General features: G+C 69.5%; 56 protein-coding genes and 3 pseudogenes (2 of these 59 only partly in view). 29 read left to right on the top strand and 30 right to left on the bottom strand.

The annotated features are described in order from the left end of the window. Together STRCI_RS00535 and STRCI_RS00530 are read left to right on the top strand one after the other, a co-directional pair. On the top strand, window positions 1–235 hold the end of the coding sequence (locus tag STRCI_RS00535; protein ID WP_269656765.1) for a hypothetical protein. It extends 239 nt beyond the left edge of the window; only the last 235 of its 474 coding nucleotides appear in the window; its start codon lies beyond the left edge, outside the window; it ends in the stop codon at window positions 233–235. Window positions 236–411: 176 nt separating this feature from the next. Further along, the gene (locus tag STRCI_RS00530) at window positions 412–1,242 is read left to right on the top strand and encodes a dienelactone hydrolase family protein (protein ID WP_269656764.1); all 831 of its coding nucleotides are present in this window, start codon (window positions 412–414) and stop codon (window positions 1,240–1,242) included. 71 nt (window positions 1,243–1,313) lie between these two features. On the opposite strand, the gene STRCI_RS00525 is transcribed toward STRCI_RS00530, so the two are convergent. Continuing rightward, window positions 1,314–2,603 carry a DEAD/DEAH box helicase gene (locus tag STRCI_RS00525; RefSeq protein ID WP_269664456.1) on the bottom strand — a complete coding sequence of 430 codons (1,290 nt, stop codon included), beginning with the start codon at window positions 2,601–2,603 and terminating at the stop codon, window positions 1,314–1,316. A 366-nt stretch (window positions 2,604–2,969) separates the two neighbouring features. Here STRCI_RS00525 and STRCI_RS00520 point away from each other — a divergent pair, with 366 nt between their 5' ends. Next, complete coding sequence (locus STRCI_RS00520; RefSeq protein ID WP_269656763.1) at window positions 2,970–3,173, top strand: cold-shock protein; 204 nt, start codon at window positions 2,970–2,972, stop codon at window positions 3,171–3,173. 83 nt (window positions 3,174–3,256) lie between these two features. On the opposite strand, the gene STRCI_RS00515 is transcribed toward STRCI_RS00520, so the two are convergent. Together STRCI_RS00515 and STRCI_RS00510 are read right to left on the bottom strand one after the other, a co-directional pair. After that, window positions 3,257–4,459, bottom strand: coding sequence for a low temperature requirement protein A (locus tag STRCI_RS00515; protein ID WP_269656762.1), 1,203 nt, complete (start codon window positions 4,457–4,459; stop codon window positions 3,257–3,259). A 177-nt stretch (window positions 4,460–4,636) separates the two neighbouring features. Then, window positions 4,637–5,557 (bottom strand): GlxA family transcriptional regulator, encoded by a 921-nt coding sequence (locus tag STRCI_RS00510; RefSeq protein ID WP_269664455.1) that lies wholly within the window; start codon window positions 5,555–5,557, stop codon window positions 4,637–4,639. Window positions 5,558–5,686: 129 nt separating this feature from the next. Between STRCI_RS00510 and STRCI_RS00505 the strand changes: the two genes are divergently transcribed. From STRCI_RS00505 to STRCI_RS00495, 3 genes and pseudogenes are all read left to right on the top strand, one after another. Beyond that, window positions 5,687–6,280, top strand: a complete 594-nt coding sequence (locus STRCI_RS00505) for an MBL fold metallo-hydrolase (RefSeq protein ID WP_269656761.1) — start codon at window positions 5,687–5,689, stop codon at window positions 6,278–6,280. A 19-nt stretch (window positions 6,281–6,299) separates the two neighbouring features. Next, window positions 6,300–6,620 (top strand): annotated as a pseudogene (locus STRCI_RS00500) (ATP-binding cassette domain-containing protein); the annotation flags it as partial. A gap of 116 nt (window positions 6,621–6,736) precedes the next feature. Further along, entirely contained in the window at window positions 6,737–8,392 is a 1,656-nt protein-coding gene (locus STRCI_RS00495; protein WP_269656760.1) for an IS1182 family transposase, read from the top strand. A 122-nt stretch (window positions 8,393–8,514) separates the two neighbouring features. Here STRCI_RS00495 and tnpA read toward each other — a convergent pair whose 3' ends face one another. After that, on the bottom strand, window positions 8,515–8,943 hold the full coding sequence (gene tnpA / locus STRCI_RS00490) for an IS200/IS605 family transposase (RefSeq protein ID WP_269656759.1): 429 nt from the start codon (window positions 8,941–8,943) through the stop codon (window positions 8,515–8,517). Between the two features lie 23 nt (window positions 8,944–8,966). Between tnpA and STRCI_RS00485 the strand changes: the two genes are divergently transcribed. Together STRCI_RS00485 and STRCI_RS00480 are read left to right on the top strand one after the other, a co-directional pair. Next, the gene (locus STRCI_RS00485; protein WP_269656758.1) at window positions 8,967–10,289 is read left to right on the top strand and encodes an RNA-guided endonuclease InsQ/TnpB family protein; all 1,323 of its coding nucleotides are present in this window, start codon (window positions 8,967–8,969) and stop codon (window positions 10,287–10,289) included. Between the two features lie 41 nt (window positions 10,290–10,330). After that, window positions 10,331–11,008, top strand: a complete 678-nt coding sequence (locus STRCI_RS00480; RefSeq protein ID WP_269656757.1) for an aldo/keto reductase — start codon at window positions 10,331–10,333, stop codon at window positions 11,006–11,008. 127 nt (window positions 11,009–11,135) lie between these two features. Here the strand turns inward: STRCI_RS00480 and STRCI_RS00475 are convergent, their stop codons facing one another. After that, entirely contained in the window at window positions 11,136–11,675 is a 540-nt protein-coding gene (locus STRCI_RS00475; protein WP_269656756.1) for a GNAT family N-acetyltransferase, read from the bottom strand. Between the two features lie 323 nt (window positions 11,676–11,998). On the opposite strand from STRCI_RS00475, the gene STRCI_RS00470 reads away from it, so the two are divergent. Both STRCI_RS00470 and STRCI_RS00465 read left to right on the top strand, forming a co-directional pair. After that, the gene (locus tag STRCI_RS00470) at window positions 11,999–12,436 is read left to right on the top strand and encodes an NfeD family protein (RefSeq protein ID WP_269656755.1); all 438 of its coding nucleotides are present in this window, start codon (window positions 11,999–12,001) and stop codon (window positions 12,434–12,436) included. Window positions 12,437–12,465: 29 nt separating this feature from the next. Next, window positions 12,466–13,575 carry an SPFH domain-containing protein gene (locus tag STRCI_RS00465; RefSeq protein WP_269656754.1) on the top strand — a complete coding sequence of 370 codons (1,110 nt, stop codon included), beginning with the start codon at window positions 12,466–12,468 and terminating at the stop codon, window positions 13,573–13,575. 183 nt (window positions 13,576–13,758) lie between these two features. Here the strand turns inward: STRCI_RS00465 and STRCI_RS00460 are convergent, their stop codons facing one another. The 5 genes from STRCI_RS00460 to STRCI_RS00440 all read right to left on the bottom strand — a co-directional run bounded on the left by STRCI_RS00460 (window position 13,759) and on the right by STRCI_RS00440 (window position 17,264). Continuing rightward, the gene (locus STRCI_RS00460; protein WP_269656753.1) at window positions 13,759–14,577 is read right to left on the bottom strand and encodes a phosphotransferase; all 819 of its coding nucleotides are present in this window, start codon (window positions 14,575–14,577) and stop codon (window positions 13,759–13,761) included. A 103-nt stretch (window positions 14,578–14,680) separates the two neighbouring features. Next, the gene (locus STRCI_RS00455; RefSeq protein WP_269656752.1) at window positions 14,681–15,055 is read right to left on the bottom strand and encodes a hypothetical protein; all 375 of its coding nucleotides are present in this window, start codon (window positions 15,053–15,055) and stop codon (window positions 14,681–14,683) included. A gap of 20 nt (window positions 15,056–15,075) precedes the next feature. Continuing rightward, window positions 15,076–15,684 (bottom strand): class F sortase, encoded by a 609-nt coding sequence (locus STRCI_RS00450; protein WP_269656751.1) that lies wholly within the window; start codon window positions 15,682–15,684, stop codon window positions 15,076–15,078. Between the two features lie 28 nt (window positions 15,685–15,712). Further along, entirely contained in the window at window positions 15,713–16,546 is an 834-nt protein-coding gene (locus STRCI_RS00445) for a DUF4397 domain-containing protein (RefSeq protein ID WP_269656750.1), read from the bottom strand. Window positions 16,547–16,640: 94 nt separating this feature from the next. Next, window positions 16,641–17,264, bottom strand: coding sequence for a sigma-70 family RNA polymerase sigma factor (locus tag STRCI_RS00440; protein WP_269656749.1), 624 nt, complete (start codon window positions 17,262–17,264; stop codon window positions 16,641–16,643). Window positions 17,265–17,371: 107 nt separating this feature from the next. Here STRCI_RS00440 and STRCI_RS00435 point away from each other — a divergent pair, with 107 nt between their 5' ends. Further along, window positions 17,372–18,364 (top strand): MerR family transcriptional regulator, encoded by a 993-nt coding sequence (locus tag STRCI_RS00435; RefSeq protein ID WP_269656748.1) that lies wholly within the window; start codon window positions 17,372–17,374, stop codon window positions 18,362–18,364. A gap of 30 nt (window positions 18,365–18,394) precedes the next feature. Here STRCI_RS00435 and STRCI_RS00430 read toward each other — a convergent pair. Next, window positions 18,395–19,590: pseudogene (locus tag STRCI_RS00430) on the bottom strand (RNA-guided endonuclease InsQ/TnpB family protein). A gap of 224 nt (window positions 19,591–19,814) precedes the next feature. Here STRCI_RS00430 and STRCI_RS00425 point away from each other — a divergent pair. Next, window positions 19,815–20,525 carry an SDR family NAD(P)-dependent oxidoreductase gene (locus STRCI_RS00425; RefSeq protein ID WP_269656747.1) on the top strand — a complete coding sequence of 237 codons (711 nt, stop codon included), beginning with the start codon at window positions 19,815–19,817 and terminating at the stop codon, window positions 20,523–20,525. 98 nt (window positions 20,526–20,623) lie between these two features. Here the strand turns inward: STRCI_RS00425 and STRCI_RS00420 are convergent. The 4 genes and pseudogenes from STRCI_RS00420 to STRCI_RS00405 all read right to left on the bottom strand — a co-directional run bounded on the left by STRCI_RS00420 (window position 20,624) and on the right by STRCI_RS00405 (window position 25,434). After that, a pseudogene (locus STRCI_RS00420) lies at window positions 20,624–21,782 on the bottom strand (cryptochrome/photolyase family protein). Window positions 21,783–21,796: 14 nt separating this feature from the next. Beyond that, window positions 21,797–23,170: a cryptochrome/photolyase family protein gene (locus tag STRCI_RS00415; protein WP_269656746.1), complete on the bottom strand. Its 1,374-nt coding sequence runs from the start codon at window positions 23,168–23,170 to the stop codon at window positions 21,797–21,799. A 38-nt stretch (window positions 23,171–23,208) separates the two neighbouring features. Beyond that, a complete protein-coding gene (locus tag STRCI_RS00410; protein WP_269656745.1) occupies window positions 23,209–24,780 on the bottom strand; it encodes an SDR family oxidoreductase in 1,572 nt (523 codons plus the stop codon). Between the two features lie 171 nt (window positions 24,781–24,951). Then, window positions 24,952–25,434: an SRPBCC family protein gene (locus STRCI_RS00405; RefSeq protein ID WP_269656744.1), complete on the bottom strand. Its 483-nt coding sequence runs from the start codon at window positions 25,432–25,434 to the stop codon at window positions 24,952–24,954. A 64-nt stretch (window positions 25,435–25,498) separates the two neighbouring features. Here STRCI_RS00405 and STRCI_RS00400 point away from each other — a divergent pair, with 64 nt between their 5' ends. Continuing rightward, entirely contained in the window at window positions 25,499–26,128 is a 630-nt protein-coding gene (locus STRCI_RS00400; protein WP_269656743.1) for a TetR/AcrR family transcriptional regulator, read from the top strand. A 39-nt stretch (window positions 26,129–26,167) separates the two neighbouring features. Here the strand turns inward: STRCI_RS00400 and STRCI_RS00395 are convergent, their stop codons facing one another. From STRCI_RS00395 to STRCI_RS00380, 4 genes are all read right to left on the bottom strand, one after another. Beyond that, window positions 26,168–27,355 (bottom strand): HTTM domain-containing protein, encoded by a 1,188-nt coding sequence (locus STRCI_RS00395; RefSeq protein WP_269656742.1) that lies wholly within the window; start codon window positions 27,353–27,355, stop codon window positions 26,168–26,170. Window position 27,356: 1 nt separating this feature from the next. Continuing rightward, entirely contained in the window at window positions 27,357–27,884 is a 528-nt protein-coding gene (locus tag STRCI_RS00390; RefSeq protein WP_269656741.1) for a DUF5819 family protein, read from the bottom strand. A gap of 308 nt (window positions 27,885–28,192) precedes the next feature. After that, entirely contained in the window at window positions 28,193–29,029 is an 837-nt protein-coding gene (locus STRCI_RS00385) for a hypothetical protein (RefSeq protein WP_269656740.1), read from the bottom strand. A gap of 412 nt (window positions 29,030–29,441) precedes the next feature. Continuing rightward, entirely contained in the window at window positions 29,442–29,984 is a 543-nt protein-coding gene (locus STRCI_RS00380; RefSeq protein WP_269656739.1) for an MOSC domain-containing protein, read from the bottom strand. 244 nt (window positions 29,985–30,228) lie between these two features. Here STRCI_RS00380 and STRCI_RS00375 point away from each other — a divergent pair, with 244 nt between their 5' ends. The 4 genes from STRCI_RS00375 to STRCI_RS00360 all read left to right on the top strand — a co-directional run bounded on the left by STRCI_RS00375 (window position 30,229) and on the right by STRCI_RS00360 (window position 32,919). Further along, window positions 30,229–30,840, top strand: a complete 612-nt coding sequence (locus STRCI_RS00375) for a TetR/AcrR family transcriptional regulator (protein ID WP_269656738.1) — start codon at window positions 30,229–30,231, stop codon at window positions 30,838–30,840. Continuing rightward, window positions 30,837–31,247: a DUF6069 family protein gene (locus tag STRCI_RS00370; RefSeq protein WP_269656737.1), complete on the top strand. Its 411-nt coding sequence runs from the start codon at window positions 30,837–30,839 to the stop codon at window positions 31,245–31,247. Before STRCI_RS00375 ends, STRCI_RS00370 begins: the two co-directional genes overlap by 4 nt. 156 nt (window positions 31,248–31,403) lie before the next feature. Further along, the gene (locus STRCI_RS00365; protein WP_269656736.1) at window positions 31,404–32,249 is read left to right on the top strand and encodes an MBL fold metallo-hydrolase; all 846 of its coding nucleotides are present in this window, start codon (window positions 31,404–31,406) and stop codon (window positions 32,247–32,249) included. Between the two features lie 136 nt (window positions 32,250–32,385). Continuing rightward, entirely contained in the window at window positions 32,386–32,919 is a 534-nt protein-coding gene (locus tag STRCI_RS00360; protein ID WP_269656735.1) for a VOC family protein, read from the top strand. A 44-nt stretch (window positions 32,920–32,963) separates the two neighbouring features. On the opposite strand, the gene STRCI_RS00355 is transcribed toward STRCI_RS00360, so the two are convergent. Beyond that, entirely contained in the window at window positions 32,964–33,374 is a 411-nt protein-coding gene (locus tag STRCI_RS00355; protein ID WP_269656734.1) for a DUF6924 domain-containing protein, read from the bottom strand. A gap of 60 nt (window positions 33,375–33,434) precedes the next feature. Further along, window positions 33,435–34,313: a thermonuclease family protein gene (locus STRCI_RS00350; RefSeq protein WP_269656733.1), complete on the bottom strand. Its 879-nt coding sequence runs from the start codon at window positions 34,311–34,313 to the stop codon at window positions 33,435–33,437. A gap of 291 nt (window positions 34,314–34,604) precedes the next feature. Between STRCI_RS00350 and STRCI_RS00345 the strand changes: the two genes are divergently transcribed. Continuing rightward, on the top strand, window positions 34,605–34,985 hold the full coding sequence (locus tag STRCI_RS00345) for a hypothetical protein (protein WP_269656732.1): 381 nt from the start codon (window positions 34,605–34,607) through the stop codon (window positions 34,983–34,985). 250 nt (window positions 34,986–35,235) lie between these two features. Further along, window positions 35,236–35,934, top strand: coding sequence for a TetR/AcrR family transcriptional regulator (locus STRCI_RS00340; RefSeq protein ID WP_269656731.1), 699 nt, complete (start codon window positions 35,236–35,238; stop codon window positions 35,932–35,934). A 5-nt stretch (window positions 35,935–35,939) separates the two neighbouring features. Here STRCI_RS00340 and STRCI_RS00335 read toward each other — a convergent pair whose 3' ends face one another. Together STRCI_RS00335 and STRCI_RS00330 are read right to left on the bottom strand one after the other, a co-directional pair. Next, window positions 35,940–36,728, bottom strand: coding sequence for an enoyl-CoA hydratase-related protein (locus tag STRCI_RS00335; protein ID WP_269656730.1), 789 nt, complete (start codon window positions 36,726–36,728; stop codon window positions 35,940–35,942). Between the two features lie 54 nt (window positions 36,729–36,782). Beyond that, window positions 36,783–37,781 (bottom strand): NAD(P)H-dependent flavin oxidoreductase, encoded by a 999-nt coding sequence (locus STRCI_RS00330; RefSeq protein WP_269656729.1) that lies wholly within the window; start codon window positions 37,779–37,781, stop codon window positions 36,783–36,785. Window positions 37,782–38,140: 359 nt separating this feature from the next. Between STRCI_RS00330 and STRCI_RS00325 the strand changes: the two genes are divergently transcribed. The 4 genes from STRCI_RS00325 (at window position 38,141) to STRCI_RS00310 (ending at window position 42,534) form a co-directional block, all read left to right on the top strand. Continuing rightward, on the top strand, window positions 38,141–38,956 hold the full coding sequence (locus STRCI_RS00325) for an SDR family oxidoreductase (protein WP_269656728.1): 816 nt from the start codon (window positions 38,141–38,143) through the stop codon (window positions 38,954–38,956). 79 nt (window positions 38,957–39,035) lie between these two features. Further along, complete coding sequence (locus STRCI_RS00320) at window positions 39,036–40,136, top strand: CaiB/BaiF CoA transferase family protein (protein ID WP_418953296.1); 1,101 nt, start codon at window positions 39,036–39,038, stop codon at window positions 40,134–40,136. Beyond that, window positions 40,133–41,275 (top strand): acyl-CoA dehydrogenase family protein, encoded by a 1,143-nt coding sequence (locus tag STRCI_RS00315; RefSeq protein ID WP_269656726.1) that lies wholly within the window; start codon window positions 40,133–40,135, stop codon window positions 41,273–41,275. The genes STRCI_RS00320 and STRCI_RS00315 overlap by 4 nt, the downstream gene beginning before the upstream one ends. A 44-nt stretch (window positions 41,276–41,319) precedes the next feature. Next, entirely contained in the window at window positions 41,320–42,534 is a 1,215-nt protein-coding gene (locus STRCI_RS00310) for an acetyl-CoA C-acetyltransferase (RefSeq protein WP_269656725.1), read from the top strand. A 53-nt stretch (window positions 42,535–42,587) separates the two neighbouring features. Here the strand turns inward: STRCI_RS00310 and STRCI_RS00305 are convergent, their stop codons facing one another. Continuing rightward, window positions 42,588–43,796, bottom strand: a complete 1,209-nt coding sequence (locus STRCI_RS00305; protein WP_269656724.1) for an RNA-guided endonuclease InsQ/TnpB family protein — start codon at window positions 43,794–43,796, stop codon at window positions 42,588–42,590. A gap of 161 nt (window positions 43,797–43,957) precedes the next feature. Here STRCI_RS00305 and STRCI_RS00300 point away from each other — a divergent pair, with 161 nt between their 5' ends. The 4 genes from STRCI_RS00300 to STRCI_RS00285 all read left to right on the top strand — a co-directional run bounded on the left by STRCI_RS00300 (window position 43,958) and on the right by STRCI_RS00285 (window position 49,229). Then, the gene (locus STRCI_RS00300; RefSeq protein WP_269656723.1) at window positions 43,958–46,129 is read left to right on the top strand and encodes a 3-hydroxyacyl-CoA dehydrogenase NAD-binding domain-containing protein; all 2,172 of its coding nucleotides are present in this window, start codon (window positions 43,958–43,960) and stop codon (window positions 46,127–46,129) included. 228 nt (window positions 46,130–46,357) lie between these two features. Next, the gene (locus tag STRCI_RS00295) at window positions 46,358–48,250 is read left to right on the top strand and encodes an AMP-dependent synthetase/ligase (RefSeq protein WP_269656722.1); all 1,893 of its coding nucleotides are present in this window, start codon (window positions 46,358–46,360) and stop codon (window positions 48,248–48,250) included. A 153-nt stretch (window positions 48,251–48,403) separates the two neighbouring features. Further along, entirely contained in the window at window positions 48,404–48,880 is a 477-nt protein-coding gene (locus STRCI_RS00290; RefSeq protein WP_269656721.1) for a TetR-like C-terminal domain-containing protein, read from the top strand. A 16-nt stretch (window positions 48,881–48,896) separates the two neighbouring features. After that, window positions 48,897–49,229 (top strand): PPOX class F420-dependent oxidoreductase, encoded by a 333-nt coding sequence (locus STRCI_RS00285; protein WP_269656720.1) that lies wholly within the window; start codon window positions 48,897–48,899, stop codon window positions 49,227–49,229. Window positions 49,230–49,353: 124 nt separating this feature from the next. Here the strand turns inward: STRCI_RS00285 and STRCI_RS00280 are convergent, their stop codons facing one another. The 6 genes from STRCI_RS00280 to STRCI_RS00255 all read right to left on the bottom strand — a co-directional run bounded on the left by STRCI_RS00280 (window position 49,354) and on the right by STRCI_RS00255 (window position 54,309). Next, the gene (locus STRCI_RS00280) at window positions 49,354–49,794 is read right to left on the bottom strand and encodes a hypothetical protein (RefSeq protein WP_269656719.1); all 441 of its coding nucleotides are present in this window, start codon (window positions 49,792–49,794) and stop codon (window positions 49,354–49,356) included. 51 nt (window positions 49,795–49,845) lie between these two features. Then, on the bottom strand, window positions 49,846–50,667 hold the full coding sequence (locus STRCI_RS00275; protein WP_269656718.1) for a hypothetical protein: 822 nt from the start codon (window positions 50,665–50,667) through the stop codon (window positions 49,846–49,848). Between the two features lie 80 nt (window positions 50,668–50,747). Then, window positions 50,748–51,608 carry a MerR family transcriptional regulator gene (locus tag STRCI_RS00270; protein WP_269656717.1) on the bottom strand — a complete coding sequence of 287 codons (861 nt, stop codon included), beginning with the start codon at window positions 51,606–51,608 and terminating at the stop codon, window positions 50,748–50,750. 220 nt (window positions 51,609–51,828) lie between these two features. Beyond that, window positions 51,829–52,245 carry a hypothetical protein gene (locus STRCI_RS00265; protein WP_269656716.1) on the bottom strand — a complete coding sequence of 139 codons (417 nt, stop codon included), beginning with the start codon at window positions 52,243–52,245 and terminating at the stop codon, window positions 51,829–51,831. Window positions 52,246–52,404: 159 nt separating this feature from the next. Further along, window positions 52,405–53,403 carry a hypothetical protein gene (locus tag STRCI_RS00260; protein ID WP_269656715.1) on the bottom strand — a complete coding sequence of 333 codons (999 nt, stop codon included), beginning with the start codon at window positions 53,401–53,403 and terminating at the stop codon, window positions 52,405–52,407. 153 nt (window positions 53,404–53,556) lie between these two features. Next, a complete protein-coding gene (locus STRCI_RS00255) occupies window positions 53,557–54,309 on the bottom strand; it encodes a helix-turn-helix domain-containing protein (RefSeq protein ID WP_269664454.1) in 753 nt (250 codons plus the stop codon). A gap of 504 nt (window positions 54,310–54,813) precedes the next feature. Between STRCI_RS00255 and STRCI_RS00250 the strand changes: the two genes are divergently transcribed. Beyond that, entirely contained in the window at window positions 54,814–55,194 is a 381-nt protein-coding gene (locus STRCI_RS00250; protein WP_269656714.1) for an antibiotic biosynthesis monooxygenase family protein, read from the top strand. Window positions 55,195–55,379: 185 nt separating this feature from the next. Continuing rightward, on the top strand, window positions 55,380–55,561 hold the 5' end (the start) of the coding sequence (locus tag STRCI_RS00245) for an ArsR/SmtB family transcription factor (RefSeq protein ID WP_269656713.1). Its footprint extends 211 nt past the window's final position; the window shows 182 of its 393 coding nt (coding positions 1–182); it begins with the start codon at window positions 55,380–55,382; the stop codon falls past the right edge of the window.

Below are 55,561 nucleotides of genomic sequence, written 5' to 3'. Positions count from 1 at the left end.
CCTCCTGGAGATGGTCCACGGCGGTGACCACGACAACGCGGGGACCGTGATCTGGTCCACCCAGCAGGACATCGACGTCGTGGCCCGCGCAGTGATCCGTTGCTTCGACGAGGTCGCGGGGAAGTACGGCGAGGGCGCCTACCGCGGCAAATGGCGTGAGGACTTCCCCCGCGCGGAACTCGAAGCGCTCAGGGCCGCGTGGCGCGCGTATCGGGGTGACTGGGCGGCCTCTTGACCCCCGGCATCGAAAGCGAGGGGGAGGTGCGTCGTGGTCAGACGCCGTCGCCGGTGATCTGGGTGTTGTTCACCCCGGACAGGTCGAGTTGAGGGACTGGTGCGTCGATGGCTACTTGCGAGTAGGCTCCTGGTCCGTTGTCAGAAATGAGCACCGGCCTGGAAGCAGGAGGACGCGTGGCCGACGACACGCTGACGGATTTCGCCCGGGAACCGTTCACGCACGCAGGCCGATCGCATGTCGTGCTGCGCTCCGGCACGGGCCCGGCCGTGATCGTGATGGCCGAGATTCCGGGTATCACTCCCAAGGTCGCCCAGTTCGCGAGGCGCGTCCGGGACATCGGCTGCACCGTGGTCCTGCCGGACCTGTTCGGCGTTGCCGGACGCGATCCCGATCCCAAGGCCCACGGCTGGACCGGAGCCGCGATGACCGGCCTGCGCGCGCTCGCCCACATCTGCGTGAGCCGGGAGTTCACCACGCTCGCCGCGGGCCGCACCTCACCCGTGGTCACGTGGCTGCGGGCACTTGCGGTCCGTGAGCACGAGCGGTGCGGCGGCCCGGGCGTCGGTGCGCTCGGCATGTGCTTCACCGGCGGCTATGCCCTGGCCATGGCCACCGATGAACGCCTCCTGGCGCCCGTGCTCTGCCAGCCTTCCCTGCCGCTGGCCGTCACCGCGGGAAAGCGCCGGTCCCTCGACATCTCCCCGAGCGACCTGCGCACCATTCAGCAGCGCTGCGAAGCGGGTCTGACCGTGCTCGGCCTGCGCTTCCGGGGCGACCGGATCGCGCCCGCCGAGCGCTTCGCAGCGCTGCGCGAGAAGCTCGGCGCGGCGTTCATCGGCATCGAGCTCGATGACGAAGCAGCACACCCTGAGGGGTTGCTTCCCCCGCATTCGGTTCTCACGGAGCATCTGATCGACGAGCCCGGCCAGCCCACCCGCCAGGCACTCGACCAGGTCCTCGACCACTTCCGCACCCGGCTGCTCGCGCTGCCTGATCCGGCGTAGGGCCACCACGGGACCGTGCGGGAGTGCGCCGCCATGCCTGGCATGTCCCAGCAGCCGACGGCACCGAGGTGTCAGCGGCCCTTGCGTACCCGGGCCGCGGCGCGGGCTTCCGCGGTCTTGCGGGCCTCGGAGGCTTTGCGGGACTCCTTCGCGGGGCGGCCCGTACGGGAGCCGAGACCACGGAAGGGGGCGTTGCCGCCGCTCTTCTTCGCCGCGACCGGCGGGCGTCGCGCGCCGGTGATGGAGGTCAGCGCCGCCTCGCCGGAGCGAACCTGGGTGACCGTGGGTCGGATCCCGGCGTCGGACATCATCCGGTTCACATCGCGCCGCTGGTTGGGGGTGACCAGGGTGACCACGGTCCCGGACTGCCCGGCACGCGCCGTGCGCCCGCCACGGTGCAGATAGTCCTTGGCGTCGGCCGGCGGGTCGACGTTGACGACGAGGTCGAGGGTGTCGACGTGAATGCCCCGCGCGGCGACATTGGTGGCCACCAGCACGGTGATCTCACCGTCCTTGAACTGGCCGAGCGTGTGCGTGCGCTGAGGCTGCGACTTCCCGCTGTGCAGGGCGCCGGCCCGCACGCCGCTGGTCCGCAGATGACGAGTGAACTGGTCCACGCCGGCCTTGGTGTCCAGGAACATCAGCACCCTGCCGTCCCGCGCGGCGATCTCGGTCGCGGTCGCGTACTTGTCGGCGGCGTGGATGTTCAGCACGTGGTGTTCCATCGTGGTGACCGAGCCCGCGGCCGGGTCGACCGAGGCGTGAACCGGGTCGTGAAGGTAGTTCCGCACCAGTTGGTCGACGCCGCGGTCGAGTGTGGCCGAGAACAGCAGCCGCTGCCCGTCGGAGCGCACCTGGTCCAGGACTTCCGTGACCTGCGGCAGGAAGCCCAGGTCGCACATCTGGTCCGCCTCGTCCAGCACCGTGATCCGCACCTGATTCAGGTGGCAGTCGCGGCGCGACACCAGGTCGGCCAGCCGTCCCGGGGTCGCGATGACGACCTCGGCGCCCGCTCGCAGTGCCGCCTGCTGCCGGTTGATCGACAGCCCGCCGACCACCGTCGTCAGTCGCACCTTCATCGCCTGTGCGTACGGGGCCAGCGCATCGCTCACCTGCTGTGCGAGCTCCCGGGTGGGCACCAGGACCAGTGCGAGGGGCCGCTTCGACTCCGCCCGCAGGCCCGCGGTGCGGACCAGGAGCGCCAGGCCAAAGGCCAGTGTCTTGCCGGAGCCGGTCCGTGCGCGGCCGAGGACATCGCGGCCGGCCAGCGCGCCCGGCAGGGTGGCCGCCTGGATCGGGAAGGGCTTGGTCACCCCCAGGGCGGTCATCGTCTTCGCCAGCTCCGACGGGAGCCCGAGCATGTCGAAGGAGGCGGCCGGAGGCAGGCTCGGGGGCGTGGTGTGCGGCGTCGGGACGGGGGCGGACTGCTTCGCGTTCAAGGGGAACCTTCCTGATCAGTCGCCCCGGGAACGATCCGGGGCCCGTACCCCTTGGTACGGGCCCCGGCGAGGTCGAAGCGTGGCCCTATTTTATCAGCGGGTGCAGGGATGCCTGCTGGTGATGATGGTCGCCACTTCCGTCACCGACACCTAGCGCCGACGCGTGCACGGATGATCGAATGACTGGGCCCCGGGCGGGGTAGAACGGACGCGGGCGTCTTGCCCAGGCGGGCGAGTCCCGCCAGGTACTCCTGCCGGTACACCCGGCACGAACTGAAGGATTGCGGTATGGCCAGCGGCACCGTGAAGTGGTTCAACGCCGAGAAGGGCTTCGGATTCATCGCCCAGGACGGCGGCGGCCCGGATGTCTTCGCTCACTACTCCAACATCACCGGCAATGGGTACCGGGAGCTGGTCGAGGGCGAGACGGTCACCTTTGACGTGACCCAGGGCCAGAAGGGTCCGCAGGCCGAGAACATCGTCCGCGGCTGACCTGCAAGAAGCGCTCACCGCATCGTGAGGGGCCCGGCATCAATCAGCCGGGCCCCTTTCGCGTGTGCCGGAGTTCTCGGGGCTCAGCTGGCGGCGGTCACATGGGGCCGGGCGGTGGTGTCCTGGACGAGGACCAGGGCGGTCACGAGGGCGGCCAGGAGGGTCAGGGAGACGAGCGAGGGGATGAGGGCGACTGCGGGCCCGGCGACGACGCAGACGGCTCCGCCGACGAGGAGGGCTGGGGAGCGGTGGCTCGTGGTGCGGAAGAGCAAGGCGGCCGAGGCGAGGAGGAACACGCCGACGCCGCCGGGCAGGGCCCAGGCAACGACACCGTGGAGGGGTTCGGCCAGGTCGTAGTGGCCGGTGTCGGCGATCTGGGTGAGGGACTTCTTCATGCCCAGGGCGGTGATGACGATTCCGGCCACGAGGGGGAGATGCAGGAACGTGTACGCGTCACGGGCCAGCCGGGTGCGGTCGTCGCCGGTCGCGGTGGTCAGCCGGTGCTCGACCGGCTCGGCGAGCTGACGGAAGTACAGACGCCACAGCCCTGCGGATATGAGCAGACCCAGGGCGGCACCCGCTACGACGGGGGTGCTCAGGGCGAAGCCGGAGACGCCGACACCTATCGCGACGATCGACTCGCCGAGCGCGATGATGACGATCAGGCCGTGGCGTTCGGCGAAATGGCCGGGTGAGGCGACCCGCCAGCCCGACTTTCCGGTGACAAAGATGCCCAGGTAGTCGATGACCACGGCGGCGAGCCAGATCAGGATCTGGGTCCTGCCGGTGAACGCCGCACCTATGAGGAGCAGGGCGAAGGGCGGGGCCACCGAGAGCAGGGCGGTGCGGCGCACGACGCGCTGAAGCGCCTGGTCAGCGGGATCGGAGAGCCAGTACGTGACCAGGTGAAGGACGCGCACGGCGCCGTAGCACAGCACGAAGACCAATGGGGCGGGCAGTCCGCCTGGCGCGTCGTCGTAGATCTCGGGCACGGTCAGCGACACGATCAGGACGACGGCCATGACGGAGACCAGCACGGTGAACATCGTGCCGGAGTCGGCCCGTACGACGTTTCCCAGCCACGCGAAACAGCACCAGCACCACCACAGCAGCGCCAGCGCGACCATCCCGCCGAGCAGTCGCAGACCGCTCGGGTCGGCCGCCATCAGCGCTGTGACCTGAGTGATCGCATACACGAACACCAGGTCGAAGAAGAGCTCGGCCGGTGTCACTCGATGGCTGCCCTCGGTCGCGACCAGCCGCGACCCCTCGCTGTTCACTGCCACAACTCCCCCTCCGGGGCGCCCCGCCGCCCACGGCCGGAACGATAGCCCACGGGCCATGGCCGAAGAAGGCCGTTGATGCGTACGGGAGTTCGCTTCCCGCGTACACAACGGAAGAGGGAAGCGTTCTTCCGTTTTCGGGGGGTGAGCCCGGCCGTTCGCCTGCGTTTCGTGGCTGGTTCAGCCTGCCGGCCGGGGGGTGCGGGTGAAGGCGCGGCGGTAGGAGCGTGGTGGTACTCCGCGGCGGCGTACGAATTGCTCTCGCAGTACCGAGGCGCTGCCGTATCCGACGTGGCGGGCGACTTCTTCGACGGGGAGGTCGGTTGTCTCCAGCAGTTCCTCGGCGCGGCTCAGCCGCAGCTCCCGCAGCCAGGCGTGCGGCGTGGTGCCGGTGGCCGCGGTGAAGCGGCGGGCGAAGGACCGTTTGCTCATCACCGCACGCCGGGCCAGTTCCGCGACGGGCAGCGGCTCGTGGAGGTGCTCGCGGGCCCAGGTGAGAACCTCGGCGAGGCGCTCGTCCTGACCGTCCTCCGGGGCCGGGGCGGCGAGGTACTGGGTCTGCCCTCCGTCGCGGTGCGAGGGCAACACCATGTCACGGGCGATGTGGTTGGCCATGGCGGCCCCGTGTTCGCGGCGCAACAGGTGCATGCAGAGGTCGAAGCCCGCGGCGGCCCCTGCGCCCGTGCAGATCCTGCCCTGGTCGAGGTAGAGCGCGTCCGGCTGGACGGTGACGTCCGGATAGGCGCGGGCCAGGAGGTCCGCGAACCGCCAGTGAGTCGTGGCCCGCAGGCCGTCGAGGAGGCCGGCGGCGGCGAGGGTGAAGGCGCCGACACAGTGCGCTGCGATCAGCGCGCCCCGCTGGTGCGCGGCCCTGAGGGAGTCGAGGACGGCTGGGGTCGGTGGCGTGCGGAAGGCGGCTCCCGGCAGGACGAGTACGAGGTCGGCGCAGGCCAGCCGGTCCAGTCCGTGCGTGATGGTGAGCGGCACGCCCACGTCGGTGGGGACGGTACCCGGGCGGTCGCCGCACAGGGCGAAGTCGAAGCCGGGTGCCGCCTCGCCGTGCGGGGCGAACACCTCGGCGACGATGCCGACGGCGAGCATGCCGACTCCCGGTGGGGCGTAGGCGGCCACGGTCGTGAAGGGAGGCACACGCGGAGTGTGGCACATTTCCTGCGATCAGTGGCATCCGTGCCACTCGTGTGCGTTCTCCCAGCTCGCAAGGATGAGGGCATGACAGACACGCAGCTCGGCCGCAGCGCCAAGTACCAGGTCTTGACCGTCGGTTACACCCTCTCCACCGGCCCCGGAGTGGCCGCCACCGTTTCCTACGTGGGTGATGCGGGCCGGCATGTGATCATCGATCCCGGCATGGTGGCGAGCCGTGACCGCATCCTGGGCCCGCTCGCCCGACTGGGGCTGGGCCCCGACGACATCACCGACGTCGTGCTCAGCCACCACCACCCCGACAACACCATGAACGTGGGCCTGTTCGGACGGGCCCGGGTCCACGACCACAAGGCGATCTACGAGGCCGACCAGTGGACCGACCGGGACGCCGAGGGCTACGAGCTCACCCCCTCGTTGCGGCTGATCCGCACGCCGGGACACAGCCCCGAGGACATCACGCTGCTGGCGGGCACGGACGCCGGAGTGGTGGCGTTCGTGGGCGATCTGTGGTGGCGCCCGGACGGTCCGGCAGAGGACCCGGTGGCCCCGGACCGCGATGTGCTGCGCGCCTCCCGGCTGCGGGTACTCGCCGCCGCCGACCTGATCGTTCCCGGCCACGGTGCCGAGTTCACGGCGGACGACACGGCGCCCCGATGAACACCCAGGGGCAGGGTCCGTCTACGTCGAGCTGTTCTTCTCGCCCATCCAGCAGCTGTCCCAGGCGTTCGACGGCTACCAGCAGGCGGTCGTGGGACTCGGCAGGCTGCGCACCCTGATGCGCGAACCGCTCGGCACGCCCATCGCGGCACGACCCCTGCCGGTCGGGGAGCTGCGCGGGGAGATCGAGTTCGACCGGGTGTCCTTCGACTACCGCGACGGCGACCGCGAGGTGCTCCACGAGGTGACCCTGCGCATTCCTGCCGGACACACGGTGGCCCTTGTCGGCACGACCGGCGCGGGCAAGTCGACGATCGTCAAACTCGTCGCCCGCTCCTACCTTTGATCTTGGGCAGTGCTCCGCCCTTTAGGACTCTGCTGTGGAATGCGTGATTCGAGCAGGGCCGGGTCGTTGGTCCCCCATGGTTGTTGTCGTGGGCGGGAGGGCTGAGGGGGATGTCGCTGGAGCCACGGGCTGATCAGGGGGTGCCGGAGCTGACAGCCCGGGTGGTGCGGGCTGCGTTCCCGAGGGGGACGCTCGCGGTGCGGATCCGGGAGGCGTTGGGCTCGCTGTTTGAGGACGAGGTGTTCGCCGGGGCATTCGCCGTCCGGGGACGACCGGCTGTCTCGCCAGGGGCGTTGGCCTTGGTGTCGGTGTTGCAGTACGCGGAGGGGCTGACCGACCGGCAGGCCGCTGACCAGGTGCGGGCCCGGATGGACTGGAAGTTCCTCCTCGGCCTGGAGTTGGATGATCCCGGGTTCGATGCCTCCGTGCTGAGCCTGTTCCGTTCCCGTCTCATTGAGCACGGACTGGAACAGACGACACTGCAGCTGGTGCTGGAACGCCTGCGCGGGCTGGACCTGCTGAAGGCGGGTGGTCGGCAGCGGACCGATTCCACGCATGTGCTCGCGGCGGTGCGGACGCTGAACAGGATGGAGTTCGTCGGCGAGACGCTGCGAGCCGCACTGGAGGCGCTGGCGGTCGCGGCCCCGGCATGGCTGTCCGGCCTGGTCACGGCCGAGTGGGCCGAGCGCTACGGGCCGCGCGTGGACGACTACCGCTTCCCCAAGGGCGAAGAGGTCCGTGAACAGTGGTCTGAGCAGGTCGGCCGGGACGGATTCGTCCTGCTGGAGGCGGTTTACGCCCCCACGGCTCCCGACTGGCTGCGCGAGATCGAGGCGGTGCAGGTCCTGCGGGTCTCCTGGATCCAGCAGTACCACCGCGACGAGAAGGGGGTGCACTGGCGGGAGGGAAAGGATCTCCCGCCAGTTCATCACCGGTTGTGCTCGCCCTATGACACCGATGCCCGTTACGGGATCAAGCGCGGCTCGGGCTGGACCGGCTACAAGGCGCATCTGACCGAGACCTGCGAGCCGGACGCGCCGCATGTGATCACGCAGGTGGCCACGACCGACGCCGTGGTGGCCGACACCGAGATGACCGAACCGGTCCACCAGGCGCTCGCAGAACGGGAGTTGCTGCCAGACGTGCATGTCGTGGATGCCGGCTACACCACTGCCGCCTTGTTCCTGGCCGCGACCGGCCGGGGCATGGAGCTGCTCGGCCCGGCCCCGCACGACAGCAGCCGCCAGTCCCGGGAAGATCAGGGCTTCTCCCGCGCCGGCTTCACCATCGACTGGGATGACGAGAGCGCCGTCTGTCCAGCCGGGCACCGAAGTTTCGAGTGGTGGGAACAGAAACACCACCGCAACGGCACTCCGGTGATCAAGGTGTTCTTCTCCGCCGAGCACTGCCGCCCCTGCCCGAAGCAGACATCGTGCACCAAGCCCCCGTCCGGCCGCCGGGGCCGGGGCATCACCTTCCTGCCACGAGAACGGCACGAGGCCCTCGAAGCCGTCCGTCAGGCCCAGGAGAGCGATGAGTGGAAGGACCGTTACGCAATCCGGGCCGGGGTCGAAGGCACGATCTCCCAGGCCGTCCGCGTCACCGGCCTCCGCCGCACCCGCTACCGCAACCTGCCCACAACCCGGCTCGGCCACGTCTTCGCCGCCACCGCGATCAACATCATCCGCATCGACCGATGGCTGACCGGCACCCCACTCGGCGGCACCCGCACCTCCCACCTCGAAGCCCTCATACTCGCGGCCTGACAGCCCAATTCGCGGAATTCTCAGCAGAGTCCTTCAGGGCGGAGGTGATGCGCATCTCAGAACTGCTCTGGCCTCGGTTGTGGGCGCGGATCCGCGCTGTTGACCGGCGCCCACGACGGCCGTCACACGGGGCGTTGCTGGTTCTCGATGTACTGGCGAACGACGGTCAGTGGCGCCCCGCCACAGCTTCCGGCGAAGTAGGAGCCGGACCAGAAGTGGCCGCCCCACAGGTAGCGGCGGACGTGAGCGTCGTACTCCTTGCGCAGGTAGCGGGAGGAGACGCCCTTGAGGGAGTTGACCAGCTTGGAGAGCTGGACTTTGGGCGGGTAGTGCACGAGCAGGTGGACGTGGTCCTCTTCGCCGTTGAACTGCTTCAGTTCAGCCTCGAAGTCCTCGCAGACCTCTCGCATGATCTCTTCGCAGCGCGTCAGCATCTCGCCTGTCATGGCCCCGCGCCGGTACTTGGTGACGAATACCAAGTGGACATGAAGGTTGTAGACGACGTGACGGCCGGTGCGTACATCGGGATTTGGATTCCAGCGCGGTGACATAGACCGAATGCTACAGTGATCGTGTGGCAACGGAACGTGCGCAGGAGAGGCGGCAGTTCGGGCACCGCGCCCGGCTGGCACTGACCCCTGCACAGATCCGGCTCATCGACGCCCAGGCGCACGCCGCCCGTACGACGTGGAACCTCCTGCACGACTGGTGGACGATGCTGCCGAAGGGCAGGCGCACGCTTGCCGCGGCGGACGCCGCGATCCGCCAGGCCCGCAGGGACATCGACTGGCTCGCGGCCCTTCCCGCCCAGGCCGCCCAGGCGGTGTTGAAGACGTACTTCCAGGCGTGGAAGAACTGCTGGGACGGCCGGGCCGAAGCGCCGAACTTCAAGGCCCGTTTCCGCACGGTGATGAGCGTGGACGTCCCGCAAGGCCGCGACCTTCAGATCAAGCGCGTGCACCGCCGCTGGGGCATGGTCAACATCCCCAAGATCGGCCGCGTCCGCTTCCGCTGGACCAAAGACCTCCCCATCGGCAAGGCCGCCAGCACCGACAACAAGATCACCGGCGCCCGGCTGGTCAAGGACGCGCTCGGCTGGCACATCGCCTTCCGCGTCCAGACCCTCGCCACCGTGCCCGAGCCGCACACCGGTCCCGAGGTCGGCATCGACGCCGGAGTCAACATCCCCCTGGCCCTGTCCGACGGCCACCACCAGGACCACGGTCGCCCCGCCCGCCTCCCGGACGGCACGGCCGACCGGGACAAGTGGCTCAACCTCGACGAAAAGGCCAGGCTGCTCCGCCTGGAACAGCGGGCCGCGCACCGCAAGAGCTTCCGCAAGCCGGGCCAGAAAACCTCCAGCCGGCTGAAGCGGACCTACGACCAGATCGCAAGCCTGCGCGCGACAGCCAAGCGCAGGGCGAGTGACTGGCAGCACCAGACCACCACCCACCTTGCCCGCACCTACGGCGTGATCGTGGTGGAAAAACTGGACATCCCGAACATGGTCAAGAGTGCCAGAGGCACCATCGAGAACCCAGGGAAGAACGTCGCCCAGAAGTCCGGCCTCAACCGCTCCATCAGCCAGGAGGCGTGGGGACGCACCGTGACGATGCTGACGTACAAGGCCGCCCGCCACGGCGGCACCGTGCACAAGGTTCCCGCCCCCGGTACCTCCCGGCGCTGCTCGATGTGCGGCTTCACCACACCGGGCAGCCGGCAGTCCCAGGCCGTGTTCGTATGCAAGAACGAAGGCTGCGGCTGGTCCGACAACGCGGACCACAACGCCGCACGGAACATCCTGCACCTGTACCGGATGGGCCACGCGCTCGTCCCGGCTGCCGGAAGGGCAGTCGCCAGGCGCCCCCGCGGCGTCAAGCCCGCCACCGCAAGGTAGGAGGGAATCTCCCGGCTTCAGCCGGGAGAGCACTTCAACAGGTGCACCGCCCGGAGGAGGAGGACACGGACTTCGACGAGACGCTCGGCACGCTCTCCGATCTCGTCCGTCAGGGCAAGGTCCGCTACCTCGGCACCTCCACGTTCCCTCCGTCCCGGATCGTCGAGGGGCAGTGGACCGCGGAGAAGCGGGGCCGCGAGCGGGTGGTGCCCGAGCAGCCGCCGTACTCGATCCTTACCCGCGGCGTGGAGGCCGAGGTTCTCCCGGTGGCGCAGCGGTACGGGCTGGCGGTGATTCCGTGGAGCCCGCTCGCCGGTGGCTGGCTGACGGGGCGCTACCGAACGGGCCGACCCCAGCCGGAGTCCAGCCGAGCGGCCCGTCAGCCGGGACGCTTCGACGTCGACAGCGCGGAGAGCGCGGCCAAACTGGAGGCCGTCGAGGCGCTCGCCGTCCTGGCCGAGCAGGCCGGGATCACCCTGATCGAGCTCGCCCTCAACTTCGTCCTCGCACACCCGGCGGTCACCGCGCCGATCATCGGCCCGCGCACGCTGTCCCAGCTGGAGGAGCAGTTGGGCGCGGCGGACAGCCCGCTGCCGCCGGACGTGCTGGACGAGATCGACAAGATCGTCCCGCCCGGTACCACCCTCTCGGCGCGAGACGCGGGGTATGTCCCGCCGGGCCTGCACGACACGACAGCCCGACGGCGGATCGGCAACTGACCCGGTTCGGCGGGAGGCCGCGCGGAATCCTGCGGCGGGTCGCTTCTCTCGGGCTCAGCCGAACCACCTGGCGGCCGTGACCGCAGCATGCATCCGCACTGCCGAATCCGCATTCTCGAGTACGAGCTCATGTGGACGTCGTGGCCGGGGACCGCTGGCCGAGCCACTGCTCGGCGTCCCAGGCTCGGAACCGCTCGACCTCGGTGAACCCCAGCTTCGCCGCTAGGCGCATCGAGGCGACGTTGGCGGTCTGGGTGGTGAGCACCACCGGCTCGGCGGGAAGGACGCCCTCCAACCAATCGAGTGCCGCCGCGCACGCCTCGGCGGCGTACCCGAATCCCCATGTCCGCGGCAGGAACAGATAGCCGAGATCGGCCTTCCCCGCGGCAGCCGGGCGGCGGTGCCCGGTGGCCCTTCTGAGCAGGATCTGGCCGATCATCACCCCGTCGAGATCAACGACGAAGCTCCCGGGCCACCGCTGGGGCACCTCAGGCATCTCGTGCTCCAGCTCGTCACGCGGGCGGGGACCGCCGACGTAGGCGTTCACTTCCGGCGAGGCGAGCAGCTCGATGAACGCCGCACGGTCCCGCGCCTCGGGCTCACGGAGCACAAGTCGCTCGGTCTTGATCGGGGCAGGCGGCCAGGCGACCGGTCCGAGTTCAGTCATGCCGACCAGCCAATCAGTGGGTTCGGCCATGATCAAGGCGTGCGGACCGATCAAGCCGTCGATGGTGGGATCGGGATGCTGAATCCGTGCAGTCCGGGCGCTCGGACACTGCCGGACCCCGGCAGTGACGGGGCCCGGGCGCGGGGGCACACTGCTCGCGGGCCTCCTTCTCACCCCGGCCGGCGGCAGGGACGCCCGCGTCCGGCAGGGACTCGTCGGCGCCCCCGCGAGAGCGGTTTCGCCGTCAAGAACCACAGCTGTCGTCTGTACTGCCCGGCCCGGGAGTAGCTTGGTGGACAAGGCCCCTGAAGGAGGGCGATTCAATGCCGTGGTTCGTATGGCTGCTCGCCGCCGCGGCACTGGGTGCCGCGGAGTTTTTCACCTTGACGCTGGTCTTCGGGTTGCTGGCGGGCGCGGCGCTGGTTGCCGCCGTAGTCGCTGGTGTGGGGGTCGGCCTCCTCGGCCAGCTTGTGGCTCTCGGGGTGACAGCGGCAGCGGGCCTGCTGATCGCTCGCCCCGTCGCGATGCGGCATATAGCGCAACAACCGCTCACGTACGAGGGCAGCGACGCCCTGATCGGCAAGCGGGCCGAGGTCATTCAGGAGGTCACCGCGACCCACGGGCTCATCAAACTGTCCGGCGAGGAATGGTCGGCCCGCGCCTTGGACGAAAGCCTTGTCATCCCGGTGGGAGCGCTGGTGGATGTCATGGAGATCGAAGGCGCCACGGCCATCGTCTACCCCCGAGAACTCCTTCCGTGAACGGCTGAACATTCAGTAACGGAGGCACTGTGGATCCCGTTGTCATCCTCGCCCTGGTAGCGGTCCTTGTCGTCGTGTTCCTGGTGGCCGCCACCGTGCGGATCGTCCCGCAGGCGCGCCGCTACAACGTCGAGCGGTTCGGCCGCTACCGCCGGACGCTGCAACCCGGCCTGAACCTGGTGCTGCCGGTGGCGGACCGCATCAACACCAAACTCGACGTGCGAGAGCAGGTCTATTCGTCCGACCCCAGGCCGGTGATCACCGAGGACAACCTCGTGGTGAACATCGACACCGTGCTCTACTACCAGATCACCGACCCGCGGGCGGCGGCCTACGAGGTCGCCGACTACCTGCAGGCGATCGATCAGCTCACCGTGACCACGCTGCGGAATGTCATCGGCAGCATGGATCTGGAGGAGACACTCACCTCGCGTGAGGAGATCAACTCCCGGCTCCGCGCGGTCCTGGACGACGCCACCGGCAAGTGGGGCATCAGGGTCAACCGCGTCGAGATCAAGGCCATCGACCCACCGGCCACCATCAAGGAAGCGATGGAGAAGCAGATGCGGGCCGAGCGTGACAAACGCGCGGCCATCCTGCACGCCGAAGGGGAGCGGCAAGCCAAGATCCTCACGGCGGAGGGCACGAGGCAGAAGGACATCCTGGAGGCCCAAGGCGCCCAACAGGCCATGATCTTGCGGGCGGACGGCGAGGCAAAGGCAGTGGAACTCGTCTTCCAGGCCGTCCACCGCAACAACGCCGACCCGAAGGTCCTCGCCTACAAGTACCTTGAGACGCTCCCGCACTTGGCGGGCAGCGACAACAACACGTTCTGGGTGATCCCGGGGGAGCTGACCGAGGCGGTGCGGACCGTCACCCGAGCGTTCGGCGACCAGTCGGCGGAGGCACCTCCCTCAACCGCGCACCCTGCGCAAGCGTCCGCCGCCGACACCGACGACAAGTCGGACCAGGACCGGACTCCGGAACTCGACGCCGGCTGGACCGTTTCCCTCGACGCCGCCGCGGCGGCCGACGAGGCCGGGAAACAGGCCGCCGCCGCGGTGAGCGACGCGAAGGCGGAGGCCGAGGCGGCGAAGTCGCCTCAGACGTCGAGAGGGGGGCAGAGATCGGGCGAATGAGCCGCCCCTGTCGGGCGTCCGTGGACTGTCGCCGAGCGGAGGCCGTGCGCGTGTTGACCTTGAGCGGCTCAACGAGCCATGCGCACTGTCAGCAGCTGTTGACGATCGTCGCCCCTGCTGGCCACCCCGGAAGCCGTCCGACGCGCTATGCCCGGTGGCCCTTCCGGCAGTGGGCGAGATCAGTCAGCCCAGCAGCCCCAGGAGCCGGGCCGCCTGCTTCTCCACCGTGCCGGCAGGGTTTCGGGGACGCTCGGGATCGTCTCTCGCCAGCAGGAACAGCCAGACCAGAGCCAGCAGTCTCCGGCACTCCCGCAGGCGCGCAGTTTCCACGGCAGTGAGGTCGAACCGGTCCAAGAACGCAGAGACGTCCAGCGGGTGCTCGACCCAGCTGCCGACATGCTCGGTGATTTCCGCCAGTTCAAAGGCGCTATCGCTACGGCCTGAATCCTCGAAGTCGACGACCTGGACCCTGGAGCCCTCCCACAAGTAGTTGGCGAGATTCCCGTCGCCTGGGCCGAATACCTCGGGAACCTCTTGCCAGGTGTCCGATGCGAGCCCAGACATGGGCAGCCAGCCCAGCCCTGCGTCCAAGGCTTGCCGCACCAGCCCGCCAGCCTGGGCCGGGATGTCCACCGCCCACCTGTCGAGGAGGCCGATGAGTTGGCTCGGCCGACCTGGTCTGAGCGGAACCCTGCGAACCACATCGATCGGCACTGCTCTATGGAGCGAGTCCACGGCCCCGGTGAAGGCTTCCAGTTCCTTCTCGCCCATGGCAGTGCCGTGCAGAGGAACGCCCTCCAATCGAGACATCACCACGACGGGCCTGTCGACCGCGAGGTCTGCCTCCCAGGGCTCAGGAGCCAGCCCCGGAGCGTGAGCAGCCAACAGCGTCAGTCCCCGCCACTCACGCTCAGCGCGACCGTCCGTTCTCGACGCGAACCGCTTGATCACGCGATCCGCGCTCATCTCGATCCCATGGGTGCCCCATTGGCCAGAACTCATGAGATGGGATCCTGCCAGGCCGGCAGGTTGGCACGGCCGGCGTGGCCCAACTCCTGGATTTCCCGCGGCAGGTCGGAGAGCGGGGACGGTGCGGAAAGGGACCTCACCGCCAAGCGCGTCTGAGCCAGCGGGCGAGCAGGATGCCGCCGAGGGCCGCGAGCAGGAGACACCTCACGGCGGGGTGTCCTTTCGGCGCTCCGGCGGGAAGGGCATCGGAATGGTCGGCGACCGACACGGGTGCGGGCTCCGCGGTCTCGAAGAGTTCTCGCTCGATGCGTTGCCACACCCGCGGCGGGGGCCCGACGGGCAAGTCCGACGCGCCGACGCCGGACGCCGCGGCCACCACCCGTGTGATCCCGTCCAGTTCCTGCCGGCACGGCGCGCACCGGGCGATGTGGCGCAGGGCGTCGGCGTCCTCGCGGGACGCGGCGTTGCCCCGTGCCAGGTCCACCAGGTGGGCGTGATCGACGTGGGTCACCGTCCGCTCCGCTCTGTCTCTCAGCCCCGCAGTGGCTGCGCCGTGACGACGAGATTGGACAGGTAGCCGCCGCGCTCCGGTTCGAAGGGGGGCGCGCAGGTGATGAGGGTGAGGACCGGAGCGCCCGTCCGACGGAACACGGCAGGCGAGAGGCGGTCCTTGGGAACTGTCGAGCGCGATGTGATGCGGTAGGCGACGGGTTCGGCTCCGGTGCGTCGTACTTCGACGCGGTCGCCCGTGCGTACGTCGTAGAGCGCGGCCAACTCGCCCAGGGCGCCGGTGTCGCTGTCCACGTGCCCGACCAGCACCGCCGACCCCTGGGAGCTTCCCGGTGCGGGGCCGTAGCGGTACCACCCGGCGACGGAAGGATCGGCGGGTATGCTCACCGCGCCCTGCCCGGTCACCCCTACGGGGCGGATCCGGGCGTCGAGGCCGACGGCGGCCACGCGGACGCGTTCGGGTGGCGGGGCCCGCCCAGGGGTGTCCGGGCCGGCTGCCGCGGCGCTCCGGGCCGGTGTGCCCGCGGTCGGCCCGAAGTCGGCAGGAGGCGCGGCCGGCCCGGTGGCGGAGGGCGCCGTGACGAGGGCCGCCGTCGTCAGCGCGGCCACCGCCACCGCGGTCAGGGCCACCGTCCGGCCGCCGCTTCGCCGGGCGGAGTCACACACGGCGGTCCGAGAGGCGACGGGCCACCAGGACGCTGAGGGTGATGGCGCCACCCGCGGCGGCCCAGGCGAGCCACTGGCCCGAGGAGTTCGAGCCCGCGGCGGCGCCGTTGCCACCCGCGTGCACCGCCTGGGGCGCCGACTCCATTCCCTCGAAGGTCTGCGTCTTGAGGGCCAGGTTCTTGTCCTCGGCGCTGCCCCAGGCGTAGACGACGTTGCTGGTGCCTTCCTGGAGGTCGAGGTCCGCCGGGCCGATGGCCACGGCGTCGGTTCCGGCCAGGACGACATCGGCGGAGATCGTGCCGGCGCCGACCTCGGCGGTGTCCTCCTTGGGGTTCTCCAGCCCCTTGAACACGGGCTGCCCGTCGGCCCGGACGTCGACGGCGGGCGCGGCGGCCACATGGCGCACCGTCAGCCGCGCCTTGCCGGCGTCGACCTTCGACACGTCGTTGACGAAGGCCGTCAGCTGGGGCGTGCCGTCGGCGGACAGATGGGCGGCGATCGTGGCGTTCGCCCCGGCGGGTACCTCGATCTTCTTCTCGATGGCCGGATTCCCGTCGGGTCCCTGACCCGCTGCGAAGACCTGGATGTCGTAGGTCCCGGCGGCCAGGGCCTGCGGGTCGGTGACCGTACCGGGCTTGAAGTCACTCAACAGCTCGTCGCCGTTGGCGTAGACGTCCACGGTCAGTCCGGGAACGCCGTGGAACACGGAGACCATGGCCTTGTCGTCGTCCGTGGCGGGAGTGGCCAGGGCGGGGGTGATGGTGCCGAGCGCGAGGGCGCAGGCGCTCGCTGTCGTGACGATGGTGAGGGTGGGCCGCGGAATCATGGTGATCATTCCTTCGGGGAGACCGCCCGCCGTTCGCGGGGAGTCGATCGGTATTCCGGTGCAGGAGGCGTGGCGGATGCGGCCGGGGCCCGTGCTACCACTGCGCTGCCTCGGGGCGGGACTGTTCGAGGGCTCGGCGCAGGCGGTGCAGGCCACGACGGGTGTGGCTCTTTACCGTGCCCAGGGGCATGCCGGTCCGGTCTGCGATCTGGGCCTGGGTCAGGTCCTCGTAGAAGGCGAGACCCAGTACTTGTCGCTGGTGCCGCGGCAGGCGTGCGAGTTCGTCCAGTACGACGATGCGGTCGAGGATCTCGTCCGGTGCCGTGTCCTCGGGGTGCGGGGTGTCGGCATTGCGGGCGGCCGAGTCGACCAGGTCGAGGCGTCGGGTCCGGGCCGCGAGGGCGTCGACGATCTTGCGTCGGGTGATGCCGGTGAGCCAGGCGCCCAGGGGGCCCCGATCGGGGCGGAATCCGGCCCGGCCGCGCCAGGCTCCGATGAACACCTGCTGGGTGACGTCCTCCGCTTCGTGGGTGTCGCCCAGGGATCGGGTCGCCATCGTGTGGACCAGGGCGCCCCAGCGCTGATAGATCGCCGCGAAGGCGACTTCGTCGGCGGCACGCAGGCCGCGGGCCAGTTCGTCCTCGTGCAGGGTCTCCTCCGGCGGCGGCACGCCGACCGGTGGGAGAACTGAGGTGGCGGTTCGGGTGTCGGTGTTCATGGCCCGGTTCCTCCTGCCATGTGCGTGTGCCACTCAGTCTTGGAACCGGAAACGACGCACACAACATGCGTCGTTTGTGCATCACTTTTCGGACGTAGACTGGTGCCATGGACGAGTTCCGGGCCGATGACGAGGACATGGGGCGTCGAGGCGGTCTGACGACCGGCGAGGTCGCCCGGCGGCTCGGGGTGGCGCCCACCACGGTCCGCTCCTGGGACCGGCGCTACCGGCTCGGTCCCGACGCGCGCACCGGGGGGAAACACCGCCGCTGGACCGCCTCGGACGTCGCGAGGCTGGAGCGGATGTGCGCCCTGACGGCGACCGGACTGGCACCCGCCGAGGCCGCACGCCTGGCGCTGAGCGGCGAGCCGCTCGACTCCGACCAGGCCCCCGAAACCGCGGCCGCGCCGCCCGGCCCGGCGGCCCGCAGGCACGGCGAGACCGGTGGCGGCCTGCGCCTGGGGGACGCCCGCCAGGAATGCAAGGGCGTCGCGCGGGCGGCCCTGCGCCTCGACGCGGCCGCGCTGGACGAACTGCTGGCGACCGCGATCGAGGAACACGGCCTGATCGCCGCCTGGACCGAGGTCATCGTCCCCACGCTGCAAGCGGTCGGACGCAAATGGGAGCGTTCGGGCGAGCGGTATGTCGAGGTGGAGCACTTTCTGTCCTGGCACATCTCCTGTGCGCTGCGGCGCGGGCTGCCTCCCGCGGTCGCCCACCGCCCCGGCGCCACCACCCTGCTCGCCTGCGTGCCGGGCGAGAACCACACCCTGCCGCTGGAGGTGCTGGCCGCCGCGCTGGCCGAACGAGGGCTCCCGGTCCGTATGTTCGGCGGCGCGGTGCCCGTCGAGTCGCTGGTCGCGGCCGTACGCCGGACCGGACCGGCGGCGGTGGGCCTGTGGGCGCAGTCCCGCACCACGGCGAGCCGGCCGCTCGCCCAGCATGTCGCCGCCATGGAGTGGGGGGTGCGGGGAGCCCGCAGAAAACCGGTCGTCCTGACCCTCGGCCCCGGCTGGGCGGGCCGGACCGTGACCGGACTGCCCCGCCCCTCGGGCCTGGCGGAAGCGGTCGCGGCCGTGGAGTCACTCGTGCATCCTTGACATCCTCCTCTCCCTAAAGGGAGGGGATTCCTACGGCTCGCGCCGTGTGAGTTTCTGCTTCATCGCCGACTGCCCGCCCGGAGTACTCCGTTGAGGTCTTGCACCAGCTCCACAGACAGACACCGCCAGCCCGGCGGCCAGAATGTTCTTCGCTGCGTTCACGTCCCGGTCGTGGGCAGTCCCGCAGTCGCACGTCCACTCGCGGACCCTCAGCGGCATCGTGTCCTGCAAGGTGCCGCAGGCGGAGCACAGCCTGGACGAGGGGAACCAGCGGTCGACCACGATCACTTCGCGCCCATACCACTGGGCCTTGTACTCCAGCATGTTCCGGAAGTTGGCCACGCCGCGTCGCTGATGGCGCGGGCCAGCTTGCCGTTCTTGACCATGTTCCGAACGGTGAGGTCCTCGATCACGATCGTTTGGTTCTCACGAACGAGCCGAGTGGTCAGCTTGTGCAGGTTGTCCCGGCGCCGGTCGGCCATCCGGGCATACACCTTGGCGACCTTGTGACGGGCCTTACGACGGTTGGCGCCCTCGCCCTTGGCCTTGCGGGCAAGCTGCCGCTGAGCCTTGGCCAGACGGGCACGGTCACCTCGCTCGTGCCGCGGGTTGGAGACCTTCTCGCCGGTGGACAGCGTCAGGAGGTGGCCGAGTCCGACGTCGATGCCGACGGCCGTATCCGCGGCCGGAAGCGGCCGAACTGTCGGGTCCTCGACCAGCATGGACACGTACCAGCGTCCGGCCGCGTCCTGCGACACGGTCACCGTGGACGGCGACGCGCCCTCGGGGAGCGGACGGGACCACACGATGTCGAGCGGCTCCGCCAACTTCGCCAGAGTCAGCCTGCCGTCACAAAACCGGAACGCGCTGGTCGTGTACTCCGCCGACTTCCGCGACTTCTTCCGCGACTTGAACCGCGGGTACTTCGCCCGCTTGCCGAAGAAGTTGCTGAACGCTGTCTGCAGGTGCCGGAGCGCTTGTTGCAGCGGGACGCAGGAGACGTCGCTGAGGCACGCGAGTTCCTCGGTCTTCCTCCACGCCGTCAGCATCGCCGACGTCTGGTGGTAGTTCACCCGCTCCTGCCACGCCCACGCCTCGGTGCGCGCTGCAAGGGCCAGGTTGTAGACCTTCCGCACGCAGCCGAACGTGCGCGACAGCTCGGCCGCCTGCGCATCGGTCGGATAGAAGCGGTACCTGAAAGCCCGCTTCACATGGCCGGTCTTCACCGATCACATATTACTGCGTCAGTTAGTGACAAAGCGCGGGTAGTTGGGGGCAGACGCCGGTCCGCCCTGGCGGCGAACCGGCTTTCCTTCCCCTGCTCCGCAGAAGCTTCGCTTCCTCGCCGCCCTAAAGGACGAGGTTTCCACGAAGGAGAAACCCGATGAGCCCGAGACCGCCTGAAGGAAGGGCACAGGAAGCAACCCACACCTGAGACCCGGAGCGAGGCGTGGACATCAACGGCGCGCGTGTGCTGGTGGCGGGGGCCACCGGCGTCCTCGGTGACGCCCTCACCACGGAACTGGTCCGCCGCGGCGCCCGCCCCGCCCTCGCCGGGCGCTCCCCGAGCCGCCTCGCCCAGGTGGCCCACGCGCATCCGGAAGTGCCGACGGCGGTCTTCGACGCGTACGACCTGACGTCCTGCGCCCGCGCGGTGCACGGGGCCACCGTCGCACTGGGCGGCCTGGACGCCGTCGTGACCGTGTTCGGGACCGTCGCTTTCGGCCCGGCGCAGGCGGTCGGTGACGAGGTGGCGGAGCATCTCGTGGCGGTCAACTACCTCGCGCCCGCGGCCTTCTTCCGTGCCGCGCTCGGCGTCCTGGCACCGGGCTCGGTGATCGCGGCCGTCACCGGTGCGGTGGCGGAGCGACCGCAGCCGCGCATGGCCGACTACAGCGCGTCCAAAGCGGCGCTCAGCGCCTGGCTGGACGCGGTCCGCCGCGAGGCACGCCAGGCCGGGATCCGCGTGCTGGACATCCGGCCCGGCCACCTGAACACCGGCTTCGCCGACCGGGCCGTGGCCGGTAGGGCGCCGCCGCTGCCTGCGGGAGGCGATCCGCACCAGGTCGTCGAGGCCGCGGTGGACGCGCTGGAAGCCGACGCCGAACTCCTGCGCACGGCCGCGGACGGCACGCCCGTCGCCGGGCGGCGGACCAGGTAAACCCTCGTGCCTCAGGAGCCGTTGACGCCCGATACGTCGTCATCGTGGGCGGCGGCGCCTTGCCGTAGTGGAGCCCGCCCGACGGACCGGCGCGAAGGTCACGGGGGTGCGTCGCCGTGCGCCCCGTGCTGTCGCAGGACCTCCGCGACGTCGCCGAGCCGGTCCAGCTGCCGCACGGTGCGGGACGTGCGATGGTTGGCCGCGAGCCGGTTCCGGTGCCGGTCGACGAAGGCCCAGTAGCCCGTGGTGTAGGGGCACGCGTGGTCACCGGTCCGGTCACCCGGCCGGTACACGCAGGGACCGCACAAGTCGCTCATGCGGTTCAGATAGGCGCCGCCGGAGGTGTACGGCTTGGTGGTCATACGGCCGCCGTCGGCGTACTGGGACATGCCGATCACGTTGGGCACCATCACCCAGTCGTAGCCGTCGACGAAGTTGCGGTGGAACCAGTCCGTGACCGCGGCCGGGTCCCAGCCGTGCTGCAGGGCGTAGCTGCCCAGCACCATCAGGCGCGGGATGTGGTGCGTCCATCCCGTGTCCCGCACCTGGGCCAGCACGGTGCGCAGACAGCGGGCCTGGAGCGCGTCGGCGTCCAGATCGTTCCACCAGCCGGGCAGCGCCGCGGTATGGCCCAGCGCGTTGCGGTCGCGGTAGTCCTCGCCGAAGTACCAGTACACCTGCCACACGTACTCCCGCCAGCCCGCGATCTGCCGGACGAAGCCCTCCACGCTGTTCAGCGGGGCCCGCCCGGCACGCCACGCCGACTCCGCCCGCTCCACGCACTCGACGGGATCGAGCAGGCCGAGGTTGAGCGAGGAGGACAGCACGCTGTGGCTCAAGACGGGATCCGCGGCGAGCATGGCGTCCTCGTAGGGGCCGAACGTGCTGAGCCGGTGGTCGACGAAGCGCCGCAGCGCGGCTCTGGCCTCCCTGCGGGTCGCGGGGAACAGCCGGGGTCCGTCGCGTCCGGTGAAGGACACGTCGCCGTCCTTCTCCTAGGTGTCGAGGTCCCGGCGAACCTCCTCGTCGATGTCGTCCTCGCGCGGCCGGTAGGGGCGGCCGATCCCGGTCGCCGAGTTCGGCCGCCCGGTGCCGCATGGCGGAGAGCACCAGGTGCGCCTTGGCCCGGTGGAAGCGCCTGCGCCGGAACACCGACCGGGCCTCGATCATCAGCAGCGGCGTGTCCGGGCCGGGTACGCCGTCGGGGCCGGGACGCAGGAAGTGGGGACCCAGTTGGTCGCCGAAGAGCCAGTGCACGGGACGGCCCTTCGTCAGTTCCGGCCGCGTGCCTGCTTGAACCGGGCGAGACCGTCGCCGAGGTCGATCAGGGGCGCGGGGTAGTCGTCGGGGCGCTCCTGCCCGGGCAGCCGCCAGGGCTCGTGGACGCGGCCGTCCTTCACGTCCCGCAGTTCCGGCACCCATCGCCGGACGTACTGTCCCTGCGGATCGAAGCGCTTGCCCTGGACAGTTGGGTTGAGGACGCGGTGGGGACGGGTGTCGGTGCCGGTTCCGGCGACCCACTGCCAGTTGAGCTGGTTGTTGACGATGTCGCCGTCCACCAGCAGGTCCAGGAAGTGCCCGGCGCCGATGCGCCAGTCGACGTAGAGCGTCTTGGTCAGGAAGCTCGCCGCCAGCAGGCGGGCCCGGTTGTGCATCCAGCCCTCGTGGCGCAGTTGGCGCATCGCGGCGTCGATGACCGGGTATCCGGTACGGCCGTCCCGCCACGCGGCGATGTCCTCGGCTGCCTCGTCCGCGGAGCGCCACTGGTCGTGCCGGGTGCGGTAGTCCTGGACGGACGCGTCGGGCCGGGCCGCGAGTACCTGGTGGTGGAAGTCGCGCCAGCACAACTGCCGTACGAACGCCTCCCTGCCCGGCCCCCGGTGCGTGCGCACGGCTCGGTGGACGAGCTCCACCGGGGAGAGGGCACCGAAGTGCAGGTAGGGCGACAGCCGCGAGGTCGCGTCACCGGCCAGGTCGTCGTGCTGGTCCTCGTATCCGGGCAGGTCGTCGCGCAGCCACCGGGAGAGGCGGTCGCGCCCCTGCGTCTCGCCGCCGACGGGAAGGCCGGGGGAGACGTCCGGTGTCTCGTCCCGGGCGGGCAGCGGCTCGCCGCGCACGGTGTCGGGTACCCGGATGGTGCGGGGCGCGGGGCAGATGTCCCGCAGCGGTTCCTGCGACCAGCGGCGGAAGTAGGGGGTGAAGACGGCGTAGTGGTCGGAGCCGGACGGCGTCACGGCGCCGGGGGCGACGGCCGTGCCGACGGTGTCGTGGACGTGCAGTTCGACGTCCTGCCGACGCAGGCCGTCCCGTAGCTGTTCTTCCCTGCGGTGCGCGTAGTGCGTGACTCCGGCGGCCATGTGCACCTCGGTGGCCCGGCACTCGGCGGCCACCGCGCGGACCTGGCGGACGACCGGGCCCGAGCGGATCACGAGATGCCCGCCGCGCTCGCGCAGGGAGGCGTCGAGGTCGCTCAGGCAGTCGGCGAGGAAGGCGGCCCGGTTGGGTGCGTCGAAGCCGGTCGCGTGGATCGCGGTGTCGCGCACGAACAACGGCACCACTTCGTCCGCCCTTTGAAGGGCCGCGCGCAGGGGCGGATGATCGTGCAGACGCAGATCCGAAGTGAACAGGACGACCGCGACGGTCATGGAGCGCTCCTGATGGTGCGATGCGGTGCCGAAGCCTTCTACTGCCGCACTTTTCGGTCGTCGTGCGGTGGCCGGATGCGCGTGCCGTCCGCCGACCCCCCGTGTGCGCTCGTGAACTTGGCGGCGGCCTGGGTGATGTTGCGGGCCATGCCGCCGAAGACGACCGCGTGGAAGGGGGATACGGCCCACCAGTAGGCGTGGCCCAGCAGCCCGCGTGGGTGGAAGAGCGCGCGCTGCCGGTAGCGGGTGCTGCCCTCGCCGTCCGTCTCCGCATACATCTCCAGCCAGGCCAGCCCCGGCAGCCGCATCTCCGCCCGCAGGCGCAGCAGCCGGCCGGGCTCGATCTCCTCGACCCGCCAGAAGTCCAGCGAGTCGCCGACGCGCAGGCGTTCGGCGTCGCGTCGCCCGCGGCGCAGCCCGACACCGCCGACGAACCGGTCGAGCCAGCCGCGCACGGCCCAGGCGAGGGGGAACGAGTACCAGCCGTTGTCGCCGCCGATGCCCTCGATCACCTTCCACAGCGACGGGCGGGGCGCGTCGACCTCGAGGTGCCGCTCGTCCTGGTACAGGCTGCCCCCGGCCCAGTCGGGATCGGTGGGAAGCGGGTCGCTCGGGGCTCCGGGCACGGCGGCGGAGGACCAGCGGGTCGCCACCTGTGCCTCCCTGACCCTGCGCAGGGCCAGGGCCAGGGCGTCGTCGAAGGGCAGAGGGCGGCCCGGCAGGTCGGGGACGTGGCGTGCGATGTCGTGTTCGTGGCAGACGACTTCGTGCCGCAGGGACTCGGTGAGCGGCCGGGCGAGGGCGGCCGGCACCGGGGTGACCAGGCCGACCCAGTGGCTGGACAGCCGCGGGGTGAGGACGGGAACCGGCACGATCAGCCGCTGTCGCAGGCCTGCGACAGCGGCGTAGCGGCACATCATCTCGCGGTAGGTGAGAACGTCCGGCCCACCGATGTCGAAGGCGCGGTCGACATCGGCCGGGAGGGTGGCGCAGCCGACGAGATAGCGCAGTACGTCGCGTACGCCGATGGGCTGGGTGCGGGTGTGGACCCAGCTGGGGGTGACCATGACCGGCAGTCGTTCGGTGAGGTAGCGCAGCATCTCGAACGAGGCCGAACCCGAGCCGATGACGACCGCGGCACGCAACACCGCGGCAGGCACCGGCGCGTCCAGGAAGATGCGTCCCACCTCGGCCCGGGATCGCAGATGCGGGGAGAGCGATCGTTCGGGGACGCCGGCCGGGGTGAGCCCGCCGAGATAGACGATCCGGCGGACGCCCGCGGCATGGGCCTGTTCGGCGAAGATCCGGGCGGCCCGGCGGTCGGTGTCCTCGAACCCCGTACCGCTGCCCAGAGCGTGCACCAGGTAGTACGCGACATCGACACCGCGCATCGCGGCGGCGACCGACTCCGGATCCGTGACATCACCCCGGACCGCCTCCGCCTCGCCCGCCCACGGGTGGTCGCGGAGTTTGTCCGGCGAGCGGGCCAGACACCTCAACCGGTGACCGGCCTGCAGCAGCTCCGGCACCAGGCGTCCGCCGATGTACCCGGACGCTCCGGTCACCAGGCAGTGCAGGCGCCGTGCGCTGTTCGGTCCGTCACTGGTCATGTCCGGTCCTCCAGGATGGTGTCGCCCGCCGACGTGGCCCGGACGGGCCGACGCAGTCCACACGTCCTCATATGACCACTTCACCGCGGGCGCCGCCGCTGGATGCGTGACGCACTGGGGGTACATCGGCAGGAGCGGACGGCATCCGACGCGGCACGGGGGTGCCCGGTCTCAGCGCATGAGACTGCGCAGCAGCTGTACGTAACGGCTCCAGTGAGCCGGGCGGGTAACCGCGCCCGAACAGGCGAGTTCGGCGCGGTCCAGGCTGTCCTCCAGGCAGGCGTCATGGAGGGGGCGGAAGATCAGCGGCCAGGTGAGGCGGGCTGGGCCGCGGGTGGCCATGGCGAGGGTGTGGCGCAGCAGTGTGCGCTCCTCGTCGACGGCCAGGGCGACGTATTCGTGGAAGCCGTGGAAGCCGCGCGGCCCGCTGAAGGTGAAGCGCACCCATTGCGAGGGGACATGTGCGGCGACGGTGTAGCGGACCGGGCCGTGCCCGCCGACCGCCCCGGCCGCCAAGGGGCGGTCGAACGCCATCGACGGCCAGCTGTTCTGCGGCCACAGCTTGTCGTCACTGCTTGCCAGGGTGTCTATCAGCGCTCCCACCTCGCTTCGCGTCGCAGTCAGCAGGCGCTCGTGCACGTTGTAGACGCCCATGCGTCCTCCCCGGGGTTCTTATTAGAGAGGTATCTCTAATATTGTGGAGAGTACTCTCTAGTTCATGGCGAGACCACCCCGCTTCGATGTGAAGCAGCTCCTCGACGCCGCCGTGCGACTGGCCGCCGCAGGGGGCCCGGCCGCGGTGACGATGTCCGCGGTCGCCCTGGAGGTGGGCGCCCCGAGCGGTTCGGTGTACCACCGGTTCGCCGGACGGGCCGCGCTGCTCGCCGAGGTGTGGCTGCGGACGGTGGAGGGCTTCCAGGAGGGCTACTTCAAGGCCCTCGAAACAGGCGTCGACGCGCGGCAGGCGGGGTGTGCGGCGGCACGCCATGTCGTCGCATGGAGCCGCGCCCACCCGGAGGAGGCCGCTCTCCTCCTCTACGGCGCCGAGGACTTCGGGCGCGCCGACTGGTCCGAGGAACACCTCCAGCGGGCGGACCTCGGCAACCAGCGCGTGCGCGCCTCCCTCGCCTCCCTCGCCACTGCCCTGGGCGCCGAAGACCGGCAGGCCACCGAGCGAGTCGCGCTCGCCGTGGTCGACCTGCCCCTCTCCCTGGTCCGCCGCCACCTCCGGGCCGGCGACCCCCTCCCCGCCCATGCCGAGGACCTCGCCGAGGAGTGCACCGCTGCCCTGCTCGGCTCACTCCCTACGGCGTCGGCGCCTGCGCCAACGGCTCCAGCCGCAGGCTGAAGAAGCGGGTGCCCCACCTCGCCGCGGCCTTCGGCTCGTTCAGTTGGACCTGGTGATGCTCTCTGCGAGTTCAGGCGCGACTGGCTGTTGCGGTGGCGTGGGAGGTGCGGGCGTGCGGTGGGATCGGATCCGGGGGAGACGCTTGCTCCAGGCACCCGCCTTCATCAGCAGGGCAGTCGGCAGGAACACCGCGTCGCACACGACCATGATGAGGGACAGGAACGGGATGCCGAGGAGTACCGCGATCCCCAGATGTTCCGCGATCATCACCGCCAGCAGCACGTTCTTCATCTTGCGGCTGGCCAGGGTGAACGGGAATGCCACCTGCGCCATGACCGTCAAGTAGGTGAGAACCAGGACGAGTGCGGCGTTGGCGGCGACGGCAATGGAGAGCCCGGGCCAGGGGGTGAAGTAGTCGAGATGGAGCGCGTAGTGGAGTGCGGAGCCCTCCTGCCAGCGCAGGCCCTGGATCTTGTACCAGCCGGCGGTGGAGTAGATCAGACAGACCTGTGCGGCGATCACCAGCATTGCGGCGTTGTGCACCAGGGACGCGCAGTCGTCCAGCAGCGAGCGCATCTCGTGCCGGGGCAGGTGCCTGTTGACCGAGTACCAGAGACCGTGCACCACCCACAAACACCACAGGAGGACAGGCCAGCCGGTCTCCTGGGGAATGCCGAAGGCCCAGAAGAGCAGCGCGCCCATCACCCACCACAGGATGACACCGGTCCTGTCGGCGGCCAGTTCGGTGCCGCGGGCGTCGGCGGCACGGGCGCGCCGCGCATCCAGTGACCACACCTGGGCGCACCGCGTGAACACGAGATAGATCACCATGATGCGGATGATGTTGTCGCCGCCGTCCCCGACCAGGGTGTTGCGGTTCTCCAACGACATTACGCCGACCATGAGCAGGACGGTCATGGTTCTGGTCCGCCAGCCGAGCATGACAGCGAGGGCTGCCAGGATCGTCGCGCTGTAGACGATCTCGAACCAGAGCTGCCCGCCCCACCAGCTCAGCACCGTGAAGGTGCCCTCCTCCTCGATCAGGGTGAGGGCCATGTCGTACGACAAGGGACTGCGGTCGCCGAACAGGACGCGGCGGTAAGGCCATTCGCGCAACAGGAACGCCGCGATGACGGCGGCGAGTCCGATCCGGAACAGCGCGGCCTGGTAGGGCGCCCGCGTGGCGCAGACGAACCGGGCGAGCCGCTGGAGGGGTACGGTGCTCAACTCACAGCTCCCTGTAGTCCTGGTCCGTCACCGGCCACCAGGGCAGCATCCGGTAGGCGGTGGTGTCCGGGGCCTTCTCCTGGTGCCACGACGGCGGTGGCACGTCGGTGAAGCGGCCGGCGACCTGGATGGCGACGATCCGCCGCCCCTGCCACTCGCGACCGATCCGCTGGAGGACGACGCGCTTGAGGTAAGTGCGGGACAACTCGCTCAGCGGGCCGCTCCGCGGATGGTCCTTGAGGCTGTGGCTGTTGACATAGCCGTCCCACGCCCGGCGGAGCATGTTCTGGTGGGCATGGCTGGGCGCGAGACTGCCCCTGATCGTCTCGACGTCCTCGGCGGTGAGGTTGACCCATCCGGAGAGGGCGGGAGCGCCGTTCTCGCCCGCACTGCGCAGCCGGACACCGACGGCTTCGTTGCGCTGCTGCGGGTTGGGCGCGAACAGCCGCCAGTCCTGGCCGAACTCCGGCCGCACGTAGGCGTCGATCCGTGCCCGGTGCTTCAAGCTGACGGCATTCGTCGGAGCCAAGCTCAGGAACACCATGGCCAGGTGGGTCAGTACGGCACCCGCCAGCAGGACAGCGGTCAGAGTGAGTGCCGCGACCGACCAGGGGGACCGCGGGGGGCGGCTTCCCGTGGAAGGCGCGATGCTCGCGCCGGAGTCCGGTGTGGACCGAGGTGGAGGGAACTTCGCCGTTGCGGTTGTTCCGCTCTCCGGGTTCGGGGGGAGGGCCCGTCCGCCCGTACTCCTGGTTGGTTCCATGGGATTCCTTCAGTTCCGACGGCCAGTGTGGTGAGCTGTCGGCGCTCACCACACAAGCCGTGCGTCTACGTCCCTCAGTTGCCGTTTGCCTCATCCGCACTGAACGGGCAGGTGGCCCCGGCGTGGTTCTCGGGGTCGGTCCACTGCAGACCGGCGGCGTCGCTCAGCAGGTCGGCGATCTGCTCCCTGCGCTCGCCGGGCGACGGCGGGCCGTCGTAGTACTGGGCGTTCAGCAGCATGTACCTCAGGGACGGGTTGAGCGGTACGTTCCCCGCGTTCTCGCCGGCAGGCGAGAGCTCGAGGGGAGCCTCGTTCGGGAACGAGTCGAGGTAGGCCGAACCGGGCGGCACGGTCAGGGCCGGGTTGTAGGGGGTGTCCCCGCGGTTCGGGTCCATCCATGCCCCGGGGTTCTGGGCCCAGAATCCGGGGGAGCACCACTGGTTTGCGGGCGGTGTGGTGGTGCCGTTGGTGGTGGGCGGGGTCGTAGTGCCGTTGGTAGTTGGCGGAGTTGTAGTGCCGTTGGTGGTCGGCGGTGTGGTGGTGCCGTTGGTCGTCGGCGGGGTCGTAGTGCCGTTGGTGGTCGGCGGCGTGGTGGTGGTGCCGATGAGGCCGATAAGGCCGTTGGTCAGCGTGATGTCGCCGAGCAGCTTCGGGGCGTACACGAGCTTCTGCGTGCAGAAGCCGAACGACTTGCCCACGCAACTGTGGTCCAGGTCGTAGCCCTTGATGTGGCCGCCCTTGCCGCCCTTGCCGTGCTTGCCGCCCTCGTGGTCCCCGCCTCCGGCGGGGACCTGCGGGCGGGTCTGCTTCGCGCCGGGGTGAGTCAGGTCGAACGCTTGCGACGCCGTCGTCGCGCCCAAGGACAGGGCACCAACGGAAACGGCGATGATGAAGGCTTTGATGGAGCGCATCTAATCCCTTGCTTGTCGGGAAAGAGAAACGAACGTGGCAATGGCACAACCGAGAGATGCGGAGATGGTTATGCAAACAGCTGCGCTGAATGGGTCAATTTGCCCGAATGATCGCCTGGATGGCCCTTTGTTGGGGCGGCCGGGCATATAGCCGTACCGCGAATCCGGTCCTTGCGGGCGCGGGGGCCGGCCGTCGCGGATCGGTGCGCCTCGTGGACCCGTGTTCACTGCCCGACGGCGGCCTGCTGGTAGTGAATCGGCGCTGCGCAGTGCCCTTGCTGATGTCTTCGGAGTGCTCAGGGAACGTCGGCACAGCGGGCAGGCCTCGTGGATGGCCGGCCGATGGCGGAGAAGTTCACGCCTCAGGAACCCGCGCGGCCGTCGTCATGTCATGCTCTGCCCGGGAGGCTGGTCATACCCGGTCCAGGGGCCGGTGAGGACCGCTGGGAAGCTCCGGTTCGATCCTGTCGCCAGGGCGCACCACGCCACCTTCCCTCACGATGGTCATGATTCCGGCCTTGCGCACGATGTTCCCCGCGTCGTCGCGGCCGACGACCTGCTTCAGCAGCCCGTCCTGGAAGTTGTCGATCTGCAGGCAGGGATTGCGCAGGCCGGTGACTTCCAGGACCGCGGAGTCGCCGATGCGCAGCAATGTGCCGACCGGCAGGCCGAGTAGATCGATGCCGCGCGTGGTGACGTTCTCGCCGAGTTCGCCGGGCGCCACCTTGAACCCTTCTTCGCCGACCTCGGTGAAGAGCTCTTGATGAATCAGGTGGACCTGGCGCAAATTCGGCTGGGTGGGATCCTGTGCGACGCGAGAGCGGTGCTTGACGGTCACACCGGCGTGCACGTCCCCCTCCACACCGAGCCCGGCGAGCAGGGTGATGCTGTCCCGGTTCGGCTTGGTGAACGAGTACTCCCCGTTGCTGCTGACCGCCGTCACTATCCCGCTCATACGTCGGAACCCCCTCGTCGGTAACCGTGGTCAGGCACGAGCCTAGCCCTCGCCAGTTGAGGCGTGGCATCCACGATCAACTGCGGTCCGGGCCGGTGCTCTTGAGATCAGAGTTCGGTCCTCCAGATCCCGACAGGGTGCTCACTCGGTGCCAGTCATGCGCGGAGGCTACGAGGCGCACGCCCGAGCGGAGTGAGTACTCACTCATTGACGGAGTGAGTACTCACTCCGTACGCTCGTGGTCATGACGGAACCTCAGGAGAAGCAGACCACCCGCCGCCGCGCCCCTGCGATGTCGCCGGAGCAGCGCCGCGAAATGATCATCCAGACCGCCATCCCGCTGATCGCCGAGTACGGCGCCGCGGTGACGACCGCGAAGATCGCCCGCGCCGCGGGCATCGGCGAGGGCACGATCTTCCGGGTCTTCGCGGACAAGGACGAGCTGTTGCAGGCCTGCGTGGCCGAGGCGCTCTCCCCCGAGCACGCGGTCCGCGAACTCGACGCGATCGACGTATCCCAGCCACTGCCCGACCGGCTCGCGGAGGCGGCCGAGGCGCTGCAGGCGCACATGGCCAGGATGGGTGCGATCGTCGGCTCACTGGGCCATCGCGGCGGCAAGCATCCCGGCACGGTGCGCGGCGCGGGCCGCGACGAGTCGACAACCCGTATCCGCGCGGCCCTCGCCGAACTGCTGGAGCCCGACAAAGCGACCCTGCGCCGGCCACCGGAGCAGATCGCGGCCCTCTTCTTCGGGCTGCTCTTCGCCCAACCGCGCACGGAGGACGAACCCGACCTGACCTCGCAGGAACTGGTGGAGCTCTTCCTGCACGGGGCGCTCTCGCGCGATGCCAAGTGACCGCGCCGAGAAGGCGCTTGGCGGTTTTGGCCCTGGCTGTTCTGGCCCCCGTCCTGGTGTGGCTGGTCGCGGACCCGGTGCTGGGGCACCCGCTGCGGATCGCCGACGGTGAGCAGACGCTCGACATCGGCGCCGTACCCGTGGCGGTCGTCGCACTGCTCGCCTCGCTCATGGGCTGGGGACTGCTGGCCGCCCTGGAGCGGTTCGGGGCGCGGCGCGCCCGCGCGATCTGGACCGGGGTGGCCGCCGCCGTACTGGCTGTGTCCTTCCTGCCGTTCACCGGCGACGGCATGGACGGCGGCACCCGGCTCTCCCTGGCACTGATGCACCTGGCGGTGGCGGCGGTGCTGATCCCGGGGCTGGGTGGCACGTCCCCGAGGGCTGGAGCCGGCGTGGCCAGGAGGTGACCGCCAGCCCAAGCACTCCATACCCAGTCGCACTGCAAGCAGCGAACGCCCGCCGCACGGCCCGCTGTTGAGCTGAGCGATCGCCTCGTCCCGCATAGATCATCACGGCGTGGGGCGAGTCACCACCCGCGTAGAAGGCGTGGCAGGATCGCGGTCATGTCCCACACCCTTCCCTGCCTCCGGATCGGCTCGACCGAGATCATCGCCCTCGCCGACGGCGAGGGTCCGTTCTTCTCGCCGCGAGCCGAAGCCTTCCCCGAGGCCACGCCCGCACAGTGGGCGGAGGCCGACCGCTACGACCCGGGCGCGGTCGATGCCGAGGGCCGCTGGCGGCTCCAGTTCCGCGCGTACGCGATCCGCGGTGACAAGGGCCTCACGGTCGTGGACGCCGGGATCGGTCCGGCGGACAGCCCGGCCGCCTCGTGGGCGCCCGTGCCCGGTGTGCTCCCGGCGTCGCTCGCCGCGGCGGGCATCGACCCGGCCGAAGTCGACACCGTGGTGCTCACGCATCTGCACACCGACCACGTCGGGTGGGCGGTCGTGACCGAGGCGGCCGTCCCATCCACGGGCGGCACCGCCTCGGCCGGCGACCGCCGCCCCTATTTCCCGAACGCCGAATACCTGCTCCAGCGCGCCGAGTTCGACGCCCTCGACGCGCTCAACCCGCAGCTCCGCGAGACCCTCACCGACCCGCTCGAGGCCGCCGGCCGGCTCCGGCTCCTGGACGGGGACACGTGGCTGCGCACTGGGCGCGCGGTCGCCACGCCCGGACACACGCCCGGACACCAGAGTGTGCTGGTCGCCGACGGCCGTGAGCTGGCACTGGTCACCGGCGACCTCCTGGTGCACGCGCTCCAGTTGCTCCACCCCGAACTCGCCTACGCGCACGAGGCCGACCCCGAGGCAGCCCGGCACTCAAGGAAGCGCATGCTCAGCCAACAAACCGCCACCACACTCCACTTGGCCACTCCTCACCTGACGGAACCGTTCGTCTCGGCGTGATCGCGGCTCCCCGAGCTATCCCCGCCGAGTACCGGGCATCCGCAGGGGGACACCCCTCACAGTTGTCTAGGACACAGGCTGACCTAACTCGCGCCTATCGTCGCTGCCTGGCATCAACATCAGCGAGAGGACCGCGATGCCCGAGCAGATGAGCGCTGCGCCGGAGGGCTGCACCACCGTGGCGCCCTGGGTCGTCACCGACGACACGGGGGCCTTCCTCGACTTCGTAGCCAAGGCGTTCGGGGGTGAAGAGCTCGGGCGGGTGGCGACCGAGGATGGCTTGATCGGTCACGGTGAGATTCGCGTCGGCGACACCGTCGTGCTGGCCTTCGACCGACACGCGGACTGGCCCACCATGCCGAGCCTGCTGCGCGTGTTTGTTGCCGATGCGGACGAGGCGTTCGCGCGAGCTGTCGCAGCCGGCGGCCATGTCGTCACCTCCCTGGCCCACGATGCCTTCGGACAGCGCGGCGGGCGTATCAAGGACCCCTTCGGCAACATCTGGTGGGTGGTGAGCTGCGTTGAGGACGTCTCGGAGGGCGAGATGTGGAAGCGACTGCAGGATCCCGTATACGCCCAGGCCATGCGCGTGGCCCAGGAGACACTCGATGCCGAGCTCAGCGGTCGACGCCACGGGCGCAGCAGTGCACCCGTCAGGAAAACCAACTGACCCGTGATGACGGGGTCTACTCGAGGATGGAAGCGCTCAGGAACTCAAAAGCCTCGGAACACGCCGTCATCGTCGACGGCGTCGACGAACTCCTCGAAGTCCATGTTCGCGCCCGAGAGGTTGTTCTCGATGCTCCACAACTCAGCTGCCGCAACGCGGACACAACGCCCACGCTCGGCCCACAGGTCCACTACGAGGAGCGGCTGAACAGCCGAGGTCATGGAGACGGCGTCCGCCAGGACCAGAAGTGAGTGCTGGTATCTCTCGGGAATCAGGCCGAGGGCTTGGTCGGCCGTCAAGCCCTCGTACATCCGGTCATCGACGATGGCGACGTTGGCCAGGAAGCCGTCCTTGTTGGGCGAGAACAACGCCTCCCGCAGCTCGTCCCAAGCACCGCCTGCCGAGAAATCAGTGCGCACAACGAGGGCTTCCAAGGTGCCGGGCAGCTGATTCATGTGCGGACAGTACCGCCAACCCGGTGAAGGCCAACGCCCGCGCGGGTCGTGGCAGGCCCCTCAGCTCTCGACGAAGACGAGGTCCTCGGGCGGATGGGTCATCCGTACCTTGCTGTCCATGACTTCGACGACGACGTCGAGGCCTGTCGTGGGGTGGCCGGTGGAGATGATCCAGAACTGATCCGCGGCCTGGTCGAGGAAGGCGGGGAAACCGGTCAGGTCGGGGTGGTCGGGGTCACCGAGGTACAGGTAGTCCACCAGCCGCCGGAACAGCTTGGGCAGGATCACGACATCGTCCTGGAGGGAGTCGATGCCGGTGACGGTCGCGCCGTCCAGCGTGTCGTCGTCCTTCCACAGGCCCTTCTTGGGCACGGCCTCCTTCGCTTGGCGCACTGCCGCGGTCAACTCGTTGCGCAGGTCGGGGAAGAGGCTCGTGTAGTACGTCGGGTAGGCCAGGCCCTCGGCGAGCACGTGGTGGTTGAACGTGGTCCGCAGCATCGCCTCGTCGACGTGGATCTGCGTCCCGCTGGTGCCCGGGGGAGTGCCCTTGCCGACCAGGGCGATGCAGCGCTTGTCGCGGGCCGCACCGCGGGTGAGGATCCAGCCGGGCCGGGTGGGGGGAGTGGCCGCGGTGACGGTCTCGTCCTCCGTGCGCTCTACGGCGGTGAAGCCGAGCCAGTTCGTGAGCTCGTCCCTGGCGGCGCGGCCGTGGAGCCACGGCTGGTGGACTTCGGGGTTGCCGTTGCGCGCGTAGTGGGTTTCCAGCGTGTCGATGGCGTCCAGCCGCAGTTTGGCCTTGCCGGACGTGTTGCGCTCGACCTTGTGGGGGCCGGGGACGAGGTCCCACTCCTCCTTCTTGTCCGGCTTGAAGTGGACGGTGTCCCCGTCCGCCCGGCTTCCGATGAGATGGTACGAACCCTTGATCAGCAACATGGTCATGACGGCGCGGCTCCCTTGCAGTGAGGCGGGAGCACCTGACAGATGCTCACTCAGCGTTACAGACTAGGAGTGTCTGATGCACAGCCGGTGAAAACACGCAAGGCGTTCGCTCGGTAGGCCCCTCTCAGTACCGGGCCCTCGTTCGAGGCCAGCCGCGCCATGGCCGACGTGCGTGCCGGCTCGGCTCACCCTGGACAGTTGTAGGTACTCCGCGAACGGGAGGATCACTACGGTGGCCGCGGTGCCGGATTGGCACCGAACACGTGCGACACACATTCAGGGGGAAATTTCGTGCGCAGACGAATCGTCACCGTCCTCGGCGCGCTCGCGGCCGCCTTCATGCTCGCCATCACCCCGGCGTCCGCCCGGGGCCAGGACCCATCCGACACGATCAAGGTGGACCGGCCGGGCACGTTCCAGTACGAGCGCTCGTGCAATCACATCTACTCGCTGTACGTCACCTCGACGTCGGCTCGCGCCATCAAGGGCGACAACCCAGTGGATGGGAAGGCCTGGTGCGATGGTCACGCCTGGCTGCGTGTGATGGGTGACAGCCTGGGGGAGTGGCGCCACGACGCGAGAGAGGTCAAACTCACCAGCCCCAACGGCAAGTTCCGCTGGGCGTACATCAAGGGTTGCAGCGACTGCTACGCCTACATCGTGTACCCGTAGGTCGTACCAAGCGTCCGGGCGGGCCCGCGTCAGCGATGGCGACGGGGCCCGCCCGGCGCATCGCCCAGCCCCAGTTCACCCGCCGCTGCCGCCGCACCGTCCAGCATGCCCTGGCCGGGGAACAGCGCGAGACCGTGTGCTGGGGACGGGGGCGACTGACCCTGCGGATCGCGCCGCAGCGAGGCGCGCCTCTGCGCGGCCGGAGCGAGGCGGCCGCGGTGGCACTCCGCTGGGGTGGGATGATTGCGGCATGGGACGACAGAGGACCAAGCCGGCCCCGACGCCGCCGACCACGACGCGTGGTCGGCGTACCCGTGACGCGCTGATCCTTGCCGGGCGGGAGGTTCTCGAGCAGCAAGGCTGGTCCGCCTTCAGCCCCGAAGCGGTGGCGCAGGCTGCGGGCGTCTCGTACGGGACCTTCTATACGTACTTCGAGTCCCGGGACGACCTCTTGCACCACGTCGTCCGATCCGTTGCCGGTGAGATGCTGGCGTCGAGCCTGGCGTCACCGGACGTGGTGGACGATCCCTACGCGAAGCTCGTGGAGTCGAACCGGCGCTACCTCCGCGCCTGGGACCGGGCCTCGAAGGTGCTGCGGCTGGTGGACCAGGGGGCGGCCGCGGACGAAGCCCTGCGCCAGATCGTCCTTGAGATCCGGGAGTTCTACGTCGGTCGTGCCACGAAGGGCCTGAAGCGACTTCAGGACGCGGGGCTTGCCAATCCGGATCTGGACACGAGGCTGACCGCGCTGGCGCTGGGGTCGATGGTCGAGCAGGTCGCCCACGCCCGTTCCTCGATGGAGGAACCGTTCGACGAGGACATGATCGTCGATCACCTTTCGCGCCTGTGGGCGTCGGCCATCGGGCTGCGGGGCGCGCCCGATGAGGCGTGGGCTGCTCGCGCGGACGCCTCTGGGGGTACGGCGTCCGCTGACGCCGACGGCAACTGACTGGTTCAGCGTCCCGTGAACGACGGCTTCTGCTTGGCGAGGAAGGCGTCCAGGCCGAGGCGGTAGTCGTCTGAGGCCCCGGTGCGGGCGATCTGCGTCGCTTCGTGTTCCAGCGCGGCGTCGAGCGTCGATTCGGACGCGAAGGTCACGGCCGCCTTGATGGCGGCGAAGGCGTGAGTGGGACCGGCGGCCAGTGCGGCGGCGCTGCGCTGCACCTTGGCATCAAGGTTTTCGTCGGCGGTGACCTGGTGCAGGAGCCCCAGGTCGAGGGCCTCTGCCGCGTTGAGGAGGCGGGGGTGCAGCAGCAGGTCGAGGGCTGCCGCACGGCCGGCGATGCGGGGCAGGGTCCAGGAGATCCCGGTGTCGCAGGACAGGCCGATCCCGGCGAAGGCGGTGGTGAAGGTCGCGGACGTGGCGGCGATCCGGAAGTCGCACGCCAGCGCCAGGGCCATGCCCGCGCCCGCGGCGACGCCGTTGACGGCCGCGATGACGGGCTTGGGCATGGTCAGCAGGGTTCGGACGAGGGGGCCGTAGTGCTCGCGTACCGCGTCGGCCATGGCGTCGGGACCGTCCGCGGTCCGCGCTTCGTCCAGGTCCTGGCCGACGCAGAAGGCTCGTGCGGTTCCGGTGAGGACCACGGCGCGGACGTCGGGGTCGTCGGCCGCGGCCTGAAGGGCTGCCAGCAGTTGTGACTTGGTGGCGAGGTCCAGGCTGTTCAGGTGGGTCGGCCGGTCGATGCGGATCGTCTGGACAGGGCCTTGTGCGGAGGCGGTGACGGTAGGGGCGTTCGTCAAGGCGGTTCCGTTTCTGGGGCTGGCGGCAGGTCGTGCGGGGCGGACGGAGTCGGTTCAGGTGGTCGCGGGCGCGGCCGCATGGAGGGACGTCCTGGCGTCGAGAGCACGCGCCGCGGCCTCGTACTGCGTCCTGAACGTCGTGATGAGGTCGGCGACCGTGAGGCGCTGCTTGACGGCCCCGATGCCCTGGCCGGATCCCCAGATGTCCTTCCATGCCCTGGCCTCGGTGTTGCCGCCGGAGCCGAAGTCCATGGCGGACGGGTCGGACTCGGGGAGGTCGTCGGGGTCGAGTCCGGCGGCGGTGATGCTGCCGCGCAGGTAGTTGCCGTGGACGCCGGTGAACAGGTTGCTGTAGACGATGTCCTTGGCCGTGCTGTCGACGATCATCTGCTTGTAGGCGGGCGGGTTGTTCGCCTCGGCGGTGGCCAGGAACGCCGACCCGATATAGGCGAGGTCGGCTCCCGCTGCCAGGGCCGCCAGGATCGACCGTCCGTGGGCGATGGCGCCGGACATCAGCAGCGGGCCGTCGAACCATTCCCGGATCTCCTGGACCAGGGCGAACGGGGACTGCGTGCCCGCGTGGCCTCCGGCACCGGCGGCCACGGCGATGATGCCGTCGGCGCCCTTCTCGATGGCCTTGCGGGCGAACTCGTTGCTGGTCACGTCGTGCAGCACGATCCCTCCGTAGGAGTGCACGGCGTCGTTGATCTCGGGGCGGGCGCCCAGGGAGGTGATGACGATCGGCACCCGGTGCTTCACGATCACGTCCATGTCCGGCTCAAGACGGTCGTTGGAGCGGTGCACGATCTGATTGACCGCGAACGGGGCGACGACCGCGTGCGGGTGTGCTGCCGCATACGCGGCGTTCTCCTCGGTGATGCGGTCCAGCCAGTCGGACAGCAGGGACGCCGGCCGGGCGTTCAGGGCCGGGAACGAGCCGATCACCCCGGCCTGGCACTGGGCGGTGACCAGTTCCGGGCCTGAGGCGATGAACAGGGGCGAGCCCACGACGGGCAGCGTGAGGGGCCGCGAGAGGGCAGGGGGCAACGGCATGGCTGGTCCTTTGCGTGGCGGTCGGTGAGTCCTCGGCGGCATCACCGGCGGAAGGGCTCTCGGCACAGACAGTCAGCGATTGTGCAACTAGTTGCACAATCGGGCAAGGGAAGGCTCCGGGCCTCCGCGTGCCTCCAGAGCCAGGAAATCCCTCCCCGCGGGCGCCCCACCAGCGGCTTCCCGGGTTGCGTCCAATACTCCACGAGACCTGACGATTTTGTCAGTGAGATGGGTGTCACAGGAGATCTATCGCCGGGCATCGCATCTAAAGGCCTCTAGATGTCGAGCTCTGTACTTGACTATTTTGTCGAGTTGGCTGACGCTGCCGTTCCATACGTCAGACACCTGAGGAGATGCGCATGGACATCCGGTTCGATTTCAGTGGCAAGACCGCGGTGGTGTTCGGCGGCACGTCCGGCATCAACCTGGCCATCGCCGAGGCGTTCGCCGCGCGGGGAGCCGCGGTGGCGGTGGCCAGCCGGAAGCAGACCAACGTCGATGCGGCCGTCAAGCAGCTCGGCGCGTACGGGAACCCGGTGCGCGGGTTCGTGGCCGATGTGCGGGACATGGGGTCGGTCGAGGAGGTCTTCGGAGCGGTGCGCTCGGAGTTCGGGCCCGTCGACGTCCTGGTCTCCGGAGCGGCCGGCAACTTCCTGGCCGAGGCGCAGGGCCTGTCGTCGAACGGCTTCAAGGTCGTGGTCGACATCGACCTCAACGGGACGTTCCACGTGATGCGTGCCGGGCTCGAGCACCTCGCGCCGGGCGCCTCGGTCATCAACATCACCGCGCCGCAGGCGGTGATCCCCGTGCGGTACCAGGCCCATGTGTGCGCGGCGAAGGCGGGCGTGGACCAGCTGACCCGGGTGCTCGCACTGGAGTGGGGCGACAAGGGCATCCGCGTGAACGCGATCGCGCCCGGCCCGATCGCCGGTACGGAGGGCCTGGCGCGACTGTCTCCGGGAGACGACCCGGACGGCGACAGGTCGGTCAAGACCGTTCCGCTGGGCCGGTTCGGCACGAAGGAGGAGATCGCCGATCTGGCGATGTTCCTGTCGTCCTCGGCGGCCGCCTACATCTCCGGTGCGGTGATCCCGTGCGACGGCGGCGGATCGTTCGAGAGCATCCGCGGGATCGAGGAAGCCGGCCGCTTTCTCGCGTCAGTCCGCGGTGAGTGACGCGTTGTCGCCCTCTCCCCGCTGTGCGGGAGACGCTGGAGCGCCGCGGAGGAGCGGCCCGCTGCGTGACGTCAGGGTGGTGGAACTCGCCGGTATCGGGCCCGGCCCCTTCGCCTCGATGCTGCTCGCCGACCTCGGCGCCGACGTCGTGCGCGTGGACCGCCCGGGCGGCACTGGAATCGGTGTCGCCCCCGCGTACGACCTCACGAACCGCAACAAGCGTTCCGTCCTCGTCGATCTCAAGGCCGAGGGCGGTCCGGACACGGTGCTGGACCTGGTCGAGCGGGCCGACATCCTGATCGAGGGCTACCGCCCCGGCGTCACCGAACGCCTCGGCGTCGGCCCCGAGGACTGCCGGGCCCGCAACCCCCGGCTCGTCTACGGCCGGATGACCGGCTGGGGCCAGGACGGCCCGCTCGCTCCCACCGCCGGCCATGACATCGCCTACATCGCGATCACTGGCGCCCTCGGCATGATCGGCCCCGACCCGGACGGCCCGCCCACGATTCCCGCCAACCTGGTCGGCGACTACGCCGGCGGCTCGCTCTACCTCGTCGTCGGCGTCCTCGCCGCCCTGCAGCACGCACGGACCCACGGCGAGGGCCAGGTCGTCGACGCCGCCATGGTCGAAGGCACCGCGCACCTCACCACGATGATCCACGGCCTGCTGATGGCCGGTGGCTGGCAGGACCGGCGAGGGGCCAACCTGCTGGACGGAGGCTGCCCCTTCTACGGCGTGTACGAGACCTCCGACGGCGGCCACATGGCTGTCGGCGCCTTGGAGCAGCAGTTCTACAGCCAGTTCGCCCGCTTGCTGGGCATCGAGGATGCCGGTATCGCTCGCTTCGATCCTGCTTATTGGCCCAGGCTGCGCGCGGCCGTCGCCGCACGATTCCGGAGCCGCACCCGCGCGCAGTGGACCGAGGTCTTCGAGGGCACCGACGCCTGTGTCGCTCCGGTCCTGTCCCTGCACGAGGCCCCGGACCACCCGCACCTCGCCGCCCGCGCCACCTTCACCGAGCACGGGGGACTGCCGCAGCCCGCGCCCGCACCCCGTTTCTCTCTCACCCCCACGCGTGTACACGCCGGTCCCGCCCGGCCGGGCGGCGACATGGCCGCAGTGGCCCATGACTGGGCCGTGCCCGCTTTGATTCCAACCGTTCAGGAGCATTCCGCATGAAGCGTCAGATCTACACCGAGGACCACGAGGCCTTCCGGCGAGTCGTCCGCACCTTCCTGGACAAGGAGGTGCACCCCCACTACGAGCAGTGGGAGAAGGACGGCATCGTCTCCCGCGACGTCTGGCTCGCCGCCGGCCGACAGGGTCTTCTCGGCCTGGCCGTCGATGAGGAGTACGGCGGCGGTGGCAACCCCGACTACCGCTATGCCGCCGTCCTCGCCGAGGAATTCGGCCGTGCCTACACGCCCGGCTTCGCCATCGGCCTGCACAACGACATGATCGGCCCCTACCTCACCTCGCTGGCGACCGACGAGCAGAAGCGGCGCTGGCTGCCGGGGTTCTGCTCCGGCGAGCACGTCACCGCGATCGCGATGACCGAGCCCGGCGCGGGCTCCGATCTCCAGGGCATCCGCACCACCGCCGAGGACCGCGGTGACCACTGGGTCCTCAACGGCTCCAAGACCTTCATCTCCAACGGCATCAACGCCGACCTGGTGGTCGTCGTGGCCCGCACCACCCCGGAGGGCGGCGCCCACGGACTCTCCCTCCTCATCGTCGAGCGGGGGATGGAGGGCTTCGAGCGCGGCCGCAACCTCGACAAGATCGGCCAGAAGTCCCAGGACACCGCCGAGTTGTTCTTCCACGACGTGCGCGTCCCCAAGGAAAACCTCCTCGGCGAGCTCAACGGCGCCTTCCTCCACCTGATGACCAACCTCGCCCAGGAACGCATCACGATCGCGGTCGCCGCCATCGCCGGAGCGGAGCGCCTGCTGGAGCTGACCTCCGCATACGTCAAGGAACGTGAGGCGTTCGGCCGCCCGCTCGCCAAGTTGCAGCACGTGCGCTTCGAGATCGCCGAGATGGCCACCGAGTGCGCCGTCACCCGAGCCTTCCTGGACCGCTGCGTCGAGGAACACGCCAACGGCACGCTGGACGCCGTACACGCGTCGATGGCGAAGTGGTGGGCGACCGAGCTGCAGAAGCGGGTCGCGGACAGGTGCCTGCAACTCCACGGCGGATACGGCTACATGACCGAGTACCCCATCGCCAAGGCCTTCACCGACGGCCGCATCCAGACCATCTACGGCGGGACGACCGAGATCATGAAGGAGATCATCGGCCGCTCGCTGCTCACCTGATCCCTTCCGACCGCCCCACACTGCACCTTGAAAGGCAGTCCGACGTGAGTACCGAAGCGTATGTGTACGACGCGATCCGCACCCCGCGCGGCCGCGGCAAGGCGAACGGCGCCCTGCACGGCACCAAGCCGATCGACCTGGTCGTCGGCCTCATCCGGGAGATACAGTCCCGCAACCCCGGCCTGGACCCGGCCGCCGTCGATGACATCGTCCTCGGTGTCGTCGGCCCGGTCGGCGACCAGGGCTCCGACATCGCCCGCATCGCCGCCATCGCCGCGGGCCTGCCGGACACGGTCGCCGGCGTCCAGGAGAACCGCTTCTGCGCCTCCGGCCTCGAAGCGGTCAACATGGCCGCGATGAAGGTCCGTTCCGGCTGGGAGGACCTGGTCCTGGCCGGCGGTGTGGAGTCCATGTCCCGGGTGCCCCTGGGTTCGGACGGCGGCGCCTGGTTCGCCGACCCGATGACCAGCATCGCCACCGACTTCGTGCCGCAGGGCATCGGCGCCGACCTCATCGCCACCCTTGAGGGCTTCTCGCGCCGCGACGTCGACGAGTACGCCGCCCTGTCCCAGGAGCGCGCCGCCGCGGCGTGGAAGGACGGCCGCTTCGACCGTTCCGTCGTCCCGGTCCGCGACCGCAGTGGGCTCACCGTCCTCGACCACGACGAGTTCATCCGCCCCGGCACCACCGCCGACTCCCTCGCCAAGCTGAAGCCGTCCTTCGCCGACATCGGCGAGCTCGGCGGCTTCGACGCGGTGGCACTGCAGAAGTACCACTGGGTCGAGAAGATCGACCACGTCCATCACGCGGGCAACTCCTCCGGCATCGTCGACGGCGCGTCGCTGGTGGCGATCGGTTCGCGCGAGGTGGGCGAGCGCTACGGCCTCACCCCGCGCGCGCGGATCGTCTCCGCGGCGGTCTCCGGCTCCGAGCCGACCATCATGCTCACCGGCCCCGCGCCCGCGACCCGCAAGGCGCTCGCCAAGGCCGGCCTGACCATCGACGACATCGACCTGGTCGAGATCAACGAGGCGTTCGCGGCGGTCGTCCTGCGCTTCGTGAAGGACATGGGCCTGTCCCTGGACAAGGTCAACGTCAACGGCGGCGCCATCGCCCTGGGCCACCCGCTCGGCGCCACCGGCGCCATGATCCTGGGCACCCTCGTCGACGAACTGGAGCGCCAGGACAAGCGCTACGGCCTCGCCACCCTCTGCGTCGGCGGCGGCATGGGCATCGCCACCATCGTCGAGCGCATCTGACCTCCCCGTCCGCACCCCCGTTACGGAGCACCCCTGTTGACTTCCTCCCGCGCCTAGAGGCGGGGGGTTCCAGCGGTCGCCCGCTGGGTTTCCTGCTTCACCGACGACCGCCCCGTCCGGGAGGACTCCCGTTGAGGTCTTACACCGTCTCCACAGGCAGACGCCGCCAGCCCGGCGGCCAGGATGTTACGTGCCGCGTTCACGTCGCGGTCATGCATGGCGCCGCAGCCGCACGTCCACTCCCGGACGTTCAGCGGCATCTTCGCCGCGACCGTGCCGCAGGGCCCGCACAGCTTGCTGCTGGGGAACCACCGGTCGATCACGACGAGTTCACGCCCGTACCAGGCGCACTTGTACTCCAGCATCATGCGCAGATCCGTCCAGGCCGCATCCGAGATGGCGCGTGCGAGCGTGCCGTTCTTCAGCAGGTTGCGGACGGTGAGGTCCTCGATCACGACCGTTTGGTTCTCACGGACGAGCCGAGTCGACAGCTTGTGCAGGAAGTCCCGTCGCCGGTCGGCGATCCGGGCATGGACGCGGGCGGCCTTCACCCGGGCCTTGGCCCGGTTGTTGGAGCCCTTGGCTTTGCGGGACAGTTCCCGCTGGGCGCGGGCGAGCCGGGCGCGGTCGCGGCGCTCGTGCCGGGGGTTGGAGATTGTCTCCCCGGTGGACAGGGTCACCAGGGACGTGATCCCGGCATCGATGCCGACCGCTGCCGTGGTGGCGGGCGCGGGGGCGAGGGTGTCCTCGCACAGCAGGGACACGAACCAGCGGCCCGCCGGATCGCGGGACACGGTCACCGTGGTCGGCTCCGCCCCGTGCGGGAGGGGACGCGACCAGCGGATGTCCAGCGGGGCGGCCATCTTCGCCAGCGTCAGCCTCCCGCCGCGCCAGGTGAAGGCGCTGCGGGTGTACTCGGCCGACGCCCGGGACTTCTTCCGCGACTTGTACCGGGGGTACTGGGCGCGCTTGGCGAAGAAGTTCCCGAACGCCGCCTGAAGATGACGCAGCGCCTGCTGCAGCGGGACCGAGGACACCGCCGTGAGGAACGCCAGTTCCTCACTCTTCTTCCACTGCGTCAGCGCGGCCGACGACTGCACGTAGGAGATCCGCCGCTGCTCGCCGTACCAGGCCCGCGTGCGGTCCTCCAGCGCCTTGTTGTAGACGAGGCGGACACAGCCGAACGTACGCGACAGCTCAGCTGCCTGCTCGCCGGTGGGGTAAAAGCGGTACTTGAACGCCCGCTTGACCTGCCGCGTCATACCTCACGCCGTATCAGATTCCGTGTGAGCGGCAGGTGTCGGTCGGTGGCCGGTGAACGCCGGTCCGCCCTGGCGGCGAACCGGCTCTTCCTGCCCTGCTCCACAGGAGCTCCGTTTCCTCCCCCGGCTGAAGCCGGGGGAATCCACGAAGGAAGGCCCCGATGAGCGACTCCAGCACCATTCGCTGGGAGCAGGACGAGACCGGGATCGTCACCCTCGTCCTCGACGACCCCGACCAGTCCGCCAACACCATGAACCAGGCGTTCACCACCTCGATCGCTGCCGTCGCCGACCGCCTGGAGGCCGAGAAGGACTCCATCCGCGGTGTCATCATCACCTCCGCGAAGAAGACCTTCTTCGCCGGCGGCGACCTCAACGTCATGATCGGACTGCGGCCCGACGACGCTCAGGCCGCCTTCGACACCACCCTGCAGATCAAGCGCGCCCTGCGCCGCATCGAGACCCTCGGCAAGCCGGTCGTCGCCGCCCTCAACGGCGCGGCCCTCGGCGGCGGTTACGAGATCGCCCTCGCCTGCCACCACCGGATCGCCCTCGACGCGCCCGGCTCCAAGATCGGCCTGCCCGAGGTCACCCTCGGCCTGCTGCCCGGCGGTGGCGGCGTCACGCGCACCGTACGCCTTTTGGGCATCTCCGACGCCCTGCTCAAGGTGCTGCTCCAGGGCACTCAGTACACCCCGCAGCGTGCTCTGGACAACGGCCTGATCCACGAACTGGCCGCCACGCCCGAGGAGATGCTGGCCAAGGCCCGCGCCTTCATCGACGCACACCCGGACTCCCAGCAGCCCTGGGACGTCCCCGGCTACAAGATCCCCGGCGGCAACCCGTCCAGCCCGCGCTTCGCCGCCAACCTGCCGGCCTTCCCGGCCAACCTGCGCAAGCAGCTCAACGGCGCCCCCTACCCGGCCCCGCGCAACATCATGGCGGCGGCCGTCGAGGGCGCCCAGGTCGACTTCGAGACCGCCCAGGTCATCGAGTCCCGGTACTTCACGGAACTCGTCACCGGCCAGACGGCGAAGAACATGATGCAGGCGTTCTTCTTCGACCTCCAGGCCGTCAACTCCGGCGCCAACCGGCCCAAGGGCATCGAGTCCCGCCAGGTCCGCAAGGTCGCCGTCCTCGGCGCCGGGATGATGGGCGCGGGCATCGCCTACTCGTGCTCCCGAGCGGGCATCGAGGTCGTCCTCAAGGACGTCACGGACGAGGCGGCCGCCAGGGGCAAGGCGTACTCCGAGAAGCTCTGCGCGAAGGCGGTCGCCCGGGGCCGTACGACCCAGGAGAAGGCCGACGCCCTCCTGGCCCGCATCACCCCCACGGCAGACCCGCAGGCCCTGGCCGGCTGCGACGCCGTCATTGAGGCCGTCTTCGAGGACACCGCCCTCAAGCACAAGGTCTTCCAGGAGATCCAGCACGTAGTCGACCCCGACGCGCTGCTCTGCTCCAACACTTCGACCCTCCCGATCACCGTCCTCGCCGAAGGCGTCGAGCGGCAGAGCGACTTCATCGGCCTGCACTTCTTCTCGCCCGTCGACAAGATGCCGCTCGTCGAGATCATCAAGGGTGAGCGGACCGGCGACGTGGCGCTGGCGCGTGCCTTCGACCTGGTCCGCCAGATCAACAAGACGCCGATCGTTGTCAACGACTCGCGCGGCTTCTTCACGTCCCGGGTCGTCGGCCACTTCATCAGCGAAGGCGTGGCGATGGTCGGCGAGGGCATCGAGCCCGCCTCGATCGAGCAGGCCGCCGCCCAGGCCGGCTACCCGGCGAAGGTCCTCTCCCTCATGGACGAGTTGACGCTCACCCTCCCGCGCAAGATCCGTAACGAGACGAGAAAGGCGATCGAGGACGCCGACGGCGCCTGGACCGGGCACCCCGCGGATGAGGTCGTCGACCGCATGGTCGACGAGTTCGCCCGCCCCGGCCGCAGCGGCGGCGCCGGCTTCTACGACTACGACGATTCCGGCAGGCGCGGCAGGCTCTGGCCGGGCCTGCGCGAGCACTTCACCAAGCCCGGGTACGAGATCCCCTTCCGCGACATGCAGGAGCGGATGCTCTTCTCCGAGGCCCTGGACACCGTCCGGCTCCTGGAGGAGGACGTCCTCACCTCGGTCGCCGACGCCAACATCGGCTCCATCATGGGCATCGGCTTCCCCGCCTGGACCGGCGGCATCCTCCAGTACATCAACGGCTATGAAGGTGGTGTCGCCGGATTCGTAGCCCGCGCCCGCGAACTGGCGGACGGCTACGGAGAGCGCTTCACCCCGCCGGGCCTTCTCGTGGAGAAGGCGGAGCGCGGCGAGGTCTTCACCGACTGACCGGATGGGCCGCGGGCTCGCCCCGAGCCTGCGGCCCATCCGGCGCCCGATTTCCGGTATGCCCCTCGTCGCAGAGAGACGCGCCACTGCTGGTCTCTCGCCCCTGCGCTCGTCCGGGCCGTTTCGCCTTCCGTGACAACCACAGCGCCCGCTTCTTGTTCGCAGCCACACGCACAACTCCCCGCGCCACCGCCTCTCCACCCGTGCACATCCACACCGGAGGTCGTCTTGCGTTCCGTGCCCGTTTCGATCAAGCAGAGTCCCCCCTCCGTGGCGCACCTGTTTTTCAGCCGGGTTGAAGCCACCCCTGATCGCGATGCTTACCGCTACCCCGCCCCCGCCGTCCTGGGCGTCGAGCCATGCGCGGAACAGTGGCGCACGCTCACCTGGGAACAGACCTCGCGCCGGGTCGCGGCAGTCGCTGCGGGCCTGATGACTCTCGGCATCCGCGCTGAGGACCGCGTCGGCATCGCTTCCGAGACGCGCATGGAGTGGATCCTCGCCGACCTCGGCATCATGTGCGCCGGCGCCGCCACCACCACGGTCTACCCCAGCACGAACGCCGCCGAGACGGCATACATCCTGGCCGACTCCGGCAGCCGCGCGGTGTTCGCGGAGAACGTGCAGCAACTCACGAAGATCATCGCCACCAGGGAACAGCTGCCCGGGCTCCGGCACGTCGTCCTCTTCGACGCACCTGACAGCCTGGTCTCGGCGGCTGAAGGACTGAACGTCCTTACCCTGGCCGAGTTGGAGCGGCACGGTGCCGCGCACCTGGAGAGACACCCCGATGCGGTCGACAACGCCATCGCCGCCATCAGCGGCCGCCAACTCGCCACGTTGATCTACACCTCCGGTACCACCGGCCGCCCCAAAGGAGTGTTCCTGACGCACGAAGGGCTGGCCCACCAGGGTCGAGCACAGGCCGGCAGCGAGCTGATCCGCTCGGACGACATCCAGTTCCTGTGGCTGCCCTTGGCGCACGTGTTCGCCAAGGCCCTGATTTCCGGGCAGATCCATACCGGCCATGTGATGGCCGTCGACGGTCGCGTGGACCGCATCGTGCACAACCTTCCGGTCATCCGGCCGACCGTCATGGCTGCCGTGCCCCGCATCTTCGAGAAGGTCCACAACGGCATAGCGGCCAAGGCCAGAGCTGACGGCGCCGCAAAGCACCGGGTCTTCCGATGGGCGGCCGGCGTCGCCCGCGAGTACGCGCGCACCACCGAAGCCTGCAGAATTGCCACCGGCCGTGCGAGCGCGCCCTTGAGCCTGAGGCTCCAGCATGCCCTCGCCGACAAGCTCGTCTACGCCAAGATCCGGACCGCCTTCGGCGGCCGCCTGCGCAACGCCATTTCTGCCAGCGCCCCCCTTGCCCCCGAGCTCGGCTATTTCTTCGCCGGAGTCGGCGTACGCGTCCTGGAGGGATACGGCCTGACCGAGACCTCAGGCGGCGCCGTTGTCAACCGTGCTCATGACCTGCGGATCGGCACGGTCGGCGTCACTCTGCCCGACTTCGAAGTCCGGATCGATCAGGACGGCGAGATCCTCCTGCGCGGCCCCGGCGTCATGCGCGGCTACCACAACCTCCCTGGCCAGAGTGCCGAGGTACTGACCGAGGACGGCTGGCTGCGGACCGGCGACATCGGCGAACTCGACGCGGACGGCTTCCTGCGCATCACCGACCGCAAGAAGGACCTCTTCAAGACGTCCAACGGCAAGTACGTCGCCCCCAGCGAGGTCGAGGGCGCATTCAAGGCGGCCTGCCCCTTCGTCAGCAACATTCTGGTGATCGGAAGCAACCGGAACTACTGCACCGCCCTGATTGCACTGGACGAAGCCGCGATCATGCCCTGGGCCGCCGAACACGGGCTGGCCCGCGCAACGTACGCCGAGGTCGTCACCAACGAAGCTGTCCGACAGCTGATCGAAACGTACGTGCAGCGTGTCAACGCCGGCCTCCAGCGCTGGCAGACCATCAAGAAGTTCACGCTTCTCCCTCGTGATCTGGACGTCGAGCACGGCGAACTCACCCCCAGCCTGAAGATCAAAAGACCGGTCGTCGAACGTGACTACGCGGAACTCATCACCGCCATGTACGCGGACACGCAGGAACCCTGAACATCCTGCCCTCGGCAACTGCAGCAGCCATGGAGAGTCGCCGACCTGCTCCGGCCCCCCATCGAATACTCAGAGGGACCGTACGGCACCGCGTGGTGTATTGCGGCAGGGTGAGCCGACTACGGAGTCGGCTGGACTTAGGATTCGTCGGCAGTGGGACGGCCTCGGCCCTGTGCGGCGCACCGGCGACCCGACCGGGACGCTCTGCTCGCCTCCCTGGCCCTGAAGGGCTATCTGGAGCAGCAGCGCCGTTACCGCGCTGCCCTTTCCTCGAGCACCGACCCGGCCGAGCAGCTGGCCGCGTTCGCGGTCGCCTACGTGCGTTTCGCCGCCGAGGAGCGCGCCCTGTTCGACATCACCTTCCTTGCCGGCCTCGACACGGGCCGACACCCCGACCTGGCCGCGGCTGGCACCGCCCTCCACGACGATCTGATGCCTGTCACCAGTCACATCACCACCACCCCCGACGAGGCCTTCGACCTCCTGGTCCAGGTCGCCGCGGCAGCACACGGACTGGCCCTGTTCCAGCAGCAGGGCTTGCTCCCCGCCCCCTGGGACGCGCCGCAATCCGTCGCCGAACAAGCCGCGCGAACAGCCCGCGCGCTCGCCGCCTGGCACACCCGCCAATAGCTCTGGAAGACCCCAAATGCCCACCACGAACAGTGACTTCGGCCAGGCTCTCGACCGCATCGGCCAAAGCAAGCACATCAGCCTGACCACCTACCGCAAGGACGGACGCGCCGTACGCACGCCCGTGGGCAGCCTCGTTCACAACGGCGCCCTCTACGCCCTGACCGCCCCGGACACCGGCAAGGTCAAGCGCATCCGCAACAATCCCCGCGTCACCGTCGCCCCCTGCGCCATGAACGGCACCGTTGAGCCTGGCGCGCCCACCGCCACAGGCACCGCCCGGCTTCTGGACGCGACGGGCACCGCCCACGTCCAGGAACTGATGGAGCAGCGGTTCTGCATGTACTGACTCATTCGGCTTGCCGACCGGGTCCTGCGCCGCGAACGCCCGCTCGTCGCCATCGCCATCACCCGATGACACCGAAGCGAAGAAGATTCGCCAGGGCTCCGGGTGATGGCCGTAGCGAAGGAAATCAGGGCGTGCGGCGGCCCGATCCGGCTGCAAGCCCGAGGTCGGACTTGAACAGGTCGATCACTTCGTGGCGGCGGTGATCGACGTGAGAGACGAGCGTGTCGGTGTCGCCGCCGCCGACAGCGATTCTCGTGTGCGCATCGATGACAGCCTCCACGAGTGCGCGGGCTGATTCGGCTACGCCCTGACCGGCGAGAACCTCGATCTCGGCGGCTGCCGCATGGAGGTTGGCGTCCTCGGTGCGGGTGCGGTGACCGGATACCGCCTGGCCGTAGCTGGCGCTGATTGCCCTGAGGAACTCGGCGTAGACGGCTCGCTTCGCGTCATTGAGCGCATCCTGCCGATGCCATTCTCGGCTGCGCGCCGCCAGCACGTGCTGCAACAGGCCGCCGATCAGGACGCCCATCAAGGTGCCGACAACACCCACGACAACGGAACTCATCCCGGACCTCCCGATGCGGGCAACCACTTGCTCCCCGCGTCAGTGGTCACGCTATTCCCCAGGTTGTGACCTTGTGAGGTTCGTCCCTACCGTGTCCAGCATCTGGCCGAGGAGATGCAGGGCCCGTGCGCGTGTGGGTGCGCTGCGGGAGGTTCCCTTCCAGTAGGCGTCGGTGAAGTCCTCGACGCAAGCGAGGGTTTGGTTGTCGTCCTGGGCTGCCAGGGTCAGTACGAATCGCACGTAGTCGCCGATGTCGGTGCCGGGTGGATGCTGCTCGGTGAAGCCTTGCAGCCGTGGGGTGAGGGCGGGCAGCGTACGGGCTGTAGGGAAGACCACCGCGAGGCCCGCGAGCGCGAGACGGACTGCCGGGCACTCGGCCGACCATCGTGCCAGTAGGTCCGGGGTGCAGGATTGCACGGCCCGTCGAGCCCGGTCCTCGCTGTCCGGATCCGCATGTGGCGGAGTATCGGGCCAGCAGCCGGCCAGCTTCCGCTCCGTGACCGTAGCGGCGCAGAACAAGAGGTCCACCGCGTCGAAGCGCCTCCGGGCGGGCACTCGGTCATCGACGGCCAGGACCGCGAGCAGGGCGACACCGCCAGCGGTGCCCTGCTGGCAGGTGTCCTGATGGAGGATCGCGTTGTAGAAGTCGCCGAGGAAGCGTCCGTCGTCCTTCCAGAACGGGTCGGCCAAGGGATCGAACAGCATCGCCGCCTGGGGAGGATGCGGGCCTTTCAGGCGGTCGGAAACGACGTCCCGGAAGATCCGCCGGATCGGCGGCCCGAAGACCCGGCCGGTCCTCCAAGCCTCGCGGAGTTCGGCGCCGGTTGTGTCGCCCGGCAGACCGTTCTGATCAGGGGAGGGGTGCATGTCCATGGCCAGATTGTGTGCCGTAGGTCAGGTCATGCGCCAAGGGAGCCCTCCTGCCGGCGCTCTCCTGCAAGGCCAGCCTGAACCTACAGGGTTTGGGCAATCTTCGCTGCTTCGTCGCGAGCGGCGCTGCGGATGGCTGCCGCGGTTTCGACCCCGTCGTCATGCAGCAGATGACGCATCCGGCCGACGTCGAGGTAGGACCCGTGCAACGGCTGCCGTAGGAGGCGCGACAGCGCGGTGCCGTACTTGGCCATCGACGGCCTGCCCGGGATGAGGATTGACAGTTCGTCACAGGCGGGGAACAGGCCCACTTCGGCCTTCTCGGCCAGCGTCGCGAGTGCACGGCGGTCCGCTGTCACCGGCACTTTCACCACCCACCACGGACCCTCACCAGACAGCAGAGCCTTCTTCTGCTCAGGCGTCTCATCGGCCAGCGCCCGCCACGCGGTGCCCGACACCCTCGCCCCGCAGGACTCCGCGACGGCCACCAGGTTCCGGACGGTCTCCATGACCGCGAGGTCATCCTCGACCCAGGCTTCGCGGCCGGTACCGGTCGGACGGCGGGGCACCAACCGCGAGACAACCGTGACTGCGGGAGTGTGCCGCTGATGCACCTGCGGCCATGCGCCACGAAGGAACTCCTGGGCGTCGCTGATCGCCGCATCCTGCTCCTGACGCTGCTGCCGGACCGCCGCGATGTGCTGGCGCAGAGACTCCCGTGCCCCTTCGGGCTCCCGAAGAGCCTGCTTCACGGAGCTGACACTCATCCCGGTTCCTCGCAGGACAGTGATCAGCATGGCCCGCTCGACCTGTTCGAACCGGTAGGAGCGGTGACCGGTCCGGTCATCGACCTCGGCCGGGACGAGCAACTCCTCGCGGTGGTAATAGCGCAGTGTCTGCGCAGGAAGATGGCACATTTCGCTGAACTCACTGATTGACAGCATGACCTCATGCTCTCCCTTGCAGCAGCTGCAAGGGCAAGCGGCACTGCTGCCGGGCCCCGCCGCTTGCACGGGGGAGTGTTAGTACACCGATCACGTAGGAGCGAGGTGGCCGCCGGTGCGTGCGGCTTCTGGGGTGAGTCCGGTCCAGCGGGGGAAGGCGCGGTAGAAGGAGTTGGTGGAGAACGCCTGCTGTCGCCGGACCGCACGCGGTCAACTGCGCCTACGTCCTGGCGATCTCCTGCCGGAGCTGATGGGTGAAGCGGCGCAGGAGATCCTCCGTTTCCCTGTGCTCGGCTCTGAGCTCGTCCCTGCCCTCGCTGGGTCGGGAACTCCAGACCCGACGCGCCAGTGCATCCGCGAGACCGACCGTGTCGTCGTCGCACAGGAGGCACAGGGCTGACCGGGCTTCCTGCATCCGGCCGGCCAGTTCGTTGGCCCCGGCCCCATCGTCACTCAGACGCGTTTCCCGGAGGTAGTCGATGAGTTGGACCACGGCGGTGTTGAAGCCGACCCCGGCTTTGAGCTTCTGTTCGCGCAGCCACATGCGGTCCTGCCGGCGCGCAGTGAACCAAGACCCGAACACGGCCCCGATGAGGCCGAAACCGGCCCCGATGGCCACGGACAGGATGCTTACCACGTCACTTCCCCCCGACACACTGCTGACAGCAGGCTACAGAGGCCATCGAGGGTCCAGCTCGTTGGGTGATCCGCACTAACCGGGCGCGGGCTCCTCGGCTGCCTGCGCAGCCGTGGTGCTTCGGCTAGGTGAGTTCACCTGGAATCGCACAGCGCCGGGTCAGGCGTTCTGGACCTGCTGGGCGCGGGCGGCGACCATTGAGGCCAGCTGCTCGAACTCCGCGCTCCATTCCTGGTCATCGGCCAGGGTGGGATCGTATTCCAGCTCGACGAGGACGGTACCGACGCGGACCACGGCATGGGCTGTCGTCTCGTCCAGGTTGAAGCTGTAGTGAGTCATCGCGGCGCGCTGGTCGCCGAGCTCCGGGAGGGAGATCTCCCTCGCCTTGTCGTTGCCGGCGATGCCTGACCGGATTTCCTCGAAGCCCTTCGCGCTCAGTGCCGCGCTGGCGCAGGACCACACTGTGAACAGGGCATGGACCGTCGTTCCCGAACTGTCACGCCCGTAGGCGGTGACGAATCTCGCCTGGGCCACTGTGCACCCGTTGTCCTCGTCCGTCATGGCCTCGACGGACCCGGATCTCTCCCAGCCGGAAGGCATGCTCGTCAGGTCCGGAACGACTCGCCTGACCTCGCTGACATTCAGGAAGCGCACGGCATTGCGGGGACTGTCGTCCTGCTTCGACTCGGGGGAGTTGTCGACCACGATCAGGTTGATGCCCCCGTACACGGCCAGCACGACCAGGGCCACGAGCAGAGCGGCCGCCAAGGCGATGACGGCTCGCCCGCCCCGGGTGTTGTTGATGGTCAGCGGGCCGAGAGCGATGGAACTGCGCGATACCTGGCTGCCGGTGATCAGCAGGCTGCCCGTGGCGTTGGTTCCCGGTGCGGTCAGCTGTAACTGCAGCTGACGCCGTAGTTCCGGGTCCGCCTCGATCTCCTCCTGGACCACGGACCGTGCCGAGTCCTGGGCGGCCGGGTCCTCCGGGGCCTGGTTCAGGGTGTCCAAGGCCGCCCGTCCTCGCTCCGTCGAGACCAGCCGGGCGCGTAGGGCATCGGCGACCGCGGTTCCGGCGCTCTGGCCGACCGCGCCCGCTGCTCCGGTTGCCGTTACGGTCATGAACGCGACGGCCATGGCGGCCAGTTCAGATGTCTCCATGCGTCCCCCCGTTCCGAAGCGCGGCGCCCTCGAGGTTCCGCGCCCGGATGTCGTCATCGCCATGCACGTGACAATCAGCGTGGCAGGCCCGCCCCACTGTGGCCTGGGCCGGGCGGCCTGGTCGTTAGCCGAGAGCGCAGACTTCGTATGCATTCAGCGCAAGGCGGCCCGGACCTCGCTCGGCGGGACCCCGTACGCCTTGCGGAAGGCCCGGCTGAAATCCGCGGAGTCGCGGAAGCCCCAGCGCAGGGCGGTCTCGCCGATCGTGCGGTGACGCAGGCGGGGCTCGGTGAGTTCGGCGCGGCAACGCTCAAGGCGGCGGCGCCGGATGGTGGCCGCGACGGACTCCGGCTCGCTCTGGAAGAGGTGATGGAGGGTCCGTACCGAGATGTGGTGGTGGGCGGCGATGGCTGCCGGGTCCAGTAATGGGTCGGTGAGGTGGTGGTCGATAAAGGCGCTGATCCGGGCGAGGAGTGTCGTTCTGCGTGTCTCGGTGGGGAGGGAGTGCTGGTCGCCGATGCGGGCCGCGAGAAGGGACGCGGCCAGGTCCACTCCGATGGCGCCGAGCCGGGCAAGCTCGGCGGGGCCCGCGGTGCGGGCGGCCTCAGGCAGGGAGGTCAGATACGGGCCCAGCAGGGCGCCGGAGCCGGACTTGCTGGGCAGCGGCTCGGCCAGCAGGCGGTCGGCGCGGCCGTCGGCCAGGGGCAGGGGAGCGAGGGGGAGGCGCAGGAGGGTCGGGCGGACGGGGCCGCCTTGGTCCAGGAAGTCGCAGGTCAGTGGCCTCGAACTGGAGAACAGGGCCATGTCGCCGGGACCGAGGCACGCGACGCCGCGGGCCTGCTCCAAGCGGACCGCGCTCTCCCGGACCATCAGCAGAAAGTAGTCCTCGGGGTCTCCACGGCGGATGTGCGCGGGGGGAGCGCTGGGCGGTCATGGGGGAGAAGTCGAAGGCCGCGACCTGGCTGTGCGGGAGTCCCACGGCCTCTACCCAGCCTCGGAAGCGGTGCGCGTGCGGACTCCGGGTCGACACGGGCATGACCTCGTGGCCGACCATGTCGCCCACCAGCCGAAGCGGTCCGGCACCGCGATGTCGTCGGTGTCCACCGCCACCACCGGCCCCGCCGCCGTGGCGTCTTTCTTGCCTGCCATCTCGCTGAGACTCGACACGTAACCATAGTGCGCAGCAAGGGAGTTGACCGAGTAGTAGATGCAGGGCCATGTGGCCATCGGGTCGGTCACAGGCGGTCGATGGAGGCAGCCGGCCCGACTCGGGATCGCCGCCCATGCCCCGGCGCCGCATCGCCCGACTGCCGCATCCCCGGGCGGCTTTGGTCAAGAGTTGGATCCCTTATGTATCCCGTTCAGGAAAGACGCTGGTTCGTCGGGTGGATCCCCCCTACGGTTTTCGTCATGAGCGATCACTCGAATGCACCTGTCGCACCAGTTGAGGCCTATGAACCCCCCTACTACGCGGCTGTCTTCACCGCCGTGCGAACCCCGGCCCAGAGCGGCTACAGCGAGACCAATGAGCGCATGGAAGAGCTGGTGAAGGACATCCCCGGGTACCTGGGGATGGACAGTGCGCAGACCCCTGGCGGGCTGGGCATCAGCGTCGCCTACTTCCGCGACGCCGATGCCCTCACGCAGTGGCGGACCAATACCGAGCACCGCGCGGCTCAAGAACGCGGGCGAGCCGAGTGGTACGAGAGCTACACCCTGCACGTGGCGAGAGTGGAGCGCAGTCACGGGTTCACGCGAGGGGAGGTCCCGAAGAGCCCGAAGACGGGCTGACCGCCGCCCCCGTATCCGCCCAGCTCACCAGCAGCCACTCCCGTTTCGGCTGCGCGCTTCTCGACCCAACCGCCGCGGTCGTCCGCCGGGCCGGCGGAACCTCTCGTACCGACGGCATCCGCCACCCGTGCGAGATCTCAGGGCGGACCAATCCGAATGCGTAACCTATGGGTTACGCTTTTGGTGTGGACGACCTGAGTGAGGTGGCCGACGCCATCGCCGATCCCGTGCGCCGGGAGATCCTGATGATGTTGCACCGCGCGCCGCTGACGGCAGGCGACATCGCTGCCCGGTTCGCCATCAGCCGGCCCGCAGTCAGCCGTCATCTGCGCGTACTGCGGGAGAGCGGCCTGGTCCTGGACGAGCA

The sequence above is a fragment of the Streptomyces cinnabarinus genome (assembly GCF_027270315.1).
GTDB classification, from domain to species: Bacteria; Actinomycetota; Actinomycetes; order Streptomycetales; family Streptomycetaceae; genus Streptomyces; species Streptomyces cinnabarinus.
This window is presented reverse-complemented; position numbering and strand designations above follow the sequence as displayed.

Excerpts from the sequence above, each read along its gene's own strand:
- STRCI_RS00525 (WP_269664456.1), bottom strand. The coding sequence starts at position 2,603 with ATGCTCGGGCTCCCGTCGGAGCTGGCGAAGACGATGACCGCCCTGGGG.
- STRCI_RS00520 (WP_269656763.1), top strand. The coding sequence starts at position 2,970 with ATGGCCAGCGGCACCGTGAAGTGGTTCAACGCCGAGAAGGGCTTCGGA.
- STRCI_RS00510 (WP_269664455.1), bottom strand. The coding sequence starts at position 5,557 with ATGCTCGCCGTCGGCATCGTCGCCGAGGTGTTCGCCCCGCACGGCGAG.
- STRCI_RS00505 (WP_269656761.1), top strand. The coding sequence starts at position 5,687 with ATGACAGACACGCAGCTCGGCCGCAGCGCCAAGTACCAGGTCTTGACC.
- STRCI_RS00495 (WP_269656760.1), top strand. The coding sequence starts at position 6,737 with ATGTCGCTGGAGCCACGGGCTGATCAGGGGGTGCCGGAGCTGACAGCC.
- tnpA (WP_269656759.1), bottom strand. The coding sequence starts at position 8,943 with ATGTCACCGCGCTGGAATCCAAATCCCGATGTACGCACCGGCCGTCAC.
- STRCI_RS00475 (WP_269656756.1), bottom strand. The coding sequence starts at position 11,675 with ATGACTGAACTCGGACCGGTCGCCTGGCCGCCTGCCCCGATCAAGACC.
- STRCI_RS00470 (WP_269656755.1), top strand. The coding sequence starts at position 11,999 with ATGCCGTGGTTCGTATGGCTGCTCGCCGCCGCGGCACTGGGTGCCGCG.
- STRCI_RS00460 (WP_269656753.1), bottom strand. The coding sequence starts at position 14,577 with ATGAGTTCTGGCCAATGGGGCACCCATGGGATCGAGATGAGCGCGGAT.
- STRCI_RS00445 (WP_269656750.1), bottom strand. The coding sequence starts at position 16,546 with ATGATTCCGCGGCCCACCCTCACCATCGTCACGACAGCGAGCGCCTGC.
- STRCI_RS00440 (WP_269656749.1), bottom strand. The coding sequence starts at position 17,264 with ATGAACACCGACACCCGAACCGCCACCTCAGTTCTCCCACCGGTCGGC.
- STRCI_RS00435 (WP_269656748.1), top strand. The coding sequence starts at position 17,372 with ATGGACGAGTTCCGGGCCGATGACGAGGACATGGGGCGTCGAGGCGGT.
- STRCI_RS00415 (WP_269656746.1), bottom strand. The coding sequence starts at position 23,170 with ATGACCGTCGCGGTCGTCCTGTTCACTTCGGATCTGCGTCTGCACGAT.
- STRCI_RS00410 (WP_269656745.1), bottom strand. The coding sequence starts at position 24,780 with ATGACCAGTGACGGACCGAACAGCGCACGGCGCCTGCACTGCCTGGTG.
- STRCI_RS00405 (WP_269656744.1), bottom strand. The coding sequence starts at position 25,434 with ATGGGCGTCTACAACGTGCACGAGCGCCTGCTGACTGCGACGCGAAGC.
- STRCI_RS00400 (WP_269656743.1), top strand. The coding sequence starts at position 25,499 with ATGGCGAGACCACCCCGCTTCGATGTGAAGCAGCTCCTCGACGCCGCC.
- STRCI_RS00385 (WP_269656740.1), bottom strand. The coding sequence starts at position 29,029 with ATGCGCTCCATCAAAGCCTTCATCATCGCCGTTTCCGTTGGTGCCCTG.
- STRCI_RS00380 (WP_269656739.1), bottom strand. The coding sequence starts at position 29,984 with ATGAGCGGGATAGTGACGGCGGTCAGCAGCAACGGGGAGTACTCGTTC.
- STRCI_RS00375 (WP_269656738.1), top strand. The coding sequence starts at position 30,229 with ATGACGGAACCTCAGGAGAAGCAGACCACCCGCCGCCGCGCCCCTGCG.
- STRCI_RS00365 (WP_269656736.1), top strand. The coding sequence starts at position 31,404 with ATGTCCCACACCCTTCCCTGCCTCCGGATCGGCTCGACCGAGATCATC.
- STRCI_RS00360 (WP_269656735.1), top strand. The coding sequence starts at position 32,386 with ATGCCCGAGCAGATGAGCGCTGCGCCGGAGGGCTGCACCACCGTGGCG.
- STRCI_RS00355 (WP_269656734.1), bottom strand. The coding sequence starts at position 33,374 with ATGAATCAGCTGCCCGGCACCTTGGAAGCCCTCGTTGTGCGCACTGAT.
- STRCI_RS00350 (WP_269656733.1), bottom strand. The coding sequence starts at position 34,313 with ATGACCATGTTGCTGATCAAGGGTTCGTACCATCTCATCGGAAGCCGG.
- STRCI_RS00340 (WP_269656731.1), top strand. The coding sequence starts at position 35,236 with ATGGGACGACAGAGGACCAAGCCGGCCCCGACGCCGCCGACCACGACG.
- STRCI_RS00330 (WP_269656729.1), bottom strand. The coding sequence starts at position 37,781 with ATGCCGTTGCCCCCTGCCCTCTCGCGGCCCCTCACGCTGCCCGTCGTG.
- STRCI_RS00325 (WP_269656728.1), top strand. The coding sequence starts at position 38,141 with ATGGACATCCGGTTCGATTTCAGTGGCAAGACCGCGGTGGTGTTCGGC.
- STRCI_RS00315 (WP_269656726.1), top strand. The coding sequence starts at position 40,133 with ATGAAGCGTCAGATCTACACCGAGGACCACGAGGCCTTCCGGCGAGTC.
- STRCI_RS00305 (WP_269656724.1), bottom strand. The coding sequence starts at position 43,796 with ATGACGCGGCAGGTCAAGCGGGCGTTCAAGTACCGCTTTTACCCCACC.
- STRCI_RS00300 (WP_269656723.1), top strand. The coding sequence starts at position 43,958 with ATGAGCGACTCCAGCACCATTCGCTGGGAGCAGGACGAGACCGGGATC.
- STRCI_RS00285 (WP_269656720.1), top strand. The coding sequence starts at position 48,897 with ATGCCCACCACGAACAGTGACTTCGGCCAGGCTCTCGACCGCATCGGC.
- STRCI_RS00280 (WP_269656719.1), bottom strand. The coding sequence starts at position 49,794 with ATGAGTTCCGTTGTCGTGGGTGTTGTCGGCACCTTGATGGGCGTCCTG.
- STRCI_RS00275 (WP_269656718.1), bottom strand. The coding sequence starts at position 50,667 with ATGGACATGCACCCCTCCCCTGATCAGAACGGTCTGCCGGGCGACACA.
- STRCI_RS00270 (WP_269656717.1), bottom strand. The coding sequence starts at position 51,608 with ATGCTGTCAATCAGTGAGTTCAGCGAAATGTGCCATCTTCCTGCGCAG.
- STRCI_RS00260 (WP_269656715.1), bottom strand. The coding sequence starts at position 53,403 with ATGGAGACATCTGAACTGGCCGCCATGGCCGTCGCGTTCATGACCGTA.
- STRCI_RS00250 (WP_269656714.1), top strand. The coding sequence starts at position 54,814 with ATGAGCGATCACTCGAATGCACCTGTCGCACCAGTTGAGGCCTATGAA.